Annotated in this window: 36 protein-coding genes; 17 read left to right on the top strand and 19 right to left on the bottom strand. The window is 65.5% G+C overall.

Translation table 11 applies throughout. The features are described from left to right. The 6 genes from C100_RS38670 to pepN form a co-directional block, all read left to right on the top strand. Positions 1 to 963 (top strand): tRNA modification GTPase (locus tag C100_RS38670; protein ID WP_024020467.1); only part of this gene is annotated, 963 nt, incomplete at its 5' end. A gap of 59 nt (positions 964 to 1,022) precedes the next feature. Further along, the gene (gene mnmG, locus C100_RS38665; RefSeq protein WP_024020466.1) at positions 1,023 to 2,873 is read left to right on the top strand and encodes a tRNA uridine-5-carboxymethylaminomethyl(34) synthesis enzyme MnmG; all 1,851 of its coding nucleotides are present in this window, start codon (positions 1,023 to 1,025) and stop codon (positions 2,871 to 2,873) included. Beyond that, entirely contained in the window at positions 2,870 to 3,514 is a 645-nt protein-coding gene (gene rsmG, locus C100_RS38660) for a 16S rRNA (guanine(527)-N(7))-methyltransferase RsmG (protein WP_024020465.1), read from the top strand. The genes mnmG and rsmG overlap by 4 nt, the downstream gene beginning before the upstream one ends. Further along, positions 3,511 to 4,293 carry a ParA family protein gene (locus tag C100_RS38655; RefSeq protein WP_024020464.1) on the top strand — a complete coding sequence of 261 codons (783 nt, stop codon included), beginning with the start codon at positions 3,511 to 3,513 and terminating at the stop codon, positions 4,291 to 4,293. Before rsmG ends, C100_RS38655 begins: the two co-directional genes overlap by 4 nt. Further along, a complete protein-coding gene (locus C100_RS38650) occupies positions 4,290 to 5,219 on the top strand; it encodes a ParB/RepB/Spo0J family partition protein (protein ID WP_024020463.1) in 930 nt (309 codons plus the stop codon). Before C100_RS38655 ends, C100_RS38650 begins: the two co-directional genes overlap by 4 nt. Positions 5,220 to 5,389: 170 nt before the next feature. Continuing rightward, positions 5,390 to 7,990, top strand: coding sequence for an aminopeptidase N (gene pepN, locus C100_RS38645; protein WP_024020462.1), 2,601 nt, complete (start codon positions 5,390 to 5,392; stop codon positions 7,988 to 7,990). A 63-nt stretch (positions 7,991 to 8,053) separates the two neighbouring features. Here pepN and C100_RS38640 read toward each other — a convergent pair whose 3' ends face one another. The 4 genes from C100_RS38640 to C100_RS38625 are packed head-to-tail and all read right to left on the bottom strand — an operon-like array spanning position 8,054 to position 11,636. Then, the gene (locus C100_RS38640; protein ID WP_024020461.1) at positions 8,054 to 8,665 is read right to left on the bottom strand and encodes an ABC-type transport auxiliary lipoprotein family protein; all 612 of its coding nucleotides are present in this window, start codon (positions 8,663 to 8,665) and stop codon (positions 8,054 to 8,056) included. Between the two features lie 20 nt (positions 8,666 to 8,685). Beyond that, entirely contained in the window at positions 8,686 to 9,648 is a 963-nt protein-coding gene (locus C100_RS38635; RefSeq protein WP_024020460.1) for an MlaD family protein, read from the bottom strand. 3 nt (positions 9,649 to 9,651) lie between these two features. Then, positions 9,652 to 10,527, bottom strand: coding sequence for an ABC transporter ATP-binding protein (locus C100_RS38630; protein ID WP_024020459.1), 876 nt, complete (start codon positions 10,525 to 10,527; stop codon positions 9,652 to 9,654). Then, positions 10,527 to 11,636 (bottom strand): MlaE family lipid ABC transporter permease subunit, encoded by a 1,110-nt coding sequence (locus C100_RS38625; RefSeq protein WP_024020458.1) that lies wholly within the window; start codon positions 11,634 to 11,636, stop codon positions 10,527 to 10,529. The genes C100_RS38630 and C100_RS38625 overlap by 1 nt, the downstream gene beginning before the upstream one ends. 98 nt (positions 11,637 to 11,734) lie before the next feature. On the opposite strand from C100_RS38625, the gene C100_RS38620 reads away from it, so the two are divergent. Further along, positions 11,735 to 12,409, top strand: a complete 675-nt coding sequence (locus C100_RS38620) for an HAD family hydrolase (protein ID WP_024020457.1) — start codon at positions 11,735 to 11,737, stop codon at positions 12,407 to 12,409. Here the strand turns inward: C100_RS38620 and C100_RS38615 are convergent. The 3 genes from C100_RS38615 to C100_RS38605 form a co-directional block, all read right to left on the bottom strand. Continuing rightward, entirely contained in the window at positions 12,406 to 13,335 is a 930-nt protein-coding gene (locus C100_RS38615) for a 2-hydroxyacid dehydrogenase (protein WP_024020456.1), read from the bottom strand. The genes C100_RS38620 and C100_RS38615 overlap by 4 nt on opposite strands. Beyond that, complete coding sequence (locus tag C100_RS38610) at positions 13,332 to 14,672, bottom strand: cystathionine gamma-synthase family protein (protein ID WP_024020455.1); 1,341 nt, start codon at positions 14,670 to 14,672, stop codon at positions 13,332 to 13,334. Before C100_RS38610 ends, C100_RS38615 begins: the two co-directional genes overlap by 4 nt. 186 nt (positions 14,673 to 14,858) lie before the next feature. Continuing rightward, a complete protein-coding gene (locus tag C100_RS38605; protein WP_024020454.1) occupies positions 14,859 to 16,175 on the bottom strand; it encodes a cation:proton antiporter in 1,317 nt (438 codons plus the stop codon). 160 nt (positions 16,176 to 16,335) lie between these two features. Here C100_RS38605 and C100_RS38600 point away from each other — a divergent pair, with 160 nt between their 5' ends. After that, a complete protein-coding gene (locus C100_RS38600; RefSeq protein ID WP_024020453.1) occupies positions 16,336 to 18,759 on the top strand; it encodes a ligase-associated DNA damage response DEXH box helicase in 2,424 nt (807 codons plus the stop codon). A gap of 68 nt (positions 18,760 to 18,827) precedes the next feature. On the opposite strand, the gene C100_RS38595 is transcribed toward C100_RS38600, so the two are convergent. Genes C100_RS38595 through gyrB form a run of 4 tightly spaced genes read right to left on the bottom strand, consistent with a single transcriptional unit; the run spans position 18,828 to position 23,204 of the window. Then, the gene (locus C100_RS38595) at positions 18,828 to 19,568 is read right to left on the bottom strand and encodes a DJ-1/PfpI family protein (protein ID WP_024020452.1); all 741 of its coding nucleotides are present in this window, start codon (positions 19,566 to 19,568) and stop codon (positions 18,828 to 18,830) included. Between the two features lie 43 nt (positions 19,569 to 19,611). Continuing rightward, positions 19,612 to 20,127 carry a hypothetical protein gene (locus tag C100_RS0124860; RefSeq protein ID WP_031309698.1) on the bottom strand — a complete coding sequence of 172 codons (516 nt, stop codon included), beginning with the start codon at positions 20,125 to 20,127 and terminating at the stop codon, positions 19,612 to 19,614. Further along, positions 20,124 to 20,693 carry a DNA-3-methyladenine glycosylase I gene (locus C100_RS38590; protein WP_024020450.1) on the bottom strand — a complete coding sequence of 190 codons (570 nt, stop codon included), beginning with the start codon at positions 20,691 to 20,693 and terminating at the stop codon, positions 20,124 to 20,126. Before C100_RS38590 ends, C100_RS0124860 begins: the two co-directional genes overlap by 4 nt. A gap of 3 nt (positions 20,694 to 20,696) precedes the next feature. After that, entirely contained in the window at positions 20,697 to 23,204 is a 2,508-nt protein-coding gene (gene gyrB / locus C100_RS38585) for a DNA topoisomerase (ATP-hydrolyzing) subunit B (RefSeq protein WP_031309697.1), read from the bottom strand. An 86-nt stretch (positions 23,205 to 23,290) separates the two neighbouring features. On the opposite strand from gyrB, the gene C100_RS38580 reads away from it, so the two are divergent. Then, positions 23,291 to 23,806 carry a hypothetical protein gene (locus tag C100_RS38580; protein WP_024020448.1) on the top strand — a complete coding sequence of 172 codons (516 nt, stop codon included), beginning with the start codon at positions 23,291 to 23,293 and terminating at the stop codon, positions 23,804 to 23,806. 57 nt (positions 23,807 to 23,863) lie between these two features. On the opposite strand, the gene C100_RS38575 is transcribed toward C100_RS38580, so the two are convergent. From C100_RS38575 to C100_RS38565, 3 genes are read right to left on the bottom strand one after another with little or no spacing between them, the layout of a single operon-like run. Further along, positions 23,864 to 24,370 (bottom strand): DUF1993 domain-containing protein, encoded by a 507-nt coding sequence (locus tag C100_RS38575; RefSeq protein ID WP_031309696.1) that lies wholly within the window; start codon positions 24,368 to 24,370, stop codon positions 23,864 to 23,866. A gap of 10 nt (positions 24,371 to 24,380) precedes the next feature. Beyond that, positions 24,381 to 25,568 (bottom strand): hypothetical protein, encoded by a 1,188-nt coding sequence (locus C100_RS38570; protein WP_031309695.1) that lies wholly within the window; start codon positions 25,566 to 25,568, stop codon positions 24,381 to 24,383. 28 nt (positions 25,569 to 25,596) lie between these two features. After that, positions 25,597 to 26,862 (bottom strand): aminotransferase class V-fold PLP-dependent enzyme, encoded by a 1,266-nt coding sequence (locus C100_RS38565; RefSeq protein WP_031309694.1) that lies wholly within the window; start codon positions 26,860 to 26,862, stop codon positions 25,597 to 25,599. A 185-nt stretch (positions 26,863 to 27,047) separates the two neighbouring features. Between C100_RS38565 and yczR the strand changes: the two genes are divergently transcribed. Further along, positions 27,048 to 28,511, top strand: a complete 1,464-nt coding sequence (gene yczR, locus C100_RS38560; protein WP_024020444.1) for a MocR-like transcription factor YczR — start codon at positions 27,048 to 27,050, stop codon at positions 28,509 to 28,511. Between the two features lie 72 nt (positions 28,512 to 28,583). On the opposite strand, the gene ppa is transcribed toward yczR, so the two are convergent. Together ppa and C100_RS38550 are read right to left on the bottom strand one after the other, a co-directional pair. After that, a complete protein-coding gene (gene ppa, locus C100_RS38555; protein WP_024020443.1) occupies positions 28,584 to 29,126 on the bottom strand; it encodes an inorganic diphosphatase in 543 nt (180 codons plus the stop codon). 38 nt (positions 29,127 to 29,164) lie between these two features. Beyond that, positions 29,165 to 31,096 carry a M61 family metallopeptidase gene (locus C100_RS38550; protein WP_031309693.1) on the bottom strand — a complete coding sequence of 644 codons (1,932 nt, stop codon included), beginning with the start codon at positions 31,094 to 31,096 and terminating at the stop codon, positions 29,165 to 29,167. 164 nt (positions 31,097 to 31,260) lie between these two features. Here C100_RS38550 and hisS point away from each other — a divergent pair, with 164 nt between their 5' ends. The 6 genes from hisS (at position 31,261) to C100_RS38520 (ending at position 38,593) form a co-directional block, all read left to right on the top strand. Further along, positions 31,261 to 32,514 carry a histidine--tRNA ligase gene (gene hisS / locus C100_RS38545; protein ID WP_024020441.1) on the top strand — a complete coding sequence of 418 codons (1,254 nt, stop codon included), beginning with the start codon at positions 31,261 to 31,263 and terminating at the stop codon, positions 32,512 to 32,514. Continuing rightward, on the top strand, positions 32,514 to 33,599 hold the full coding sequence (prfA, locus tag C100_RS38540; protein WP_024020440.1) for a peptide chain release factor 1: 1,086 nt from the start codon (positions 32,514 to 32,516) through the stop codon (positions 33,597 to 33,599). Before hisS ends, prfA begins: the two co-directional genes overlap by 1 nt. Continuing rightward, complete coding sequence (gene prmC / locus C100_RS38535) at positions 33,596 to 34,414, top strand: peptide chain release factor N(5)-glutamine methyltransferase (RefSeq protein ID WP_024020439.1); 819 nt, start codon at positions 33,596 to 33,598, stop codon at positions 34,412 to 34,414. Before prfA ends, prmC begins: the two co-directional genes overlap by 4 nt. A gap of 316 nt (positions 34,415 to 34,730) precedes the next feature. Continuing rightward, positions 34,731 to 35,507, top strand: coding sequence for a DUF4167 domain-containing protein (locus tag C100_RS38530; RefSeq protein WP_024020438.1), 777 nt, complete (start codon positions 34,731 to 34,733; stop codon positions 35,505 to 35,507). A 118-nt stretch (positions 35,508 to 35,625) separates the two neighbouring features. Continuing rightward, positions 35,626 to 37,026, top strand: coding sequence for a DUF4139 domain-containing protein (locus tag C100_RS38525; RefSeq protein ID WP_024020437.1), 1,401 nt, complete (start codon positions 35,626 to 35,628; stop codon positions 37,024 to 37,026). A gap of 16 nt (positions 37,027 to 37,042) precedes the next feature. Next, positions 37,043 to 38,593: a DUF4139 domain-containing protein gene (locus C100_RS38520; RefSeq protein WP_024020436.1), complete on the top strand. Its 1,551-nt coding sequence runs from the start codon at positions 37,043 to 37,045 to the stop codon at positions 38,591 to 38,593. Positions 38,594 to 38,599: 6 nt separating this feature from the next. On the opposite strand, the gene C100_RS38515 is transcribed toward C100_RS38520, so the two are convergent. Further along, on the bottom strand, positions 38,600 to 38,977 hold the full coding sequence (locus C100_RS38515; protein ID WP_024020435.1) for an acyl-CoA thioesterase: 378 nt from the start codon (positions 38,975 to 38,977) through the stop codon (positions 38,600 to 38,602). Beyond that, positions 38,970 to 39,269 carry a hypothetical protein gene (locus C100_RS38510; protein ID WP_024020434.1) on the bottom strand — a complete coding sequence of 100 codons (300 nt, stop codon included), beginning with the start codon at positions 39,267 to 39,269 and terminating at the stop codon, positions 38,970 to 38,972. Before C100_RS38510 ends, C100_RS38515 begins: the two co-directional genes overlap by 8 nt. A gap of 132 nt (positions 39,270 to 39,401) precedes the next feature. On the opposite strand from C100_RS38510, the gene C100_RS0124855 reads away from it, so the two are divergent. Then, a complete protein-coding gene (locus C100_RS0124855; protein WP_031309692.1) occupies positions 39,402 to 39,830 on the top strand; it encodes a CBS domain-containing protein in 429 nt (142 codons plus the stop codon). 18 nt (positions 39,831 to 39,848) lie between these two features. Here the strand turns inward: C100_RS0124855 and C100_RS38505 are convergent, their stop codons facing one another. Next, positions 39,849 to 41,336 (bottom strand): lipopolysaccharide biosynthesis protein, encoded by a 1,488-nt coding sequence (locus C100_RS38505; RefSeq protein WP_024020433.1) that lies wholly within the window; start codon positions 41,334 to 41,336, stop codon positions 39,849 to 39,851. Between the last annotated feature and the right edge of the window lie 263 nt (positions 41,337 to 41,599).

The raw sequence follows: 41,599 nt of genomic DNA, 5'->3' as shown, positions 1-41,599 counted from the left end.
GCGGGCGAATTCACCCGCCGCGCCTTTGCCCATGGCCGAATGGACCTGAACGCCGTCGAGGGACTGTCGGACCTGCTCGCCGCCGAAACCCAGGGCCAGCGCCGCGCCGCCCTGTTGATGGCGGAGGGGCATTTTTCCCGCCGGATCGATGGCTGGCGCGCCGCCCTGCTCGACCTGTCCGCCATGGCCGAAGCCGCGCTCGATTTTTCGGATGAGGATGATGTGCCTGACAGCGCGATCGAGGCGCGGATCGGGGACGGCATCGCCGCGCTGGCGCGCGAGGTGGGGACGATGCTTGCGGCGCCATCGGCCGAGCGGCTGCGCGACGGGGTGCGGGTGGTGCTGGCGGGACCGCCCAATGCCGGCAAGTCGACCCTGCTCAACGCACTGGTCGGGCGCGAGGCGGCGATCGTCTCCGACATTGCCGGCACGACCCGCGACCGGATCGAAGTGCCGGCTGCGATCGGCGGGACGGCATTCCTGTTCACCGATACGGCGGGCCTGCGCGGCGAAGCCGGCGACGCGATCGAAGCGATCGGTATCGACCGCGCCCACGCCGCGCTGGCGGCGGCGGACATCATCCTCTGGCTGGGCGACGCGGCCGACCTGCCCCGCGCGGACGCGATCCTGATCGCCGCCCAGTGCGATCGCGCCGCGCCCGACCGACCGGGCCTTCGCCTCTCCGCCCGAACGGGGGAGGGGATGGATGCGCTGGTCGCGCTGTTGCGCGAACGATCCGCCGCGCTGCTGCCGGGGGAGGGCGACTATGCGCTGCACCGGCGCCAGCGCGAAGGGGTTGCGGCGGTGCGCGATCATCTTCACGCCGCCGGCGCTCAGTCCGACCTGCTCGTCGCGGCGGAGGAGTTGCGCCTCGCCCGCGCCGCGATTGACGCGCTGACCGGCCAGGCCGGAACCGAGGATATGCTCGACCGTCTCTTCGCGGGTTTCTGCATCGGTAAATGAGCGATGTTCCACGTGGAACGCTTTTGACCTTGGCGCCCCGAATCTGATAAGGGCGCGCTATGCGAACAAGCTATGATGTGATCGTGGTCGGTGGCGGCCACGCCGGCTGCGAGGCGGCTGCGGCGGCGGCGCGCAAGGGTGCGTCGGTGGCGCTGCTCACCTTTGACCGGCAGACGGTCGGCGCCATGTCCTGCAACCCCGCGATCGGCGGATTGGGCAAGGGCCATTTGGTCCGGGAAGTCGATGCGCTCGACGGGCTGATCGGCCGCGCTGCGGATGCGGCGGCGATCCATTATCGAATGCTCAACAGCAGCAAGGGCGCGGCCGTCCAGGGGCCGCGCATCCAGGCGGACCGCACCCGCTACCGCGCCGCCATTCACGCAATGCTGGACGCGCAGCCCGGCCTCGCCATCGTCGAGGGCGAAGCGAGCGCGTTGATCCTTGATGGCGAAGCGGTGGCCGGTGTCGCGCTTGCCGACGGCGGTGCGCTGATGGCGCCCGCCATCGTGCTGGCGACCGGCACATTTCTGGGCGGCAAATTGTTTCGCGGCGATGAGCGGGAGACCGGCGGCCGCGTCGGCGAGCGCGCTGCGACGCGTCTGGGCGAACAGCTTCGCGCGGTCGGCCTGCCCATCGCCCGGCTCAAGACCGGCACGCCCCCGCGGCTCGACGGGCGCGCCATCGACTGGGCGCGGCTCGAAACCCAGCCATCGGACGGGGAGGGGTGGACCATGTCGCCGCTCACGCCCGCGCGCATTCTACCCCAGCTTGCCTGCGCCATCACCCGGACCAACGACCGCACCCATCAGATCATCCGCGACGGCCTTGGTCGGTCGCCTTTGTTCAGTGGTGCGATCGAGGGGCGGGGGCCGCGCTATTGTCCCTCGATCGAGGACAAGGTGCTGCGCTTCGGCGATCGTGACGGGCATCAGATTTTCCTCGAACCCGAAGGATTGGACGGTCCGCTCGTCTATCCCAACGGCATCTCCACCTCGCTGCCGACCGACGTGCAGCTGGAGATGGTCCGTTCGCTGCCGGGGCTGGAGCAGGTCGAAATCGTCGTTCCCGGTTATGCCGTCGAATATGACCATGTCGATCCGCGCGCGCTCGACGCCACGCTGGAAGTGCGGGCGGTGCCCGGCCTCTTCTGCGCGGGACAGATTAACGGCACCACCGGCTATGAGGAGGCCGCCGCCCAGGGACTGGTTGCCGGCGTCAATGCAGCGGCGCGCGCCCGTGGCGACGTCGCCATGATCCTCGACCGGGCCAGCTCCTATATCGGCGTGATGATCGACGATCTCGTTCTCCAGGGCGTGACCGAGCCTTATCGGATGCTGACGGCGCGGGCGGAATATCGCCTGCGCCTGCGCGCGGACAATGCCGAAACGCGGCTCGGTCCGGTCGGCCTTGCCCGTGGCATCATCGGCGCGGTGCGCGCGGCGCGGCTGACGGAACGCGCCATGCAGCGCGAACTGATCGAGGCCGATATGGCCCGACCGATGAGCGCTTCGGAACTGGCGCGGGCCGGCGCATCGGTGCGACAGGATGGCGCGCGCCGCAGCCTGTTCGATTGGGCGCGCTTCCCGGAGATGGACAAGGCGCTGCTGCTCGACCTCGCGCCGGCCTTGCGAGACGCTCCGGCGGACCTGCGCGCCGAGATATTGGAGGATGCCCATTACGCCCCCTATCTCCAGCGGCAGGATGCGGAGATTGCAGAGCTACGCCGCAATGAGCGCGTCCTGATCCCCGCCGATTTCGATTTCCGCGCAATCGGCGGCCTGTCGACCGAGATGATCGAACGGCTCGACGCGGCTCGGCCGGATACGCTCGCCGCCGCCGCGCGCATCCGTGGCATCACGCCGGCGGCGCTTGCCGCCATTCTCGTCCATGTCCGGCGGGAGGCCGCGTGAGCGAGGAAGAAGCGCGCGCCTGGCTTCAGGCGCAGTTCGACGTTCCACGTGAAACATGGGACCGGCTGGAGCGCTATGTCGCCATCCTCCTGTCCGCCATGGATGAGCAGAATCTGATTGCCGAATCGACCCGCCCCCATGTCTGGGCGCGGCATATCGTCGACTCCGCCCAGTTGCTCTCTCGTGCCGGCACAGCGGGCGAAGGGGACTGGATCGACCTCGGGTCCGGGGCCGGCCTGCCGGGCATCGTCCTCGCCTGCCTGTCCGAACGGCCGTTGCTGATGGTCGAATCCCGCCGCAAGCGGATCGACTTTCTGGAGTCCGTCGTGGCCGATCTGGGCATCGGTCATGCCCGTGTCTTTGGCGGCCGGGTCGAAGCCGTGCCCGCCTGCCACGCCGCCGTCATCAGCGCCCGCGCTTATGCGCCGCTCCCCCGACTGCTCGCCTCCGCCCTGCATCTCACCAATAAAAAGACCCTATGGGTGCTGCCAAAGGGACGAAATGCGCAAAATGAACTGGAGGCGACGCGCCCGGCATGGCAAGGTGTGTTTCACGTGGAACCCAGTGTGACGGATGCCGACAGCGCCATCATCGTCGCGCACTCCGTCACCGCCGCCGGCCAGAGGAAGCATCGCCCATGATCCGTATCGCCATCGCCAACCAGAAGGGAGGGGTGGGCAAGACCACGACCGCGATCAACCTTGCGACCGGCCTCGCCGCCACTGGCCTGCGGGTTTTGCTGGTCGATTTCGATCCGCAGGGTAACGCTTCGACGGGCCTTGGCGTCGGTCAGGCCGAACGCGAACGGTCCAGCTATGACCTGCTGGTCGGCAATTGCGGGCTGGACGACACGATCGTCACCACCCGCGTGCCGAAGCTCGATCTGGTGCCCGCGACCCAGGATCTTTCCGGCGCGGAAATCGAGCTGATCGAATATGAGGAGCGCACCCATCGCCTGGAGCGGGTGCTGTCCGAAGCGCAGCCCGGTCGCTGGGACATCTGCCTGATCGACTGCCCGCCTTCGCTCGGCCTGTTGACGATCAACGCCATGGTCGCGGCGCAATCCTTGCTCGTGCCGCTCCAGTGCGAATTTTTCGCGCTGGAAGGTCTGTCGCAATTGCTGCTGACGGTGGAGCGCATCCGGGGCCGTTTCAATCCTGGCCTGTCGATCATGGGCGTCGCGCTCACCATGTATGATCGCCGCAATCGCCTGACGGACCAGGTGGCCGACGACGTCCGCGCCTGCCTTGGCGACCTGGTCTTCACTACGGTGATTCCGCGCAATGTGCGCCTGTCCGAAGCGCCCAGCCATGGCGTGCCGGCCCTGATCTACGACTTCCGCTGTTCGGGATCGGAAGCCTATATGCGTCTCGCGCGTGAGCTGATTGCGCGCCTGCCCCGACAGGAGGTTGCCGCTTGAGCGACGAAACGACCGACAAGCCGAAGATTGCCAAGCGTCCCCAGGGTCTGGGCCGTGGACTGTCCGCCCTGCTGGGCGATGTCGCGCGCGAAGAACCGGTCGCCTCCACTGCGCCGCAGCCCAATGGCAAGGCGGTGCAGGGGATTGAGGTGGCGTTGATCCATCCGCATCCCGAACAGCCGCGCCGCCATTTTGACGAAGGCGCGTTGCAGGAACTGGCCGACAGCATCGCCAAGCGCGGCGTCATCCAGCCGATCATCGTGCGCCCCCATGGCGGCGGCTTTCAGATCATCGCCGGTGAACGCCGCTGGCGCGCGGCGCAACGCGCCCAGCTTCATCGCATTCCGGCAATCGTCCGCGATTTCGATGAGCAGGAAACGCTCGAAATCGCGCTGATCGAAAATATCCAGCGCGAGGATCTCAACCCGATCGAAGAGGCGGAGGCCTATCGCAAGCTGATCGCGGAATTTCACCATAGCCAGGAAGCGCTCGGCCGCATCGTCGGCAAGTCGCGCAGCCATGTCGCCAATCTGATGCGCCTGCTGGAACTGCCCCGGCCTGTGCAGGATCAGGTGATGCACAATCGGATCAGCATGGGCCATGCCCGCGCGCTCATCGGCGCGCCCGATTGCGAGCGGCTGGCGCAGCAGGTGGAGGATAAGGGGCTGTCGGTCCGCGATACCGAACAGCTTGTGCGGCGGGTCAAGACCGGCGCCGACGTCCCCGCAACCAAGCGCGGGACCGGCGGCGCGAAGGACAAGGACCCCGACATCGCGGCGCTGGAACAGCATCTGGCCGACATATTGGGGCTGAAGGTCGAAATCGCCCATGACGGGGCATCGACCGGCGGCATCCTGTCGATGCGCTATTCCAACCTCGACCAGCTCGACATGCTGTGCCAGCGGCTGTCGGGCGAGCGGATCTAGGCGGGGCCACACACCCCTTCATTAGTCGTCCGCTGCGAAGTTCGGCGCAGCCTGAACCGCGCAAATCGGCGGCTGCGCCCGACTTTGCCATGCGCCACTCGCGCGAAGTTTCGTGCGCTCGCAATCCGAAGCCACTGGTCTTTTGTCGGGCCTCTCCCTAGGTTGCCGGCATGGCCGACATGCACTCCACCACCGCCGCCGCTCCCGCTGTCATTCGCCGCGCCGATTATCAGGCGCCCGACTGGCTCGTCCCCGACATCGCGCTCGATTTCGATCTCGACCTGGCGCTGACCAGGGTGCGCGCGACGCTATCCGTCGCGCGCAATGGCGATCATGATCGGCCGCTGCGGCTCGATGGCGATGGCCTCGTTCCGCTGGCGGTGCGCGTCGATGGCCGCCCGCTGGACGAGGCGGAATGGCATCTGGAAGCCGGCGCGCTCATCATCGCGCTGCCCGGCGGCGAGCATGAGGTCGAAACGCTCGTCGAGCTGGCGCCCGAAAGCAACAGCAAGCTGATGGGCCTCTATGCCAGCGGCGGCCTGCTGTGCACACAGTGTGAGGCCGAAGGCTTCCGCCGCATCACCTTCTTCCCCGACCGCCCCGACGTGCTGTCGCGCTACAGCGTGACCATGGCGGCGGACAAGGCCCGCTTCCCGATCCTGCTGGCCAATGGCGATCCGGTCGAACAGGGCGATCTGGACGGTGGCCGTCACTGGGCGCGCTGGAATGATCCCTTCCCCAAGCCCTGCTATCTGTTCGCGCTCGTTGCCGGCGACCTTGCCTGCAACGCCGACAGCTTCGTGACGATGAGCGGCCGGACCGTGCAGCTTGGCATCTGGGTCAAGCAGGCCGACCTGCCGCGCACCGCCCACGCGATGCAGGCGCTCAAGAACAGCATGGCCTGGGACGAGCGCGTCTATGGCCGCGAATATGATCTCGACGTGTTCAACATCGTCGCCGTTGCCGACTTCAACTTCGGCGCGATGGAGAATAAGGGCCTTAACATCTTCAATTCCCGTTATATTCTGGCGGACCCCGAAACCGCGACCGACATCGATTATGACGGGGTGGAAGGCGTCGTCGCGCATGAATATTTCCACAACTGGTCGGGCAACCGCGTCACCTGCCGCGACTGGTTCCAACTGTCGCTGAAGGAAGGCTTCACCGTCTTTCGCGACCAGAATTTCTCCGCCGACATGGGCTCTCACGCGGTCAAGCGGATCGAGGATGTCCGCATCCTGCGCGCCGGTCAGTTTCAGGAGGATAGCGGCCCGCTCGCCCATCCGGTTCGGCCGGAAACCTATATGGAGATCAGCAACTTCTACACGGCGACCATTTATAATAAGGGGGCGGAGCTGATCCGCATGATGGCGCTGATGCTCGGCCCGGAACGCTTCCGGGCGGGGACCGATCTCTATTTCGACCGGCATGACGGTCAGGCCGCCACCTGCGAGGATTTCGTCCTCGCCATGGAGGAAGGAGGCGGCATCGACCTGACCCAGTTCCGCCTCTGGTATGAGCAGGCGGGCACGCCCCATGTCCGCGCGCTGCTGTCGCATGATCCGGTGGCGCAGAGCGTCGAACTGACGCTGGAGCAGATGGTGCCGCCCACGCCCGGCCAGCCCGACAAGCAACCCATGGCGATCCCGCTGCGCACCGCCTTGTTCGATCCGGCGACCGGCGCCCATCATGGCGACGAACTGCTGATGCTGGACGAAGCGCGGCAAAGCTTCACCTTCGCCGGCTTTGCCAGCGCGCCGGTCCTGTCGATCAATCGCGGCTTTTCCGCGCCCGTCATCGTCGAGACCAACCGCAGCCAGGACGATCTCGCCTTTCTTTCGGCCCATGACGATGATCCCTTCGCCCGCTATGAGGCGATGCAGCAGTTGATGGTCAATGTGCTGATCGGCCGCATTGGCGGCCGGCTAGTGGAGGATGATGCGGTGGTCGCCGCGATCCGTCACATCGTGGCCGATCCAACGCTCGACCCGGCCTTTGTCGCCGAAGCGATCCGCCTGCCGAGCGAAGCCTATCTGGGTGACCAGATGCAGCAGGTCGATCCCGATGCGATCCATGCTGCCCGCGATTCGCTTCAGCGCAAGATCGGCGCCGACCTTGAATCGCTCTGGCGCGATGTCCATGCCGGGACCAAGGCCAATGGCTTTTCCCTCTCTTCCGCGGCCAAGGGCGCGCGGAAACTGCGCAACGCCGCGCTGCATTTCCTGGTGGCGTCGGGCGCGCAGGACGGCCCCGCCATCGCCTTCGACCAGTTCAGCGAGGCGGACAATATGACGGAGCGGCAGGCGGCGCTCGGCACGCTTGCCAATGGCGCCAGTGCGCAGCGGGTGGCGGCGCTCGACATTTTCTACAACCGCTATTCCGCCGATGCGCTGACGCTCGACAAATGGTTTCAGACCCAGGCCTTCGCCTTCCATCCCGACACGGTCGACCTGGTCGAGGAACTGGGGCGGCACAAGGATTTCACCCTGTCCAACCCGAACCGGGTGCGATCCCTCTATGGCGCCTTCGCCGGCAATCAATGGGCGTTCCACCATCGATCGGGCAAGGGCTACCGGCTGGTCGCCGATTGCATCATCGCGCTCGACAAGCGCAATCCGCAAACCGCCGCGCGCCTCGTGCCGCCGCTCGGCCGCTGGAAGCGGTTCGATGACGCACGCGCCGCGTTGATGCGTGGTGAATTGCAGCGCATCCTGGCCGAACCCGGTCTGTCCAAGGATGTGACCGAGCAGGCAAGCAAAAGCCTGGATTGACAAGCCCTCGCTTGCTTCGAGCCGACACGCCAGGCGGCGGCGGCTCGAAGCAAAGGACGGGGCTTATTCCTTCACGGCGGCCGCCCAGGCGGCGACATCGGCCGCGACCTTGTTCGCGGCGGCATTGAGCGGCGTGCCGACGGTGTCCGCCTCGATCTTCGCGCCCACGGGCACGCTGGCGGTAAAGCGCTGGCGCGCCAGCGCGACGCCGTTGGGCGTCGTCAGCATCGCGTCATAGGTCACGACCGCGCTCTGCCGGGCCGCGTCGATGGTGAAGTCGATCAGTTCGCCCGACAGGCGCTGGCCGCCATCGCCCGAAAACTGGCCCGCATCCAGCACGACGCGATCGGTCGTCGCGGAGATCGTCTCGGCCAGCAGGCGGCGGAACATATGGCGCGGCGTGTCCGACCACTGCACCTTGGTCACATAGGCGACCGATGTCGGGCTGGTCTTCACCGGTATGCGCACGGTGTCCAGCATCTTGGGCGCTTCGGGTTCGGTCACGATCAGGGTGCGCCCGCCGCCAGCCACGCGCGCGGAGCCGGCCGGCACCTTTTGCGCTGCATCGAGCGAGAGCAGGCGTTCAGGCGGCTTCGCGCCAAAGGATACGCAGCCCGACAGGAGGAAGGCCGCCGCCAGCGCCATGGGGACGCCTTGTGGTTTCGCGTGGAACATACGCCTCATCCTTCTCATCATCATGGCTTGTAATCGGGCAATTTGGGCGACCCGACGATCGAACCCGCGCCCTGCTGATCCAGCTTTTCGGCGACCCCGCGGAAGGCGCGCGACATTTCGCGCAGGTCGCGGACCAACTGGTTGACTTCCGGCATGGTCTGGTTGCTGAAGCTGTCGATACCCGGCTGCGCCTCGCCAATGGTCTTGTCGAGCGTGTCGATGCTGCGGGTCGCCGCCTGCACCGTCTTGCGCAGGTCGGTCATCAGCGGCTTGCCCTGATCGTTCAGCAGCGAATCGGTCGTGGCGGCCAGCTTGCCGATCTGTTCCACCGCAACGCCGGTGCGTTGCACCGCGATGCGCGCTTCCGCCAGCGTGGCCGCGATTTCCGGGCTGCGATCGGCCAGTGCGCCCGACACCCGCTCGACATTGGCCAAGATGCTCGCGATCGATTGCTGGTTCTTGTCATTGAGCAATTCGGTCAGCCGTTCGGTCAGAGTCGACAGCCGCTCCAGCAGTTGCGGCGCATTGTTGAGCAGTTCGCCCAGCGCACCCGGCTTGGTCGGGATCACCGGCACGTCGTCGGGGCAGACCGCCGTGGCATTGCGCGTCGGACAGACGATCGGCGGGGCGCCCTTGACCGCGCCGTCCAGCACGATCTCGCTGACCCCGGTGAAGCCGACGCCCTGAATGGTCGCGGTCGTGCCCTGAAGCACCGGCGTCCCGTCGCGCACCGAAATGCGCACCTTCACAAAGCTGGGGTCGCGCTTCCAAAGTTCGATCTTTTCGACCTGCCCCGAAGGCACGCCCGAATAATTGACCGACGATCCCTTGGCGAGGCCGTTGACCGACTGTTTGAAGAAGATGTCATATTCCTTGTTGTCGCCCTGCGACAGGCGCGAAAACCAGAAAGCGGCGATCATGACCGCGGCCAGCAGCAATAGCGTGGCCGTGCCCACCAGCACATGATTGGAGCGGGTTTCCATATCCTATCGCCTTCCATCCGGCGGCGTCGACGCCGCCTTGTTCTTTTCGCGTTCGACCGCGGCCGTGGCTGCGCGGCCGCGCGGGCCGTTGAAATATTCCTGGATCCAGGGGTGATCGGTCGCCAGCAACTCGGCGATCGTGCCTACCGCAATCACCCGCTTGTCCGCCAACACCGCCACCCGATCGCAAATCGAATAAAGCGTATCGAGATCATGCGTAATCAGGAAGACGGTAAGGCCCAGCGTCTGTTGCAGCCGCCGGGTCTGGTCGTCGAAGGCCGCTGCGCCGATCGGGTCGAGCCCGGCGGTGGGCTCGTCGAGGAACAGCAGGTCCGGGTCCAGCGCCAGCGCCCGGGCAAGGCCGGCGCGCTTTCTCATGCCGCCCGACAGTTCCGCCGGATATTTGGGTCCGGCCTCTGCCGGCAAGCCGGTCATGCGGATCTTGTAGGCCGCGATTTCGTCGCGCAGGGCCGGCCCGATATTGGGATAATATTCGCGGATCGGCACCTCGACATTTTCGGCCACGGTCAGCGTGGAAAACAGCGCGCCACCCTGGAACAACACGCCCCAGCGTTTGCGGATCGCCAGCGCCTCATCGTCGTTCAGTTCCCCGATCATCGATTTGCCAAAGACGCAGATGTCGCCCGCGTCGGGGTTCTGCAAGCCGATGATCGCGCGCATCAGAACCGACTTGCCGGTGCCGGACCCGCCGACCACGCCCAATATCTCGCCCTTGCGAACGTCGAGATCGAGATTCTCGTGCACGACCTGATCGCCGAAGCTGTTCCGCAAGCCGCGGACTTCGATCGCGATATCGCTCCGCTCGACGGCCTCGTCGATCCGGTTTTCCTCGGCCTGCTGCGCATCCACCTCGCTCATCAATTCCACCCGACCCAGGTGAAGAAGACGGCGAAGAAGGCATCGATCACGATCACCAGGAAAATCGCCTGCACCACCGCGGCGGTGGTGCGCAGGCCGACCTCTTCCGCATTCGCCTTGACCTGCATCCCCTGGTAGCAGCCCGCCAGCGCGATGATGACGCCAAAGACCGGCGCCTTGATCAGGCCGACCCACAGGTCGGTGATCGGCACGACTTCGCGCAATCGCTGGACGAAGGTGATGGGTGGAATGTCGAGGGAGACCGCGCACAGAAAGCCGCCGCCGATAATCGCGACGATCGAGGAATAGAAGCCGAGCAGCGGCATCATCACCACCACGGCCAGCGTGCGCGGCAGCACCAGCGCCTCCATCGGCGAAACGCCGATCGTGCGCATCGCGTCGATTTCCTCGGTCAATTTCATCGTGCCGAGCTGCGCGGCAAAAGCGGAGCCGGACCGGCCCGCAACCATGATCGCGGTCATCAGCACGCCCAGTTCGCGGAAGGTGAGGCGGCCGACCAGGTTGATGGTCAGCATTTCCATGCCGAACTGGCGCAACTGGACCGAACCCTGCTGGGCGATCACAATGCCGATCAGGAAACTCATCAGGCCAATGATGCCCAGGGCGGAGACGCCGACTACCTCGAATCGCTGAACCACCGCATTGACGCGGAACCGGCTCGGGTGGCGAATCAGTGCCCAGGTCGTGACCAGGCTCGCGCCGAAAAAGCCCAGCAGGCCGAACAAGGTCGATCCGGCATTGGTGACCGCTTCGCCGATCTGGCCTACCACACGCTTCCAGGGCGGGGCATGATCGGGGCGGATCGTCACCGGCTCGTCCAGTTGGCCTACCGCCTCGATCAGGCGACGGGCGTCCTCGTTCGCACCGACAATGTCCGCGCCCAGCCGTGCGGCCGTGCGGTGCACCGTCCAGGCGCCGATCGTGTCGATATGATCCACCTGCGACAGGTCGATGGCGCGCACTGCGTCCTGATACCCATCAAGGCGGGCGGGCAGGTCATGGAGGCACGCTATGGCCAGGTTTCCCGAAAGCCGAATTACCGTGCCGTCATCGCCCATTTCTTCTGCAAGGTCGGCGGCTTTGTTCATCAAGTCGGTTTAGTGGTCCATTATCGGTTGCACGGCAAGCCGAAACGGCCCATCCGCAAGCCAGAACGAAGGGCTCGCGCAAAAGTTTCGGGAACGGCATGACGCACAAGTTGGCGATCTACGATATGGACCGCACGGTCACGTTCAAGGGCACTTATACCGGCTTCCTGATTCACGTCGCGCGCGCGATGGCGCCATGGCGGTTGCTGCTTTTCCCCTGCGTCATCCTGTTGATGCTGGCCTATGTGCTCAAGCTCATCACGCGCCAGCGGCTCAAGGAACTCAATCAGGCGCTGATGATCGGCTATCATGTCGAGCGGGCGAAATTAATGCCCCATGTCGAAAGCTACGCCGACAAGGTGATGGCGACAAATTTGCGCCGGGGCGCGGTCGCGCAAATCGCCCGCGACCGGGCCGACGGCTATCGGCTGGTGCTCGCTACCGCGTCCTACCGCCTCTATGTCGAACCGATCGCACGGCGGCTGGGCTTCGACGCGGTAATCGCCACCGACCATTTGAGCCAGGATCTGCGCTATGTCCGCGCGAAGATCGCGGGAGAAAATTGCTATGACACGGGCAAGCTGCGCATGATCAAGGCGTGGATGGCGGCCGAGGCGATCGACCGCGCCCATGCCCATGTCCGCGCTTATTCGGACCATGTGTCGGACGCGCCGATGCTGGAATTTGCCGATCTGCCTTTCGCGTCCAACCCGCACAAGCCGCTGGCGAAGCTGGCGGCGGCGCGCGGCTGGACCCGGGTCGACTGGGACTAGATCACCGGAGCGGGCAGCGGCTGCCCCGCGAAATGGGCGGCGAGATTGGCCTTGAGCATCTGCGCCATCTGACTGACGGCTTCCTGGGTCGCACCGCCGATATGCGGCGTCAGCACGACGTTGGGAACATCCGCCCAGCGCGCCGGGTCGGTCGGTTCGGGATCGAACACGTCCAGCGCCGCGCCGCCCAGCCGTCCCGCCTTCAGCGCATCGACCAACGCCGCCTCGTCCACCAACTGGCCGCGCGCAACATTGACCAGCAGCCCGTCCGGCCCAAGCGCGTCGAGAATCGCGGCGTCGATCATCCCGCGATTATCCGCCTGCGCTCGCGCCGCGACCACCAGCATGTCGCTGTCCTTCGCCAGCGCGGCCAGACTGTCGGCGCGGGGCCAGGGCAGGCCCGGCTTGTCGCGAGGCCCCCACCAGCCGATCCGCATCTTCATCGCCTGCGCCCGTTCCGCCGTGGCGATGCCGATCGCGCCCATGCCGACAATGCCCAGCCGCGCGCCGCCCATCGACCGCGTGATCGTCTTGGCCTGCGCGGTCCAAAGCCCTGCGCGCAACTGGCGGTCGCCCGCGACGATCCAGTGGCGATGGGCCAGCATCAGGCCGATGGCATGGTCGGCGACATCCTGCGCATTGACGTTGCCGGCATGGGCGACGGCGATCCCGCGTGCGCGCGCCAGGTCCAGGTCGACCCCGTCATAGCCCACGGTGAAGCAGGCGATGAGGCCAAGATGCGGCATCGCGGCGATCAGCGCGGGGTCGAGCCGGAACTCCCCGGCCGTCACCAGCGCCTGCGCCGCGCCGGCCTGCGCCCGCCCGTCATCCTCCCAGAGCATCCTGACGTCATAATCAGCCGTCAGCAGGCCGAGCAACGGCGCCAGATGCGGCTGGGCGATGAGGATAATCGGGCGCGCGCTCATGCGATCTGCCGCAGCGCCTGGGCGAAGTCCGCGATCAGGTCGTCCGCATCCTCGCAGCCGATCGAGATGCGCACCATATTATTGCCGATCGCCAGCGCCTTCTTCCGCTCCGCCGGCACGGACAAATGGGTCATCGCGGCGGGGTGGCTGGCCAGCGTCTCGGTCCCGCCCAGACTGACCGCCAGCTTGGCGATCTTGAGCGCGTCGAGAAAGGCGAAGGCCTCCGCCTCGCCGCCCTTGAGGTAGAGCGAGAAGGTCGATCCCGCGCCCGAACAATGGCGGCGGTAGATGTCGGCCTGCCGTTCTGTTTCCGGGAAGCCGAGATAGACGACCTTTTCCACCTGCGGCTGGTCGCGCAGCCAGGCGCAGACCTTTTCCGCATTCTCGCCCGCCCGGCTCATCCGCAGTTCCAGCGTCTCCAGCGACCGCAGCAGCATCCAGGCGCTGTGCGGATCGAGGATGGTGCCGATGGTGTTGCGCATCAGCCGAATGATGTTGATGAGCGCGTTGCTGCCCAGCACCCCGCCCGCGACCAGATCGCTATGGCCGCCGGCATATTTGGTGAGGCTGTAGATGACCAGGTCCGCGCCATGGGCGAGGGGCTTGTGCCACAACGGGCCGAGGAAGGTGTTGTCGATGGCGATCGGCGGCACATGGCTCGCCCCGGCAAAGGCCGAGTCGCGCCGCGCGACCACCGCGTCCAGATCGACCAGCACATTGGTGGGATTCGCCGGGCTTTCCAGATAGATCATGGCGATGCGGCCCAGCCCCTTCGCCTGGTCGATCACCGCGCCAATCTCCTCGGGCGTGGCGCCTGCGGGAAAATCGAGCCACTGCACGCCGAAGCGGCCAAGGATGCGCCCGATCAGCGATTCGGTCGCGGCATAGAGCGGCGCAGAATGCACGATCACATCGCCCGGCTGGACCAGAGCGAGCAGGGTTGTGGCGATGGCCGACATGCCGCTGGAAAAGAGCAGCGCATCCTCCGCCTCTTCCCACACCGACAACCGGTCCTCGCAAATTTCCTGATTCGGCCCATTGAAGCGCGAATAGACCAGCCCCTCCGCACCGCCGGGACGGATGCCCGTCACCCCCTCGAAGTGCCGCTTGCCCGCCGCCGCGCTTTCGAACGCGAAGGTGGAGGTGAGGAAGATCGGGGGTTTGAGCGATCCTTCGGACAGGGTCGGGTCATAGCCATGGCCCATCATCAACGTGGCGGGCTTCAGCTTGCGGCCGTCAATCTCCATGATCGGCGGCTTGGGGCGGCGGCGGTTGCCGCTCGGCTCCACGCCGGTCAGATCGGCTTCGGACAGGTCGGATGGGGTCTCGCCGGGCATGTCATTCTCCTGCTTGGGGGCGGCATCTGCTGCGCCGCTCGTCATGGCCGGACTGTAGCGCAGGACCGGGTGCAGGGGCCAGAGGGCAGCGACATAATCTTACGCGGGGGCGTATGAATGTTTCCAACCCATCTTTACCGATTCCCCTTGTAGGCGCGGGCATTTTTCCAAATTCTGAGGCTTGGCTCACTTGTTCGCCCCTTCGCCGAGGATACCGATCTTATGATAGTGGCGGGCGAGCCTATCCAGCGCGGGCGTAACGAGAATCCCGTGCATCAGGATTGACGCGCCCACGATCAGCCCCAGCGTGCCCCACAGGCTATATTCATATTCGAAAGCCCCATGATTGAGGCCGTAGCTGAGATAATAGACCGACCCCAGGCCTCGGATGCCGAAAAACGCGATGATCGCAAGTTCAAGTCGGGGGCGCTTCACGCCCAGGAGGCTGATCCAGCCAGCCAGCGGCCGGATTATCAGCAGCATGATCGCGGCGAACAATATTTCTTTCCATCCGATGCCATTGAGCAGACCCGCCGCAAGCATGCCGCCAAACATCAATAGCAATAACATCATCAACAATCGCTCGGCTTCGTCCGCGAAATCATGCAGGCGCTTGTTGAAGTCATGCCCCTGCGCCGCACGACGGATCATCAACCCGGCGACGAAGACGGCAAGAAAACCATAGCCGTGCGCGAACTCAGCAGCGCTGTACACAACCAGCGTGGCGCCGAGCGCGATGAAGCCATCGCCGGTTTTCGACAGGCGGGCTTCATCGGGAAGGCGGTAGATGACCCACCCGATCAGCCAGCCTAGTGCGGCGCCGACCGCCAGCCCCGCCGTCAACTTCCAAAGCACGTCCTGAAGCACCCAGCGGGTGAAAATATGTATATCAAGGCCGCCCATGGCGGCGATCGCAACAGCCAGATGGATAAAGGGAAAGGCCAGCGCGTCATTCAGCCCCGCCTCGCTGGTCAGGGCGAACTTCGCTTCGGCTTCCTCTTCATCCTCGTCATGTTTGATCTGCACATCGCCTGCCAACACGGGATCGGTCGGCGCGAGCGCGCCGCCAAACAACAGGGCAGTGGCAAGGCCGAGGCCAAGAAGCTGGTGCCCGACCAGCATCACCACGATGATCGTGATCGGCATGGCGATGCTGAGCAGTCGCCAGGTGACGCCCCAGCGTTTCCAACCGACGACGCGCTCGATCTTGAGTCCTGCGCCCATCAGCGACACGATGACGATGAGTTCCGTCGCACGTTCGACCAGGGTCGGCGTCTTTTCTGGATGGGGAGCCCAGCTTGCGAAAGGCTCCACCGAGAACAAGATCGTGCCAATTGCCACGCAGACGATAGGAAGCGACAGGGGCAGGCGCTTGAGCAGGATCGGCAGCCATGCGACCAGCAGGACCATGCCGCCCAGGCCAAACAGGATGGCGAAATAATGCTCCTCGATCTTCGGCGCCTCCGCGGCAAGAACGGCAGCTTCCGAAAGAAAGGGAATCAAGGGCAACTCCTAAAGGGGCGAAAGCAGATCACCTGGATATAGGGACGCTTGGTCCGGCGGACCGTTCCCGCCCGCGTCCCATCCGGCCAAGGCTTTCTCGCGAGCGCCGGCTTGCCGCCCCGCCTTCCCCCATCGCCCCACGCACCCTACATCTGTCCCGATGCCCGCCGCGCTCCCCTCCATCCTTGCCAATTGGTTCGCCGCGCGCGGGTGGCGGCCGCGGCGGCATCAGGTGGAGATGCTGGATGTCGCGCAGCGGGGCGACCATGCGCTGCTCGTCGCGGCGACCGGGGCGGGGAAGACGCTCGCGGGCTTCCTGCCGACGCTCACTGACCTGATCGCAAATCCGGCCGACGGCCTTCACACCCTGTACGTCTCGCCCCTGAAAGCGCTGGCGGTCGATGTGCGGCGCAACCTGCTCACCCCGATCGAGGAGATGGGCCTGCCCATCCGGGTCGAAACGCGCACCGGCGACACGCCGTCCGATCGCAAGGCGCGCCAGCGCGTCCGGCCGCCGCAGATCTTGCTCACCACGCCCGAATCGCTCTCCTTGCTGCTCAGCTATCCTGACTCGGCGATCATGTTCGCGGACCTCAAGACCGTGATCGTTGATGAGGTCCATGCCTTCGCGACGCAGAAGCGCGGCGACTTGCTCAACCTGTCCATGGCGCGGTTGCAGGCGATCAATCCGGCGCTGCGCCGGGTGGCGCTGTCCGCGACGGTGGCGGACATCGACGCCTATCGCGCCTGGCTGGCGCCCGATGGCGACATCAATGTCGTGACGCCGGTGCTGGGCGAACAGGGCGCCGACCCCAATGTCGCCATCCTGATCCCGGAAGGGCGCGTCCCCTGGTCGGGCCATTCGGGCAAATATGCCGCGAAACAGGTCATGGCGGAAATCGAGTCGCGCCGGACGACTTTGGTCTTCTGCAACACGCGCGGGCTGGCCGAACTCATTTTTCAGTCCCTCTGGTCGGCCAATGACGCCAACCTGCCCATCGCCATCCACCATGGCAGCCTGTCGATCGAGGCGCGGCGCAAGGTGGAAAGCGCGATGGCGGCGGGCAAGCTGCGCGCGCTCGTCGCCACCGCGTCGCTCGACCTGGGCGTCGATTGGGGCAATGTCGACTGCGTGATCCAGATGGGCGCGCCAAAGGGCAGCTCGCGCCTGCTCCAGCGCATCGGCCGCGCCAATCACCGGCTCGACTGCCCCAGCGAAGCGGTGCTGATCCCCGGCAATCGCTTCGAATATCTGGAGGCGCGCGCCGCGCTCGATGCGGTCGAGGCGGGAGAGCGCGACGCCGACGATTTCCGCCCCGGCAGCCTCGACGTGCTGGCGCAGCATGTCATGGGCCTCGCCTGCGCCGGGCCGTTCCGCGCCGAAGACCTGCTGGCCGAAATCCGATCGTCCACCCCCTATAGCGCCCTGACGGCGGAGGCGTTCGACCATGTGCTGCATTTCATCGAAGGCGGCGGCTACGCCCTGCGCGCCTATGATCGCTTCAAGCGGCTGACGCAGGAGGCGGACGGCCAAGGCAATGTGCTTTGGCGCGTGTCGCACCCCCGCTTCGTCCAGCAGCATCGGCTGAATGCCGGCATCATCGTCGATCAGCCCGCGCTCGCCGTCCGGTTCGCCAATGGCCGCAAGCTGGGCACGGTGGAGGAGGGGTTCGCCGCCACCTTGCGGCCGGGCGACAGCTTCTTCTTCTCCGGCATGGCGCTGGAGGTGGTGCGCGTGGACATCAGCGACCTGGTGGTGCGTGCGACAGCGAAGCAGGCGCGCATCCCCAGCTGGGGCGGTACGCGCATGGCGATGTCGACGCGGCTGGCCGATCGGGTGCGGCATTTTCTGGCCGAGCCGGAAGCCTGGCACCGTTTCCCCGAAGATGTGCGCGAATGGCTGGAGATGCAGAAGCTACGCTCCGCCCTGCCGCAGCCGGGTCAGCTGTTGATCGAGACCTTCCCGCATGAAGGCCGCCATTATCTGGTCTGCTATAGTTTCGAAGGCTGGAACGCGCACCAGTCGCTGGGGATGCTCCTGACCCGGCGGATGGAGAGCCAGGGGCTGATGCCGCTGGGCTTCGTTTCCAACGACTATGCGCTGGCGGTCTATGGCATGAAGCCGGTCACTGATCCTCAAAGCCTGTTTTCGGCCGACATTCTCGACCATGAATTTATCGACTGGGTCGAACAGTCGAGCCTGCTCAAGCGCGCCTTCCGCGACGTGGCGGTGATCTCCGGCCTGATCGAACGGCAGCATCCGGGCAAGCGCAAGACCGGGCGGCAGGTCACGTTCTCGACCGACCTCATCTACGACGTGCTGCGCAAATATCAGCCCGATCATCTGCTGCTCAAGGCCGCCTGGGCCGACGCCCGCGCGCGCATGACCGATGTGGGGCGGCTGGGCGACCTGATCGACCGGGCTGCGACGACGATGCTGCACATCGCGCTCGACCGCGTCAGCCCGCTGGCGGTGCCGGTGCTGATCCTGATCGGCCGCGAGCAAGTAGCGCAAAGCGCCGCGGAGGACGCGCTGCTGATGGAGGCCGAGGCGCTGGTGGCCGAAGCGATGCGGGCCGACTGAGGCCCAGAGCATCGTGCGGGAAAGTGGGAACCGGTTTGCCGCAGAAAAGAATGCGGCAACAAATGACTCTAGCCCAGCCCGCTCATCGCGGCGAAGGGATCGTCGGTCGGATCGTCATGCCAGCGATATTCGGCGCGATTGGCCACCCAATGCGCCATGTCCTTGCCATAGAGCTTCGCGATCAGCGCCAGCGCCATGTCGATGCCGGCGGAAATCCCGGACGACGAGATATATTTTCCATCCTCGACCCACCGCGCCTTGGGCAGCCAGATCACTTTGGCGCCCTGGGCCGTCGCCCATTGCCACGCCATTTTGTTGCTGGTGGCCTTCACCCCGTCGAGCAGCCCGGTTTTTGCCAGAACGGCCGACCCGGTGCAGACCGTCGCGACCTGCGGAGTCGCTTCCGCCAGGTTTTTCACCGCCTCCAGGAAGGCGGGATTGTTGACCTCCCTCCTGGTCCCGGAACCGCCGGGGATCATCACGATGTCCAGCTTGGGTGCATCGGCGAAGCTGACGTCCGCGATCGTCGCCGGCCCGGTGCGGCTCGTCACCGGTCCGGCCTTGTCCGCAATCAGCACCGTTGAAATGCGATCGTTGATCATGCCGAACATTTCGAGCGGCCCGAATATGTCGAGCAGTTCAAACCCTTCGAACACGACCATACCGAGCATCTTTTTCGGCCCCGTGGGGGGCACAGGCGGCTCGCGCAAACTCTGGGAGGCCGCCGGCCCGGACAGTCCGGCGGCTGCCAGCGCGCCCGTCGCCATCAGCAACGCGCGACGGGATGAATGGACAGGGTGGTCGCTCATGGTTTCGCACGCCCTTTCTAAACGCCGACCTTCCACAGGACGATCAGGGACGATTTTCCCACAGGTCGTCGCGCACGCCGCCACACCCTTTCAGCGTGCCTTGCCCGAAGCTGATCTGCACCCGGTCGGACCAGATGGCGTCGCTCATCCCGTCGCTGCATGGTCCTTCGCTCACCGTCATGGTGAAGCCATCGCCCTGATAGCGAAGCGTGCGCCGGTCCTGGCTCGCGTGCACGGTAAAGCGCATCGGCGGCTTGTCCGGCCGCTCCAGCGTCGCGATCGATCCTCGCACCGTCACCGCCCAGAAGGGCTCGGTCCCGATCGCGCGATAATCCGGCTCGGCGACCGACGGCGCATGTGTTTCACGTGAAACCAATGGCTTGGGCCTGGACGCGGGCAGGGGCGGCGGCGTGGATGTGTCGGGTTCGCTGTCGTTCATAACGGGTGCGACAGGCGCTGTGATAGGGGCCTTCACAGGCGCGGCGTCGTTGCCGGCAGGTGGCGTGTCTCCGCAGGCGGTGAGCAGGGCAGGCGCCAAAAGCCAGCCCGCCTGCCTCATGCCGCCAGCGGGCTCCGGCGGAAACAGGTCGTGGCATGGTCATTCACCATGCCCGTCGCCTGCATCCAGGCATAGACGATGGTCGGCCCGACAAATTTGAAGCCACGCGCCTTCATATCCTTGGAAATGGCGGCGGACAGGGGCGTATGGGCTGGCACGGTCACACCGTCGCCCTGGACCGGCCGGTCATCGACGAAGGACCAGGCATAAGCGGCAAAATCCTCCCCTGCCTCGCGCATCGCGCAAAATATGCGCGCGCCCATGATCGTCGCCTCGATTTTCGCCCGCGCCCGCACGATGCCGGGATCGCCCATCAGCCGCTCGACATCGCCCACGCCGAACGCCGCCACCGTGTCAGGATCGAAACCGGCGAAGGCGGCGCGAAACCCCTCGCGCTTGCGCAAGATTGTGATCCAGGAGAGGCCGGCCTGAAACCCCTCCAGCATCAACATTTCCCAGAGCATCCGCGAATCGCGCTGCGGCACGCCCCATTCCTCGTCATGATAGGCGCTGTAGAGCGGATCGCCCTGCGCCCAGAGACAGCGAGGCCGATCCGCGTCCGTCACACCTTACACGTCCAGATTGGCGACGTTCAGCGCATTGTCCTGAATGAAGTCGCGGCGCGATTCGACGACATCGCCCATCAACTGGGAGAAAACCTCGTCGGCAATATCGGCCTGCTCCACCTCGACGCGCAGCATGGAGCGATTGTCCGGGTCCAGCGTCGTTTCCCACAGCTGTTCCGCGTTCATTTCGCCCAGACCCTTGTAGCGCTGGATCGCCAGGCCCTTGCGCCCCGCCGTCAAAATCGCGTCCAGCAACTCGCTGGGTGACGTGATCATCGTGCCCTTGGTCGGAGCGGCGGGCAGATCGTCCTCGCCCGCTTCCTCGGCAGCCTGCGCGGCCTTCGCCGTGACCAGTCGGCTGGTGCTGCGATAGCTGCCGGCTTCCTCGCTGGCGATGGCGTGCAGCTTGCGCGCTTCGGCCGACCCGACGAAACCGCCCTCGATCACATGATGATCGGTCACGCCGCGCCATCGCCGCTCGAAATGAAAACCGCCTTCCTCGGCGATGCGGCCGGTCCAGCGCCCTTCGGCATCCTGGTCGTCCATCCAGGCGACGGTCGCGGCCAGCCGCTCGGCCTGCGCGGCGGTCGACAATTCGGGGTCCAGTGCGCCATTCAGGCTCAGCGCCTCGATGATGGCGGCATTATAGCGACGCGGCACATAGCGCATCACCGCGCGCATCCGCCGGCTATGCTCGATCAGGTGGCGCAGGTCATCGCCGCTGCGCGCGCCGCCGCTGGTTTCCAGCACCATCGTATCGACACCATTGTCGACCAGATATTGCTCCAGCGCCGCCTCATTCTTCAGATAGACTTCGGAACGGCCGCGCGTCGCCTTATAAAGCGGCGGCTGGGCGATATAGAGATGCCCCGCCTCGATGATCTGCGGCATCTGCCGATAGAAGAAGGTCAGCAGCAGGGTGCGGATATGCGCGCCATCGACGTCCGCGTCGGTCATGATGACGATCTTGTGGTAGCGCAGCTTTTCCAGGTTGAAATCGTCGCGGATGCCCGTGCCCATCGCCTGGATCAGCGTGCCGACTTCCTTGGACGACAGCATCCGGTCGAACCGGGCGCGCTCGACGTTCAGGATCTTGCCCTTCAGCGGCAGGATCGCCTGATTATGGCGGTTGCGCCCCTGCTTGGCCGATCCGCCCGCCGAATCGCCCTCGACCAGGAAGAGTTCGGACTTGGCGGGGTCGCGTTCCTGACAATCGGCCAGCTTGCCGGGCAGCGAGGCAATGTCCATCGCGCCCTTGCGCCGGGTCAGTTCACGCGCCTTCTTCGCCGCTTCGCGCGCGGCGGCGGCATCGATCACCTTCTGGACGATCATGCGCCCATGTTGCGGATTTTCCTCCAGCCACTCGGCCATCTTGTCCGCCATCAGGCTTTCGAGCGGCTGGCGCACTTCGGAGGAGACCAGCTTGTCCTTGGTCTGCGACGAGAATTTGGGGTCGGGCAACTTGACCGAGACGATCGCGGTCAGCCCCTCGCGCATATCCTCGCCGGTCAGGGAGACCTTCTCCTTCTTCAGCGCGCCCGACTTTTCCGCATAATTGTTGAGCGTACGGGTCAGCGCCGCGCGGAAGGCGGCGAGGTGGGTGCCGCCGTCGCGCTGCGGGATGTTGTTCGTGAAACACAGCACATTCTCATAATAGCTGTCATTCCACTCCAGCGCGACATCGATGGTGACATCGTCGCGCGTGCCCGTAATCGCGATCGGCTCGGGCATCATCGCCGCCTTGTTGCGGTCGAGATATTTGACGAAGGCGGCGATCCCGCCCTCGTAGAACAGCTCGATCTCCTTCTTTTCCTCATGCCGCGCATCGACCAGGAACAGGCGCACGCCGCTGTTGAGGAAAGCCAGCTCGCGATAGCGATGCTCCAGCTTTTCGAAGTCATATTCGGTATGATTTTTGAAAGTCGCGCCGTCGCCCGGCGCCTTTTCCATGCTGGCGAGGAAGGTGACGCGCGTCCCCTTCTTGCCCTCCGGCGCATCGCCGATGACCTCCAGCGGCGCGGTCGCGTCGCCATAGGCGAAGCGCATATGATGTTCCTTGCCGTCGCGCCAGATGTTGAGGTCCAGCCATTCGGACAGTGCATTGACCACCGATACGCCCACGCCATGCAGGCCGCCCGACACCTTATAGGCATTGTCGTCGCTGGTATTCTCGAACTTCCCGCCCGCGTGCAGCTGGGTCATGATGACCTCCGCCGCCGACACGCCTTCTTCCTTATGGATGCCGGTGGGGATGCCGCGGCCATTATCCTCGACGCTGACGGAGCCGTCGGGATTGAGGGTGATGACGATCTTGTCGCAATGGCCGGCCAGCGCCTCGTCGATCGCATTGTCCGACACCTCGAACACCATGTGATGCAGGCCGCTGCCATCGTCGGTGTCGCCGATATACATGCCGGGCCGCTTGCGCACGGCATCCAGCCCTTTCAGCACCTTGATGCTGTCGGCGCCATAATCATTGCTGTTGGGGGAATTTACCGGTTCTTCGCTCATGCCGAGCATATAGGGAAAGGCGCGCTGAAACTAAAGCGAAACATGGCGTCTTCCCCCCGGCCCCGGCCCGGTCTATCAGGCTTTCCATGCGCACCGTCCTGGCCCTGATGCTGCTCCCCCTTTTCTCGCTCGTCGCCTGTTCGAAGCGCAATGATGTCTATGAGGAACTGCCCAACAGTTCCGTCGTCGGCGCGCCGCGGGAAGATGTGCCGGAAAGCCGGATCGAATCCACGCTGGCCCGACCCGTGACGATTGGCGAGGACGGGTCGCGCCTCGACGCCTGTGGCGCGATGGGGCAGGTGACGCGGGCCGGTGGCGCGGGACTGGCCGTGCGGGCCGCTCCCTTCGCCGAAGCGCAGGAGGTTGCGCGCCTGGCAGAGGGCGGGCGGGCCTATGTCTGCACCCGCAGCATCGACCAGAAATGGCTGGGCGTGGTCGTTCCGCCGGCAGCGGTAGGCGCAGGGCCAGCGTCGGCGCCGGACAATGGAACGGACGCCGTCGATTGCGGCGTGTCATCCCCCGTGGAGAGCAAGCAGCCCTATGACGGCCCTTGCGTCAGCGGCTGGGTCGCCAGCGCCTATATTCGCCTGATCGCGGGATAAACTGCACGCAGGCGCGAAAGAGGCGGTATTCTCTCCCGACGCCCGCGCGAAAAACCCTTAGATCCCGCCGAGATAGTCGAGCTTGCCCAGCGGCACACCGGCCTTGCGCAGCAGCGCATAGGCGATGCCGACATGGAAATAGAAATTGGGCAGCGAGAAGGTCAGCACATGGCTGCGCCCGGTGAAGGGGATTTCACCACCCGGCACCTTGAGCACCACGGTCGCATCCTCGCGCCCGTCGATCCGATCGCGCGGCACCGCTTCCAGCAGGGCGATGGTCCGCGCGATCCGCGCCTGCATGTCCTCGAACGTCTGCTCGGTATCGGCCATCGCCACCGGCTCCAGTTCGCCCAGTCGCGTCACCGTGCCCTTGGCCGTGTCGCAGGCGGACTGGATCTGCGCCGTCAGCGGGTTCATGTCCTCGATCAGCCGGGCATCGGTCAGGGTCGCGGGGTCGATGCCCTTCTCCGCGGCAAAGGCGGCGCCTTTCTCCAGCAGCGCTGACAGGATGTTGAGGCCCCGGATGAAAACGGGCACGGTCAGGTCGTACAGCTCGGTCGCCACGCACATTCTCCTATTGGATGCCGGTGAAGACAAGCTTTTGCACGCGCCGGCCGGTGTTCACCTCGGTCGCATAGATATTGCCGGCGCTGTCGGTATCAATGCTGTGCAGCCAGGTAAATTGTCCCGCCTGCCGTCCCACCCGGCCGATCGCGCCCAGCACTTCATGGGTGGCGCGCTTCAATATCCAGATGCGCCCGTTCATCATGTCGGCGACATAGAGATAGGTTTGCTGCGGATCGGGCGAAAAGGCGATGTCGGTCACGGTATGGGTGCCCCCCGTTTCCGGCGCGATCAGCAGGTCGCGCACGAAGGTCAGGCCGCCATCCTTGTCCCGCTTGAACAGCTGTGCACGGTTGTTGTTGCGGTCGCAGACATAGAGATGCCCGTCTTTCGTCGGCACCACGCAATGGACGATGTCGGCGAAGGTCTGGGCCTTGGGATCGGCGACCTTGCCGGGATCGACGGCATGGCTCTGGTCGAAATCGCCGCTGCGCGTGGGAGCGACCGGCGGCTTGCCATAGGCGCCCCAACGCCCCTTATACGCATTGGACCGGCCGTCGAAACCGATCACCCGGCGGTTCACATAGCCGTCGGAAATCAGCACCATGCCGTCCGAATGATTGACGTCGGACGGATTGCCGAGCTGGTCGGTCGCGTCATTGCCGCCGGTCTTGTCCCGCTGGCCGAAGCGGCGCAGAAATTGCCCGTCCGCGCTATAGTTGAGCACGACATGGTCGCCCTTGCCATTGCCGCCGAACCAGACCGTGTTCGCCGCATCGACGAAAATACCGTGCAGGCTGGACGGCCACTGGTTGACGCCGTCGACGCTCGGCGCGCTCGCCGCGCCGCCCCAGCCGCCCAGATAGCGCCCGTCCTGCGCGAAATGCACCACCGGCGGCGCCGGCTTGCAGCAGACGGCGATAGGCGGCGTCTGCGCCAGCCCGGTGTCGGTGGCGGTCAGCGAGTGGGGGCGGTGGACCACCCAGACCGTATCGTCGGGCGCCACCGCCACGCCGCTGACCTGCCCCAGCAGCAAGTCGCCGGGCATGGCGGGCCAGGCGGCATCGACTTTGAAACGCGGCATCTTCGTGCCTTCGGGGGCGATCTGTTCGAATGCGAGCGGCGCCAGCGCCTGGTCTTGGGGGACGGACGCGGCGCAGAGCGCCAGCAGCAATGTGGGGGCGAGCAGGCGGATCATCATCTGTCTCCTTGGTCGGCGGCGGCCATCATGCCGTCTTTGCCAGCGCGGGCACAAGGCCGCGCAGCGCTGTCGTCAATGCGTCCATATCCTCGGGCCGGCTATAGACCGACGGCGTAACGCGCACACAGGCGCCCTTCGCCGGTCCGGTGCGATGGACCGTCAGGATGCGATGGTCCTCCAGCAAGCGGCGTGCGATGCCGACATTGTCCGCGACCGAGGTCAGGCCGCGGATGCGGAAGGCGGTGATCGCGCAGGCAAGGCGCGGATCGGCCGGCGTCAATATCTCGATCCCGTCCATGTCGCGCAGCGTTTCGGCCCAGCGGTCGCGCAGGAAGCGCAGCCGCGCCGCCTTGGCCGCGCCGCCGATCCGTTCCTGAAAGGCGAGCGCCGCCGGCACCGTCAATTGCGCGGCAAAGTCGAGCGTGCCGGTATGGACCCGCGATTCGATACTCTCGGGATGCGCGCCGTCATCGGCCGGATCGCGCGCGATCGTGTCGAGCCGGCCCTTGCGGATATGGAGGATGCCCACGCCCAGCGGCGCGCCGAGCCATTTATGCCCGTTCAGGCCCACGAAATCGGCATCCAGGTCCGGCAAGGTGAAATCCGCCTGGCACCAGCTATGCGCCGCATCGACGATGACATCGACGCCGCGCGCCCGCGCCATCGCGACGATCTCCCGCACCGGCAGCATCAGCCCGGTGCGATGGCTGATATGGGTCAGCAGCATCAGCCGCAGCTTCGGGTTGGCATCCAGCGCGGCGGCATAGGCGTCGATCAGCCCCTGATGGCTGGCGGGTTCGGGCAGGGCGATGCGGATCAGCCCAGCCCCGCACCGGTGCGCCAGCGACGCGCAGGCCGCCTGCATGGAGTCATAGTCCAGGTCTGCGATCAGCACGGCTCCGCCCGGACGCAGCCGTTCATATTGGCCGATCAGCGCCTTCAGCGCCTCGGTCGCGTTGCGGGTCAGCGCGATCTCGTCGGGCGGCACGCCCAGCTTGGCGGCCAGCGCACGCTTCACGCGGGCATGGTCCGCGCCATAGGACAGGCGTCCATAATAGCTGGACAGCCGGTTCACCCGTTCCACCTGCCGTTGATATTCCGCGCGCACCGGCCGCGCCATCACGCCCCAATAGGCATTTTCCAGCTGCGCCACTTCCTCGGGCAAGTCGTAGAGCGCCGCAATCGCGCGCCACCTCGCGTCATCGTCCGGCCCGGTCGGCATGGCCGGCAGGCTCTCGGCCCAGGGCAGCGTGGCGGTCGCGCCCAGCAATGTCCTGCGTGTCATGGTCATGGCGCACTCCTTCTCCGCCTCAGACGCATCGCGCCGCCGCGACCACCATGCCAGCGGATCATGACTGAAAAAGAAATGGGGTGATTTCGCGCCATGCCATGCCTTGCTGCATGAACTGGCCTTTTTTGGTAAGGCCTTTTTGCCGTAACTGGCCCTGATCTCATTCGTTGCCGGAGCCATCGCTCATGTCCACTTCGCTGCTGCGTCCGCCGTCCCTTCTCCGCCTGCTCGGCGCCTGGCGCGCGCAGGACAGCGCGGAGCCTGCCTATCGCCAACTGGCGCAGGCGTTGCGGATGCTGGTGCTCGACGGTCGCGTGGGCCTTAACGTCCGGCTGCCGGGCGAGCGGGAACTGGCCGCCGCGCTGGGTCTGTCCCGCACGACCGTCGCCGCCGCTTTCGACCGCTTGCGGGACGAGGGCTTTCTGGAAAGCCGCCAGGGATCGGGCAGCGTCACGCGGCTGCCCACCGGCCGGGCGGAAACGCCCTTGGCGGAAATCGATCCGGTCGATGGCGGCAATTTCCTCAACTGGACCCATGCCGCGCTTCCCGCCGCGCCCGGCGTCGCGCGCGCTTATGGTCATGCGGTGGAGGCGCTGCCGGCCTATCTGGGCGATCTGGGCTATGACCCGTTCGGCCTGATGGTGCTGCGGCGCGCGATCGCCGCCCAATATGAACGGCGCGGTTGCCCCACTTCGCCGGACCAGATCATGGTCACCAATGGCGCGCAGCAGGGCTTTTCGCTGCTGCTCAAATGGCTGGCGGGGCCGGGGGACCGGGCGGTGATCGATCATCCGACCTATCACAATGTCATCCAGGCGCTGCAACGCGCGCATGTCGTGCCGGTGCCAGTCGGCCTGCCCCGCCAGGGCTGGGACATTGACGCGATGGAGGCGGCCTTTCGCCAGACCGCGCCGCGCTTCGCTTACGTCATCGCCGATTTCCACAATCCCACCGGGCGCAGCATGGACCCGGCCACCCGCCGGGCGCTGGTCGCGGCGGCGGCGCGCACCCACACGCCGCTCATCATCGATGAAACGATGGTGGCGATGGGTCTCGACTTCGCGCCGCCGCCGCCGATGGCGATGCATGATCCGTCGGGACGGCAGGTCATTTCCCTTGGCTCGGCCAGCAAGATCTTCTGGGGCGGCCTGCGCGTCGGCTGGATTCGCGCGGATGCGCAGACGGTCGCGGCGCTGGGGCGCCTGCGCACGACGATGGACATGGCCAGCCCCGTGGTCGAACAGCTTGCGGTTGCGCAGTTGATCGACGCCGATGTCGGCCTCGGCGCGCGGGCGGACGTGCTGCGTAGCCGGCGCGACCATCTGCTGGGATTGATCGAGCGCCATCTGCCCCATTGGCGGGTCGAATCCCCGGCGGGCGGCCTGTCGCTCTGGGCGGAGCTGCCGCGGGCGGAGGCGACCGCACTGGCGGCGCTGGCCGAAAGCCTGGGCGTCCGCATCGCCGCCGGACCGCGTTTCGGTGTCGGCGGCGCGTTCGAGCGGTTCCTGCGCCTGCCCTTCACCCTGGACGAAGCGCAGTTGCAGGCCGGGGTGGATCGGCTGGTAGAGGCCGACGCCCGGCTCCATGCGCGGATGCCCAAGGGGCGCGATTCGCTTGCCCTCGCGCTGGAGGCGGACCGGTTGATCTGAACCGATGCCCGGAAACGGAAGAGCCGCGCGGATCGCTCCGCGCGGCTCTTAATCAGTATCGCAAAAACCGGCTCAGGCGGCCTTCTTGCCGTCCTTGTAGCGGCTGATAGCTTCCAGGACGATGCGCTTGGCATCGTCCGCGCCGCCCCAGGTGCCGACGCGCACCCACTTCTTCTTCTCCAGATCCTTATAGTGGGTGAAGAAATGCTCGATCTGCTCCATCACGATGCCGGGCAGATCGTCCTTCTCCGTCACATTGGAATAATAGGGGAAGACCGAATCCGCGGGCACGCAGACCAGCTTTTCGTCGCCGCCCGCTTCATCTTCCAGGTTCAGCACCGCGATCGGGCGCGCGGCGACGACGGCGCCGGGGATGAAGGGCGAGCGCGCGATCACCAGCGCGTCCAGCGGGTCGCCATCGGGCGACAGCGTGTGCGGCACAAAGCCGTAATTGGCCGGATAGCGCATCGGCGTATGCAGGATGCGGTCCACGAACAAAGCGCCCGACGCCTTGTCGAACTCATATTTGACCGGCTCGCCGCCGGTCGGCACCTCGATGATGACGTTCAGGCTGTTGGGCGGATCGTCGCCGACCGGGATCAGTTCGATATTCATGGAAACCCTTTTTCCTACAATGATGCGCTATGGGTGATTCATGTTCTCGGTTTGAGCAGCCGGTCGAGGCTGCCTTCACCCTCTCCTGTCTTTTCGAGGCGCGGATAGCGCAGCCCGCCTGAATAAGCGAGCGACAAAGTGCGGTAATATTTATCCTGCTTTAGGATAATCTGGATCGGCGTCTTGCCGTCCTTTGCCTGGGTGATTGCGGCCTTCCAGGCTTCGGGCGAAAATTCATTGCCGTTGACCGCCACGATCTTGGCGCCGACCATCAGGCCCGCCTTGAACGCCGCGCTGTCCCAGATGACGCTGCTGATATCGCCGTCATTCTTGACGATCAGGCCGACGCCCGATCCCTGGTCGACATATTTGCCGGCCGTTTCGGCGGCCTTGGTGAAGCTGTTGGGCTCGTCGGTATAGACCAGCTTGTACCCGCCCATGAAGAAGCCGCCCTTGGGCGTCTCGCCAGTCGTGTCGTCGACATATTTGTGGAAGAAGCCGGCCCAGTCATAGGGCGCGATCGCGTTGAGCGTCTTGATGACGTCGTCGCGATTATAGACGACCTCGCCCCAGTCGCCCGGCTTGATACCGAAAAACGCCTTGGCGAAATCGTCCAGCCCCTTGCGGCCCCGCGTCGCCTTGCTGATGATGGCGTCGGCTTCCAGCCACATCATCAGCCCTTCATTATAATAATCCTCCGACCGCTGCCAGCTGGTCCAGCCCTTGGGCCGCCGGGCGGAAATGATCGGATCATGCGTGGTGTCTTCCAGCGCGCGCCACTGGCGACCGACCGCCGTGTCGAGCCGGGCGGCGATATTGGCATAGGCGTCCAGCGTTTCCTGCTTGGTGAACATGCCCGACCGCGCGCCCAGCACATAGCCCCAGAATTGCGTCTGCCCTTCATAGACCCACAGCAGATTATCCTGCATCGGCGTGCGGAAATCGGGGGTCCATAACAGGTCGGGCCGGCGGAACTTGCCGTCCCAGCTATGGGTGAATTCATGCGGCAAAAGGTTGCGGTCCAGCAGCGCCTTGCCCGAATCCCAATCCTTGAAATAGCCCGGCTCAACCTGGTTTTCGGAACTGCGATGATGCTCCAGGCCGATCCCGCCCATTTCGTCGGTGATGGCCAGCAGGAAATCATAATGGTTGAAATGATAGGTGCCGAACAACGCGCCGGCCTCGTCCACCAGCTTCTTGTGCTTGGCGATCTGCTCGGGCTTGTAGCTCAGTTCGTCGGCATCGTCGGCGACGATGTTCAGCGTGACATTATGGCCCAGGTCCACCGGCTTGAAATAACGGCCGGCAAAGACGGGCGAATCCTGCAACGCTTCATAGTCGATCGTCTCATAGGCGACGGTGTCGCCCGTCTTCGTGCCGCGCAGCGCGGTCGCGGCCTGCCAGCCGGCGGGATAGGTCACGGTCGCCTGCACCGGGATCTGGCGGATATAATAGCCGGCCGGATAGAGCGACACCTGCTCCCACTGGATGTTCATCATCTTGGGCGTGATGACGACGCGGCCCTGGTTGGGCTGGGTCGCGGACAGGAACTGGAACGACGCGACGATTTCGGTTGCGCCCTGCGGCACGTCGATCTGGAAGGCGTAGACGTCCAGCGGATCGCGGACCCATTTGACCGGCTGGCCATTGGCGGTGAAGGTCAGCCCGGCGAGCTTTTCGATCTGCCCGCGCGCCGCATGGTTGCCCGGCAACCATTGCGGCATCAGCAGGGTCATCGGCCCGGCCTGGGCGACGGGGATGGTTTCCTTCACGCGATAGATGCGCTGGACCGTGTCGGTCGCATCGACCTCCAGCTTGATGGCGCCGCCGGGATAGGGGGCGTCGCTGGGGGCGGGGGTCGCGTCATTGACGGGCAGGGCGGTCGGCTTGGACCGGATCGCGTCCTGCGCCAGAAGCGGGCTGGCGATCGCGCTCGAAAGGCAAAGGGCGGCAGCAAGGCTGCGGATCATGAACATCTCCGAATGGATTGCGGGGCCGGACGGCCCTTATGGCGCCAGCATGGCGGCTCGCAATGCCCGCGTCCACCCCTTAGGAGGATATGGAGTATCAAACGGTCATCTTGACGAAAAAGCGCGTTTCCTTGGCGATGAATTGCAGGTAAAGGCGCTGCCCCATGGCGAAACAAGAAACACCGCGCCCGGTGCGCGGTACACAGGACATGCTGGGCGGAATGCCCGAGGCGTTTCAGGAGAGGTTCGCGCATGTCGTCGCGACCTTCGATCACGTGCGCCGTCTTTACGGCTTCCAGCGGGTGGAAGTGCCCGTGTTCGAATCCACTGCGGTCTTTGCGCGTTCGCTGGGTGAAAGCACCGACGTCGTCTCGAAAGAAATGTATACGTTCGAGGATCGCGGCGGCGACAGCATCACCCTGCGCCCCGAATTCACCGCCGGCATTTCGCGCGCCTACATTACCGAGGGCTGGCAACAATATGCGCCGCTGAAGGTCGCGACCCATGGGCCGCTCTTCCGCTACGAACGCCCGCAAAAGGGCCGCTTTCGCCAGTTCCACCAGCTCGACGCCGAAATCATCGGCGCGGCTGAACCGGGCGCGGACGTGGAATTGCTGGTGCTGGCCGACCAGTTGCTCAAGGAACTGGGCGTTTCCGACGGCGTGACGCTCACCCTCAACACGCTGGGCGACGGGCCGAGTCGCGACGCCTGGCGCGCCGCGCTGATCGCCCATTTCGAGGCGCACAGGGATCAGTTGTCTGAAGAAAGCATCGACCGATTGCAACGCAACCCGCTGCGCATCCTGGACAGCAAGGATCCGCGCGACCGCCCGGTGGCCGACAGCGCGCCGGACATCGACGCCTATCTGACCGACGAGGCGCGTGACTTCTTCACCAAGGTGACGGCGGGCCTCGACGCGGCGGGCGTGGCGTGGGAACGCAATGCCCGGCTGGTGCGCGGCCTGGACTATTATCGCCACACCGCCTTCGAATTCATCACCGATCGCCTCGGCGCACAGGGCACGGTGCTGGGTGGTGGGCGCTATGACGGGTTGATCGAAAATCTGGGCGGCCCCTCCACCCCGGCGGTCGGCTGGGCGGCGGGGATCGAGCGGCTGGCGATGCTGGTCGATGCGCCTGAGACAGATCGTCTGGTGGCTATATTGGCGCTTGAAGACGACCGTAGCACCGACAATTCCATTGCAGCTCTGGCCGCCCTGCGCCGCGCTGGGCTGTCGGCCGATATTATCGCGACGGGATCGCCGCGCAAACGCTATGACAAAGCGGCGAAGATCAGTGCCGATGTATTGGTGTCGGTCAAGCATGACGGCGATAAGGCAGTCTTTGATTTACGTTCGGCACAACGCACGGTTAATTTCGAGCGGGTTGAGGCAATCTTAAAGGCGCTCAACAACTAATGCACATTTCCGCCGAACGCATCGCGCAGATCGAGGCGCGCCGGGACGAGGTGCAGGCGTCGATGACGCGCGCCGACCTCGCGCCCGAAGCGTTCGTGCGGCTGTCCAAGGAATATGCCGAGATCGAGCCGGTGGCCCGCGCGGCGCGCGAACTGCGCCGGTTGCGGCAGGAACTGGCCGCGCTCGAAATGATGACCGGCGGCGAGGAGGCTGATCCCGCTATGCGCGCCATGGCGCAGGAGGAAATGCAACTCCTCAAGAACCAGTTGCCGCAGGCGGAGCGCGCGCTGGCGCTCCAGCTTCTGCCCCGCGACGCCGCCGACGCGCGCCCGGCGATGCTGGAAATCCGCGCCGGCACCGGCGGCGACGAAGCCGCGCTCTTTGCCGGCGACCTGTTCCGCATGTATCAGCGCTATGCCGACAGCCAGGGCTGGAAGATGGAGATGATCGCCGCCAATGCCTCGGAACAGGGCGGTTTCAAGGAAGTCGTGGCCAGCATCAACGGCACCGGCGTCTTCGCCAAGCTGAAGTTCGAAAGCGGCGTCCATCGCGTCCAGCGTGTGCCCGCGACGGAAAGCGGCGGCCGCATCCACACCAGCGCGGCCACCGTGGCCGTCCTCCCCGAACCGGAGGAAGTGGATGTCCAGATCGCCGACGGTGATTTGAAGATCGACATTTATCGCGCTTCGGGCGCCGGCGGCCAGCATGTGAATACGACCGACTCGGCCGTGCGCATCACCCATTTGCCCAGCGGCATCGTCGTCACCCAGCAGGATGAACGCTCGCAGCACAAGAACAAGGCGAAGGCGATGCAGGTGCTGCGCGCGCGCATCTATGAAGCCGAGCGCGAGCGCACCCAGAGCGAGCAGGCCGGCGCGCGCAAGGCGATGGTGGGATCGGGCGACCGCTCGGAACGCATCCGCACCTATAATTTCCCCCAGGGCCGCGTCACCGACCACCGCATCAACCTGACCCTGCATCGCCTGCCCGAAATCCTCGAAGGGCCGGGCCTCGCGGAGGTGATCGGCGCTTTGACGGCGGAGGATGAAGCCGCCCGCCTCGCGCAACTGGACGGAGTGGGGTGAACGTCCCCGACGCGCTGCGCGCCGCAACTGTCCAACTCGCTGTCCTGTCCGACACACCGCGCCTCGACGCCGAACTGCTGATGGCCCACGCGCTCGGCCTGTCGCGCCCCGACATGCTGCTGCGGCAACGCGAACGCGATACTCCCGCCATTTTCGCCGCGCTGCTGGCGCGTCGCGTCGCCGGCGAACCGATTGCGCACATCGTGGGCACACGCGATTTCTGGACCGTCACCCTGCGCGTCACGCCCGATGTGCTCATCCCCCGGCCCGACAGCGAGACGCTGATCGAGGCGGCGGTCGATCATTTCGCCGGCCGCGCGCCCGTCACGATCCTGGACCTTGGCACCGGATCGGGGGCGCTGCTGCTGGCCGCGCTGGCGCAATGGCCGCAGGCGCATGGGACCGGCGTGGACGCTTCGCCGGCCGCGCTCGCCGTCGCGCAGGACAATGCCGCGCGGCTGGGCCTTGCCGCGCGGGCGATGTTCCGTCCGGGCGACTGGGGGCAGGGGATTGGCGGCCCTTTCGACCTGCTGTTGATCAACCCGCCCTATATCGCCCGCGACGCGCCACTGTCGGGCGACGTGCTGCATGAACCGGCCAGCGCGCTGTATGCCGGCATCGACGGGCTCGACGATTATCGCCGCATCGCGCCGGACCTGCCGCGCCTGATCGCGCCCGGCGGCATGGCCGCGATCGAGATCGGCCATGATCAGAAGGACAGCGTTTCCGCCTTGCTCACGGCGCAGGGGCTGGCCGTCGCCGTGCGGCGCGATCTGGCGGGACATGATCGCTGCCTTGTCGCGACCCGTCCATAGGGCGCAACCATCCATTTACCTTGGGGCAAGCGAAAATTGCTTGGTTTATGGCGCGAAAGCCACTACATCGGGGTTAGGAACGGCTCCATCTCGTGTTCTGGTCGCTTTGGCCATTGACAGAAAAGGCCGTTTTTTAAGCTCCTTATAGTCATGACGGCGTTCGCTGCGCTAGCGCCGCTGGCGGCTGGGGATTGGCCCGCATGACGGTCCATGCCCGGCGGAGCTATATTCGGCCTGAAAGACGGGCCGTGCTTGGGGATGGCGACCGAACAGTGTCTTCAATGAAGTTTGGCATAGCGAACGCAAGGATCATGTCTTGATCAACAATCGGCAGGCCGGCCGCCGCAATCGCGGCCGGAACAATAACGGTCGCACCAATAATGGTAGCAACCGGGGCGGCGGCGACAATGGGAACCGCATCGACAATCGCGCCCGCGGCAACGCGGCCCAGCTGCTCGAAAAATATAGGAACATGGCGCGCGATGCGCAGATGATCGGCGATCGCGTGAACGCCGAATATTATCTGCAATTTGCTGACCATTATTTCCGCGTGCTCGCTGACAATCGCGCCCGTCAGGAAGAACAGCAGCAGCGCTATCGTCGGAATGACGACGATTATGGCGACGATGGCGGCGATGACTTCGACACCGCCGACTATGGTGCCGACGATGGACGCAGCGACCAGCCGGAACGCGCGACCCGCGATCAGGACCGTCGTCCCGACGATCAGCGCGAAGCGCGCGGCAATCATCGCCGCGACCGCAATCGCCGCGACCGCGCCGATGAAGACGGCCCCGTCCGGCAGGAAATGGGCGCCGAAGGCCCCGCCGGCACGCCCGCTGAACTGATGGCCGAACCGGCTGCACGGGCGGAACCCGCGCCCGAGGCCGAAGCGCCCCGGCCGCGTCGTGGTCGCCCGCGCAAATCCGATACGGCGAAGGCGGCGGAACCCGCGGACGGGCTGGACGCCACCATCCTGCCGCCTTCGATCGCGCGCGCGGACAATGACGCGCAGGACGAACCGGACGAGGAGGCCGCGCCCAAGAAGCGCGCGCGCCGGCCCCGGTCCAAGGCGACCGAAGCCGCCGAATAATAGCGGCGCGATGAGAAAAAGGGGGACGAGGCGGAAAGCGTCGTCCCCTTTTTCATGTCTGCTTTGCAAGCGCGGCATGATCCGGCACAAGGGCGTCGAACCGACCGGAGAGTGATCGATGAAAGCCGCGCGACTGCCTGCCCTGCTGCTGGCTGCCCTTCCTTCTCTGGCTCTGGCCCAAAGCGCCACGGACCCGACCGGCGCTTCGGCGCAGGGCGACGTGGCCGTCACCATCTATAATAATGGCCAGTCGCTGGTGCAGGATGACCGGCAACTGACGGTGACCCAGGGCCGCAACCGCATCGAATTTCCCGATGTGTCGGCGCGCATCCGGCCGGAAACGGTCAATCTTTCCGGCCCCGGCCTCGCTATCGTCGAACAGAATTTCGACTATGACCTGCTCTCGCCCGACAAGCTGATGGACAAGGCGGTGGGGCAGGAGGTGACGCTGGTGCGCACCAATCCGGCCACCGGCGCGGAGACGCGGGAACGGGCCAAGGTGCTGGCGGCCAATGGCGGCATCGTGCTTCAGATCGGCAATCGCATCGAAGTGCTGCGCGATGACGGCTTGCCCGTGCGCGTCGTGTTCGACCGGGTGCCGCCCAATTTGCGCGCCCGCCCGACCCTGTCGGTGACGGTCGAAGCGCAGCGTGGCGGCCCTTTGCCGGCGCGGCTATCCTATCTGACGCCGAATCTCGGATGGACCGCCGACTATGTCGCGCTGTTCGACGCGGCGAGCCAGGCGATGGACATGCAGGGCTGGGTGACGCTCACCAACAATACGGGCACGAGCTTCACCAACGCCCGGACGATCCTGGTCGCGGGCGATCCCGCCAATGGCGGTGGTCGGATCAGCGGCCTGCAATCCCCCAGCGGCGCGATCGACCAGGCCGGCACCGAAAGCGGCGCGCGCGAACGGCTGGGCGACTATTATCTCTATCCGCTGGCGGCCCGCACGACGATCGCCAACGCCCAGCAGAAACAGGTCAGTTTCCTCGACGTGAAGGGCGCGCCGGCGCGTTCCACCTATGAATATGTCAATGGCTGGCTGGGCAGCGCGGCCGAACCGATGAGCGCGTCGAGCGTGCTCAAATTCTCGACCTCCAGACAGGGTGGCCTGGGGGATCAACTGCCCGCCGGCACGATTCGCGTCTATATGCGTGACGCGCGCGGCGACCCGCAATTCATCGGCGAAAATCATATCGACCATACGCCCATGGGCTCGTCCATGGCCTTGCGCACGGGCGATGCCTTCGACGTCAAGGTGCGTCCGACTGTCGAACAACGCAGCCGCAAGGGCGACCGGCGCTGGGAAACGCGGATGCGCTACACGCTCACCAATGCCCGGCCCGAAGCGGTGACGATCGACCTGGCCCAGCTGGGTCTGTGGGGCGACACGCGGGTCGTCGCGCAGAGTCTGGAGGGCAGGCGGGTTTCGGCCGACCGGATGGAATGGAGCGTTCCGGTGCCGGCCAATGGATCGATCGACCTCAACGTCACCTTCGATTCGCGCTACTGACGGGACGGGCGCCCGCGTGTCGCGCTTCCTTGCCCTGGCTTTGCTGCTGTGGACCTGCCTGGCGCAGGCGCAAGCCGGCACGGTCATTTCGACCCGGCGCGATTCGGTGTCCGTCACTGTTTATCGCCAGCCGGGTCGCGCGAAGGGGGCGATCGATCGCGACTGGCCGGGCGGCTATGCGCTCGTCACCGAAACGCGCACCGTCGATCTGCCCCAGGGCGAATCGGTGGTGCGTTTCGAAGGGGTGGCCGAAGGGCTGATGCCCGAAACCGCCGTCCTCTCCGGCCTGCCCGGCGGTGTGCGCGAGAAAAATCGCGATGCCCGGCTGCTGTCGCCCGCCGGTCTGGTCGACGCCTATCTGAAGCGCCGCGTCACGCTGCGCCGCACCGATCGCCAGACGGGCAAGGTGACGGATCAGGACGCGATCATCAGCGCCGGTCCCACCGGCGGCGTGATCGTGCAGACGGCGGCCGGCTATGAAGCGCTGGGGTGCAGCGGCCTGCCCGAACGGATGCTGTATGCCGAAGCGCCGGCCGACCTGTCGCCACGCCCGACCCTGTCGGTGATCGCGACGGCGGACCGCGCCACCCGCGCGACGCTGCAACTCACCTATCTTGCCGAAGGCTTCGACTGGGCCGCCAATTATGTCGCGGACATGCGGCAGGACGGCAGGACGATCGACCTCATGGCCTGGCTGACCGTCGCCAATGGCGGCGTCACCGGCTTTTCGGACGCCCGTCTCAACGTGATCGCGGGCCAGCCTAACAAGGCGCGGCGCGGTCCGCAACCGCGCCCGACCGGCGGCGCATTGCGGCTGACCTGCTGGCCGATGGACATTACCAGCACGCATCCGCGCTGGAGGCTCACGCCGGTCGACCGGCCGCCGCCGCTGATGATGGCGGCGCAGGAAATCATGGTCACGGCGCGTAGAAACGGTGGCGCCATGGCGCTCGCCGCCCCGGCGCCACCGCCTCCACCCCCACCCCCTCCGCCGCCCGAGGATGTCGGCGATCTGAAACTCTATCGCGTCCCCTTCTCTGTCGATGTCGCCGCCAATGGTCAGAAACAGGTCGCGCTGTTGCGTCAGTCCGATGTGAAGGTCGAACGTCTTTATGCCGCGACCATCGGACATGATGCGAATGACGGCGAATCGCAGCCGATGACGCTCCGTCTGCGTCTCCAGAACCGGAAACAGGATGGTCTTGGCCTCGCCATGCCCTCGGGCCGGGTGGCGATCTTCGAACAGGTCGATGGAATGCGCCTGCTCGCGGGGGAAGCCGATATTGGCGACAAGGCGGAAGGCGAACGAGTCGATTACGACATCGCCAGCAGCGCCGATGTGCGCATCGCGGTCCGGCGCCTCGCCGAATCGGGCAAGCGCCGCCAATGGGCCATCACGCTCAGCAACGCCCGGCCCTTTGACGTGACCGCCGAAGTCACGATCCCGCATAATGTCGATCCGCGCCCCGCCGACATGGAACGACGCGGCAATGGCTGGATCTGGCGCGTGACCATCCCCGCCAATGGCAAGGCGGACTTCAGCTTTGCCGAGCGTCTTCGCCCCTAGCCCGGTCTAACCTTGCGGCAGTGGCCGGGGGCGGTGATTCGCGTCCAGCGCGACGAAGGTATAGACGCCGCTGGTCAGCTCGACTTGCTGCTGCTCGATGCCGCGCGTCGCCACCACGTCGATGCGAATCGCGACCGACGTGCGGCCGCGCCGCTCCTCCTGCGCATAGACCGACACGACATCGCCCAGCAGGATCGGCGTGATGAACTTCATGCTTTCGATCGCCACCGTCGCAACCGCGCCTTGCGCGATGCGGTGCGCGACAATGCCGCCGGCAATGTCCATCTGGCTCAGCACCCAGCCGCCGAAAATATGACCATTGGCATTGATGTCGGCGAGTCGCGGCATCGCCCGCAGCACCACGTCGCCCTTGATTTCAGTCATCCAGCGGCACCTCGTCCTTCAACCTGTCCATCACCTGTTCGTCATGCCCGGTCCCGCTCGACAGAAAGGCAAGCGCCATCAGCCCGGTCCCCAGCATGAAGGTCAGCCATACCCCCAATATGGTGGCGATAGCCATGTGGATCGGCAGCCCGCCGGTCCACCAATAAAGGAAGAACAGGGCCGCCGCGACGCAGATGCCGCCGCCCAGCGCCATCCACGCCATGATGCGGCGGAACCTGGCCCAGGCGGTAGCCGCAATCTGCGGGTCATCGAGCGCTTCCTTGCGTGTCATCCCTTTTCTTTGGGGTGCGAAAGTGGGATCATCAAGCGCCCGAAGCGATTGGATGTCGAACGGCGCAGCCGATCGCTCGGAAACCGCGTTAAAAAACGGCCAGATGATTTCAGGCGAAAAGGAGAGCAGGTCATGACTATCGCAGCGATATTGCAGGGCAAGGGAAGCGACGTCATCCAGGTCGGGCCGACCGACAGCGTGCTCTCCGCCGTGCGACTATTGGCCGAACAGCGAATCGGTTGCGTCCCGGTGGTCGAGAACGGGCAGGTCGTCGGCATTTTCTCGGAACGCGATCTTGTCTACCGCGTGGCGCAGGACGGCCCGGCGGCGCTTGATCACAGCGTTGGCGAGGTGATGACCGCGCCGGCGATCACCATTGATGACCAGACCCCCATCATGCACAGCCTGTCCCTGATGACCAAGCGACGCATCCGCCACTTGCCCGTCGTGGTCGACGGCGCGCTGGCGGGGATGATCTCGATCGGCGACCTGGTCAAATATCGCATCGACAGCATCGAATCGGAAGCGGCGTCGCTGCGCGATTATATCCAGACCGCGTGACGCGGCATGGCCGCCGGTTCAGGCCGTTGCCTGGGCCGGTGGCGTCCGCCGGACGACCAGTGCGACCAACTCCATCAGTGTGCCGCGCGCGCACAGCATCAGCGCGGCCAGGAATGCGATGCCGCCCACCGGCACCAATATGCCCAGACGGGCCGGCGCAGGCAGCGGGGGCAGCAGATGGCCCACGCCGATCACCACCCCGGCCATCAGAACGGAACAGCCCAGGCCCGGCGCGGCCGCGCGGATGAGGTCGGTGAAGCGCAACCCCATGGGCGCACCCGCGAGTCGCGCGGTAATCGCGGTCAGCACCGGGAAACTCGCCAGCCACGCCCAGGCCAGGCCGATCGCGCCGAACTGGATGCCGATCAGGAACGCGGCCGGCATCAGCACCGCGCCGACCGCCGCGACTCGCGCGGTGGTGCCGGGGCGACCCAGCGCATTGCTCACCGGGGCGAACATCACCTGCACCGTCATGAACGGCATCGCAAGCGCCAGAATCGTGACGAATGGCGCCATGTCGAGCCATTTGCGTCCGAACAGCGTCTCCACCAGCGGCGCGGCGGTCACCGCCATGCCCAGATAGATGGGGCAGGTGAGCAGCAACAGCAGCCGCACCGCCTTGCAAAAGGACCAGGAGACGCGGCTGACGTCCTTCTGCATCCGCGCATAGGCGGGGAAGGCGACGTCGTTGAGCGGCGGCACGAATTTGCTGACGAAAATCTGGGTCAGGAACAGCGCCTCGGCATAAAGCCCCAGTTCGTGCGGATGGAGCACACGCCCGCCGATGAAGATGTCGGCCTGGCTCTGGGCGATCCAGAACAACTGCCCGCCCAGCAGCGACGCGCCATAGGTCACCATGGCGCCGGTGCCGCGAAAATCGAAACTGGGGATCGGTTTGAACCCGGTGACGATGACATAGCCCGCCGCCTTGACCCAAAATCCCGCGATCGGCGCGAAAACCAGCGTCCACACGCCCCATCCCGACAGCGCGCCGGTCAGCGCAACGGCGGCCGATGCGGCGGCGGCGATCAGGTTGACGACCGCTGGCCGCCTGAAATCCAGCGCCCGGCCCATGATCGCCTCGGGTATCGAAATGAACGGGGTCGACAGATAGAGCAGCGCCTGTACGCGCAGCAGGTCGGCGACCATCGGCTGGTCATAATAATCCGCCGCCAAAGGCGCGATGGCCAGCTGGGCGAGCGCCAGCCCTCCGTTCAGCAGCAGCATGATGCCAAAGGCCTGGCGCAGGCGGTGCGGCTCGACCCTGTCCGACTGGACCAGCGCGCTCACCAGCCCATAGCCGTTGAGGAAGGTCGCGAAGTTCAGGATCACCTGGGTCATGGCGAACAGGCCATAGTCGGCTGGATCGAGCAGGCGGATGACGGCCAGCGTCACCACCCAGCTCATGATCTGCGACAGGATCTGGCTGCCCGATCGCCAGAATATGGCGCTCCTTATACGCGCGCCAAAACCCGCGTCGTTCGCGTCGGCATCCTGCAAACCCATGATATCTCTCGTCCCTGATCCTGATCGCGATGGGAAGCGTCTAGCAAAGAACCTCCCAAAAATTTCTGAAACAAAAATGCAAAAAGCGTTTGACGGTTCGAAATGCCCTCCATATATGCCGCCTCACCGGACGGGACGCCGCCTCTTAGGGCGCTGAAACAGACGGTCGCCAACATAGACGGACATCAAGTCCCTCGGACGAAAGTACGGGGAACAATCGGTGTCCGGTTTGTGATTTGGTTCGGTTCTTTGACATTGTGATT

Source organism: Sphingobium sp. C100, assembly GCF_000508185.1.
Lineage (GTDB): Bacteria > Pseudomonadota > Alphaproteobacteria > Sphingomonadales > Sphingomonadaceae > Sphingobium.
This window is presented reverse-complemented; position numbering and strand designations above follow the sequence as displayed.

What these genes read in the sequence shown, in the direction of transcription:
- mnmG (WP_024020466.1), top strand. Translation starts at nt 1,023, where the DNA reads ATGCGAACAAGCTATGATGTGATCGTGGTCGGTGGCGGCCACGCCGGC.
- C100_RS38655 (WP_024020464.1), top strand. Translation starts at nt 3,511, where the DNA reads ATGATCCGTATCGCCATCGCCAACCAGAAGGGAGGGGTGGGCAAGACC.
- pepN (WP_024020462.1), top strand. Translation starts at nt 5,390, where the DNA reads ATGGCCGACATGCACTCCACCACCGCCGCCGCTCCCGCTGTCATTCGC.
- C100_RS38640 (WP_024020461.1), bottom strand. Translation starts at nt 8,665, where the DNA reads ATGTTCCACGCGAAACCACAAGGCGTCCCCATGGCGCTGGCGGCGGCC.
- C100_RS38635 (WP_024020460.1), bottom strand. Translation starts at nt 9,648, where the DNA reads ATGGAAACCCGCTCCAATCATGTGCTGGTGGGCACGGCCACGCTATTG.
- C100_RS38630 (WP_024020459.1), bottom strand. Translation starts at nt 10,527, where the DNA reads ATGAGCGAGGTGGATGCGCAGCAGGCCGAGGAAAACCGGATCGACGAG.
- C100_RS38625 (WP_024020458.1), bottom strand. Translation starts at nt 11,636, where the DNA reads ATGAACAAAGCCGCCGACCTTGCAGAAGAAATGGGCGATGACGGCACG.
- C100_RS38620 (WP_024020457.1), top strand. Translation starts at nt 11,735, where the DNA reads ATGACGCACAAGTTGGCGATCTACGATATGGACCGCACGGTCACGTTC.
- C100_RS38615 (WP_024020456.1), bottom strand. Translation starts at nt 13,335, where the DNA reads ATGAGCGCGCGCCCGATTATCCTCATCGCCCAGCCGCATCTGGCGCCG.
- C100_RS38610 (WP_024020455.1), bottom strand. Translation starts at nt 14,672, where the DNA reads ATGCCCGGCGAGACCCCATCCGACCTGTCCGAAGCCGATCTGACCGGC.
- C100_RS38600 (WP_024020453.1), top strand. Translation starts at nt 16,336, where the DNA reads ATGCCCGCCGCGCTCCCCTCCATCCTTGCCAATTGGTTCGCCGCGCGC.
- C100_RS38595 (WP_024020452.1), bottom strand. Translation starts at nt 19,568, where the DNA reads ATGAGCGACCACCCTGTCCATTCATCCCGTCGCGCGTTGCTGATGGCG.
- C100_RS0124860 (WP_031309698.1), bottom strand. Translation starts at nt 20,127, where the DNA reads ATGAGGCAGGCGGGCTGGCTTTTGGCGCCTGCCCTGCTCACCGCCTGC.
- gyrB (WP_031309697.1), bottom strand. Translation starts at nt 23,204, where the DNA reads ATGAGCGAAGAACCGGTAAATTCCCCCAACAGCAATGATTATGGCGCC.
- C100_RS38580 (WP_024020448.1), top strand. Translation starts at nt 23,291, where the DNA reads ATGCGCACCGTCCTGGCCCTGATGCTGCTCCCCCTTTTCTCGCTCGTC.
- C100_RS38570 (WP_031309695.1), bottom strand. Translation starts at nt 25,568, where the DNA reads ATGATCCGCCTGCTCGCCCCCACATTGCTGCTGGCGCTCTGCGCCGCG.
- C100_RS38565 (WP_031309694.1), bottom strand. Translation starts at nt 26,862, where the DNA reads ATGACCATGACACGCAGGACATTGCTGGGCGCGACCGCCACGCTGCCC.
- yczR (WP_024020444.1), top strand. Translation starts at nt 27,048, where the DNA reads ATGTCCACTTCGCTGCTGCGTCCGCCGTCCCTTCTCCGCCTGCTCGGC.
- ppa (WP_024020443.1), bottom strand. Translation starts at nt 29,126, where the DNA reads ATGAATATCGAACTGATCCCGGTCGGCGACGATCCGCCCAACAGCCTG.
- C100_RS38550 (WP_031309693.1), bottom strand. Translation starts at nt 31,096, where the DNA reads ATGATCCGCAGCCTTGCTGCCGCCCTTTGCCTTTCGAGCGCGATCGCC.
- hisS (WP_024020441.1), top strand. Translation starts at nt 31,261, where the DNA reads ATGGCGAAACAAGAAACACCGCGCCCGGTGCGCGGTACACAGGACATG.
- prfA (WP_024020440.1), top strand. Translation starts at nt 32,514, where the DNA reads ATGCACATTTCCGCCGAACGCATCGCGCAGATCGAGGCGCGCCGGGAC.
- C100_RS38525 (WP_024020437.1), top strand. Translation starts at nt 35,626, where the DNA reads ATGAAAGCCGCGCGACTGCCTGCCCTGCTGCTGGCTGCCCTTCCTTCT.
- C100_RS38515 (WP_024020435.1), bottom strand. Translation starts at nt 38,977, where the DNA reads ATGACTGAAATCAAGGGCGACGTGGTGCTGCGGGCGATGCCGCGACTC.
- C100_RS38510 (WP_024020434.1), bottom strand. Translation starts at nt 39,269, where the DNA reads ATGACACGCAAGGAAGCGCTCGATGACCCGCAGATTGCGGCTACCGCC.
- C100_RS0124855 (WP_031309692.1), top strand. Translation starts at nt 39,402, where the DNA reads ATGACTATCGCAGCGATATTGCAGGGCAAGGGAAGCGACGTCATCCAG.
- C100_RS38505 (WP_024020433.1), bottom strand. Translation starts at nt 41,336, where the DNA reads ATGGGTTTGCAGGATGCCGACGCGAACGACGCGGGTTTTGGCGCGCGT.